Source organism: Flavobacterium bomense (genome assembly GCF_003970355.1).
In genome coordinates this window covers 1-57,671 of sequence record NZ_RYDJ01000007.1, presented here as the reverse complement: position 1 = coordinate 57,671, position 57,671 = coordinate 1, and the positions used below count along the sequence as shown (strand labels likewise).

The 57,671-nt window shown below is 34.4% G+C and carries 40 protein-coding genes, 3 tRNA genes and 2 pseudogenes (1 of these 45 running past the window's edge); 17 read left to right on the top strand and 28 right to left on the bottom strand.

Going from position 1 to position 57,671, the window contains the following annotated elements:
• From EKL98_RS07925 to sufB, 9 genes are all read right to left on the bottom strand, one after another.
• Positions 1–490, bottom strand: partial view of a WD40 repeat domain-containing protein gene (locus EKL98_RS07925; protein ID WP_126462380.1) — the 5' portion only. It extends 452 nt beyond the left edge of the window; the window shows 490 of its 942 coding nt (coding positions 1–490); it begins with the start codon at positions 488–490; its stop codon lies off the left edge, out of view.
• Entirely contained in the window at positions 487–840 is a 354-nt protein-coding gene (locus tag EKL98_RS07920; protein WP_126462383.1) for a 4Fe-4S binding protein, read from the bottom strand. Before EKL98_RS07920 ends, EKL98_RS07925 begins: the two co-directional genes overlap by 4 nt.
• Before the next feature lie 38 nt (positions 841–878).
• A complete protein-coding gene (locus EKL98_RS07915) occupies positions 879–1,343 on the bottom strand; it encodes an RrF2 family transcriptional regulator (RefSeq protein ID WP_126462386.1) in 465 nt (154 codons plus the stop codon).
• A 127-nt stretch (positions 1,344–1,470) separates the two neighbouring features.
• Positions 1,471–2,022, bottom strand: coding sequence for a BrxA/BrxB family bacilliredoxin (locus tag EKL98_RS07910; RefSeq protein ID WP_126561986.1), 552 nt, complete (start codon positions 2,020–2,022; stop codon positions 1,471–1,473).
• A gap of 32 nt (positions 2,023–2,054) precedes the next feature.
• A complete protein-coding gene (locus tag EKL98_RS07905; RefSeq protein ID WP_126462392.1) occupies positions 2,055–2,375 on the bottom strand; it encodes an iron-sulfur cluster assembly protein in 321 nt (106 codons plus the stop codon).
• Between the two features lie 10 nt (positions 2,376–2,385).
• Positions 2,386–3,474, bottom strand: coding sequence for an Mrp/NBP35 family ATP-binding protein (locus EKL98_RS07900; protein ID WP_126561985.1), 1,089 nt, complete (start codon positions 3,472–3,474; stop codon positions 2,386–2,388).
• Between the two features lie 20 nt (positions 3,475–3,494).
• Positions 3,495–4,859: a Fe-S cluster assembly protein SufD gene (sufD, locus tag EKL98_RS07895; protein ID WP_126462398.1), complete on the bottom strand. Its 1,365-nt coding sequence runs from the start codon at positions 4,857–4,859 to the stop codon at positions 3,495–3,497.
• Between the two features lie 10 nt (positions 4,860–4,869).
• Positions 4,870–5,634, bottom strand: a complete 765-nt coding sequence (gene sufC, locus EKL98_RS07890) for a Fe-S cluster assembly ATPase SufC (protein WP_126554198.1) — start codon at positions 5,632–5,634, stop codon at positions 4,870–4,872.
• 26 nt (positions 5,635–5,660) lie between these two features.
• Positions 5,661–7,112 (bottom strand): Fe-S cluster assembly protein SufB, encoded by a 1,452-nt coding sequence (sufB, locus tag EKL98_RS07885; RefSeq protein WP_126561984.1) that lies wholly within the window; start codon positions 7,110–7,112, stop codon positions 5,661–5,663.
• 443 nt (positions 7,113–7,555) lie between these two features.
• On the opposite strand from sufB, the gene EKL98_RS07880 reads away from it, so the two are divergent.
• A complete protein-coding gene (locus EKL98_RS07880) occupies positions 7,556–8,530 on the top strand; it encodes a hypothetical protein (RefSeq protein WP_126561983.1) in 975 nt (324 codons plus the stop codon).
• Between the two features lie 147 nt (positions 8,531–8,677).
• Here the strand turns inward: EKL98_RS07880 and EKL98_RS07875 are convergent, their stop codons facing one another.
• The 13 genes and pseudogenes from EKL98_RS07875 to EKL98_RS07815 form a co-directional block, all read right to left on the bottom strand.
• Complete coding sequence (locus EKL98_RS07875; RefSeq protein ID WP_126561982.1) at positions 8,678–11,089, bottom strand: outer membrane beta-barrel protein; 2,412 nt, start codon at positions 11,087–11,089, stop codon at positions 8,678–8,680.
• Positions 11,090–11,154: 65 nt separating this feature from the next.
• On the bottom strand, positions 11,155–12,423 hold the full coding sequence (locus EKL98_RS07870) for a sensor histidine kinase (RefSeq protein WP_126515415.1): 1,269 nt from the start codon (positions 12,421–12,423) through the stop codon (positions 11,155–11,157).
• Positions 12,416–13,093 (bottom strand): response regulator transcription factor, encoded by a 678-nt coding sequence (locus EKL98_RS07865; protein ID WP_126456009.1) that lies wholly within the window; start codon positions 13,091–13,093, stop codon positions 12,416–12,418. Before EKL98_RS07865 ends, EKL98_RS07870 begins: the two co-directional genes overlap by 8 nt.
• A 177-nt stretch (positions 13,094–13,270) precedes the next feature.
• Complete coding sequence (locus EKL98_RS07860; RefSeq protein ID WP_126561981.1) at positions 13,271–14,398, bottom strand: efflux RND transporter periplasmic adaptor subunit; 1,128 nt, start codon at positions 14,396–14,398, stop codon at positions 13,271–13,273.
• 182 nt (positions 14,399–14,580) lie between these two features.
• On the bottom strand, positions 14,581–18,921 hold the full coding sequence (locus EKL98_RS07855; protein WP_126561980.1) for a CusA/CzcA family heavy metal efflux RND transporter: 4,341 nt from the start codon (positions 18,919–18,921) through the stop codon (positions 14,581–14,583).
• 29 nt (positions 18,922–18,950) lie between these two features.
• Complete coding sequence (locus EKL98_RS07850; RefSeq protein WP_126561979.1) at positions 18,951–19,574, bottom strand: hypothetical protein; 624 nt, start codon at positions 19,572–19,574, stop codon at positions 18,951–18,953.
• A gap of 10 nt (positions 19,575–19,584) precedes the next feature.
• Positions 19,585–20,268, bottom strand: coding sequence for a HupE/UreJ family protein (locus tag EKL98_RS07845; protein ID WP_126462428.1), 684 nt, complete (start codon positions 20,266–20,268; stop codon positions 19,585–19,587).
• Positions 20,269–20,339: 71 nt separating this feature from the next.
• Positions 20,340–20,555, bottom strand: coding sequence for a hypothetical protein (locus EKL98_RS07840; RefSeq protein WP_126456019.1), 216 nt, complete (start codon positions 20,553–20,555; stop codon positions 20,340–20,342).
• Positions 20,556–20,593: 38 nt separating this feature from the next.
• Positions 20,594–21,022, bottom strand: coding sequence for a hypothetical protein (locus EKL98_RS07835; RefSeq protein WP_126561978.1), 429 nt, complete (start codon positions 21,020–21,022; stop codon positions 20,594–20,596).
• A 970-nt stretch (positions 21,023–21,992) separates the two neighbouring features.
• Positions 21,993–22,091, bottom strand: a pseudogene (locus EKL98_RS18030) (heavy metal-binding domain-containing protein); the annotation flags it as partial.
• Between the two features lie 326 nt (positions 22,092–22,417).
• Positions 22,418–22,491, bottom strand: a tRNA-Arg gene (locus EKL98_RS07825).
• A 21-nt stretch (positions 22,492–22,512) separates the two neighbouring features.
• Positions 22,513–22,587 (bottom strand) — tRNA-Pro (locus EKL98_RS07820).
• A gap of 14 nt (positions 22,588–22,601) precedes the next feature.
• Positions 22,602–22,685, bottom strand: a tRNA-Ser gene (locus tag EKL98_RS07815).
• Between the two features lie 230 nt (positions 22,686–22,915).
• On the opposite strand from EKL98_RS07815, the gene EKL98_RS07810 reads away from it, so the two are divergent.
• Both EKL98_RS07810 and EKL98_RS07805 read left to right on the top strand, forming a co-directional pair.
• On the top strand, positions 22,916–24,094 hold the full coding sequence (locus EKL98_RS07810; RefSeq protein WP_126561976.1) for an acetyl-CoA C-acyltransferase: 1,179 nt from the start codon (positions 22,916–22,918) through the stop codon (positions 24,092–24,094).
• 71 nt (positions 24,095–24,165) lie between these two features.
• A complete protein-coding gene (locus EKL98_RS07805; RefSeq protein WP_126561975.1) occupies positions 24,166–24,927 on the top strand; it encodes a C40 family peptidase in 762 nt (253 codons plus the stop codon).
• 63 nt (positions 24,928–24,990) lie between these two features.
• Here the strand turns inward: EKL98_RS07805 and EKL98_RS07800 are convergent, their stop codons facing one another.
• On the bottom strand, positions 24,991–26,259 hold the full coding sequence (locus EKL98_RS07800; protein ID WP_126462443.1) for a tetratricopeptide repeat protein: 1,269 nt from the start codon (positions 26,257–26,259) through the stop codon (positions 24,991–24,993).
• A gap of 107 nt (positions 26,260–26,366) precedes the next feature.
• Positions 26,367–28,988, bottom strand: a complete 2,622-nt coding sequence (gene gyrA, locus EKL98_RS07795; RefSeq protein ID WP_126561974.1) for a DNA gyrase subunit A — start codon at positions 28,986–28,988, stop codon at positions 26,367–26,369.
• Positions 28,989–29,244: 256 nt separating this feature from the next.
• Here gyrA and EKL98_RS07790 point away from each other — a divergent pair, with 256 nt between their 5' ends.
• From EKL98_RS07790 to EKL98_RS07780, 3 genes are all read left to right on the top strand, one after another.
• The gene (locus EKL98_RS07790) at positions 29,245–31,791 is read left to right on the top strand and encodes an ATP-dependent Clp protease ATP-binding subunit (RefSeq protein ID WP_126462449.1); all 2,547 of its coding nucleotides are present in this window, start codon (positions 29,245–29,247) and stop codon (positions 31,789–31,791) included.
• Positions 31,792–31,929: 138 nt separating this feature from the next.
• Entirely contained in the window at positions 31,930–33,300 is a 1,371-nt protein-coding gene (gene rimK / locus EKL98_RS07785; RefSeq protein WP_126462452.1) for a 30S ribosomal protein S6--L-glutamate ligase, read from the top strand.
• A 59-nt stretch (positions 33,301–33,359) separates the two neighbouring features.
• On the top strand, positions 33,360–33,875 hold the full coding sequence (locus EKL98_RS07780) for a DUF421 domain-containing protein (RefSeq protein WP_126462455.1): 516 nt from the start codon (positions 33,360–33,362) through the stop codon (positions 33,873–33,875).
• Positions 33,876–34,104: 229 nt separating this feature from the next.
• Here EKL98_RS07780 and EKL98_RS07775 read toward each other — a convergent pair whose 3' ends face one another.
• The 3 genes from EKL98_RS07775 to hutH are packed head-to-tail and all read right to left on the bottom strand — an operon-like array spanning position 34,105 to position 37,629.
• Positions 34,105–35,391, bottom strand: coding sequence for an inorganic phosphate transporter (locus tag EKL98_RS07775; protein WP_126462458.1), 1,287 nt, complete (start codon positions 35,389–35,391; stop codon positions 34,105–34,107).
• Positions 35,392–35,420: 29 nt separating this feature from the next.
• Entirely contained in the window at positions 35,421–36,065 is a 645-nt protein-coding gene (locus tag EKL98_RS07770; RefSeq protein ID WP_126554173.1) for a DUF47 domain-containing protein, read from the bottom strand.
• 49 nt (positions 36,066–36,114) lie between these two features.
• The gene (gene hutH / locus EKL98_RS07765) at positions 36,115–37,629 is read right to left on the bottom strand and encodes a histidine ammonia-lyase (protein WP_126554171.1); all 1,515 of its coding nucleotides are present in this window, start codon (positions 37,627–37,629) and stop codon (positions 36,115–36,117) included.
• A gap of 916 nt (positions 37,630–38,545) precedes the next feature.
• Here hutH and thrA point away from each other — a divergent pair.
• The 4 genes from thrA to EKL98_RS07745 all read left to right on the top strand — a co-directional run bounded on the left by thrA (position 38,546) and on the right by EKL98_RS07745 (position 45,517).
• Positions 38,546–40,993: a bifunctional aspartate kinase/homoserine dehydrogenase I gene (thrA, locus tag EKL98_RS07760; RefSeq protein WP_126561973.1), complete on the top strand. Its 2,448-nt coding sequence runs from the start codon at positions 38,546–38,548 to the stop codon at positions 40,991–40,993.
• A gap of 107 nt (positions 40,994–41,100) precedes the next feature.
• Positions 41,101–42,027: a homoserine kinase gene (locus EKL98_RS07755; RefSeq protein WP_126462470.1), complete on the top strand. Its 927-nt coding sequence runs from the start codon at positions 41,101–41,103 to the stop codon at positions 42,025–42,027.
• A 126-nt stretch (positions 42,028–42,153) separates the two neighbouring features.
• Entirely contained in the window at positions 42,154–43,443 is a 1,290-nt protein-coding gene (gene thrC / locus EKL98_RS07750) for a threonine synthase (protein WP_126462473.1), read from the top strand.
• A 664-nt stretch (positions 43,444–44,107) separates the two neighbouring features.
• Positions 44,108–45,517 carry a hypothetical protein gene (locus EKL98_RS07745; RefSeq protein ID WP_126561972.1) on the top strand — a complete coding sequence of 470 codons (1,410 nt, stop codon included), beginning with the start codon at positions 44,108–44,110 and terminating at the stop codon, positions 45,515–45,517.
• 102 nt (positions 45,518–45,619) lie between these two features.
• Here EKL98_RS07745 and EKL98_RS07740 read toward each other — a convergent pair whose 3' ends face one another.
• Positions 45,620–46,528: an SH3 domain-containing protein gene (locus EKL98_RS07740; RefSeq protein WP_126462479.1), complete on the bottom strand. Its 909-nt coding sequence runs from the start codon at positions 46,526–46,528 to the stop codon at positions 45,620–45,622.
• Positions 46,529–46,871: 343 nt separating this feature from the next.
• Between EKL98_RS07740 and EKL98_RS18550 the strand changes: the two are divergent.
• The 7 genes and pseudogenes from EKL98_RS18550 to EKL98_RS07710 all read left to right on the top strand — a co-directional run.
• Positions 46,872–47,045: pseudogene (locus EKL98_RS18550) on the top strand (hypothetical protein); the annotation flags it as partial.
• 510 nt (positions 47,046–47,555) lie between these two features.
• Positions 47,556–48,164 carry an RNA polymerase sigma factor gene (locus EKL98_RS07735; RefSeq protein ID WP_126462483.1) on the top strand — a complete coding sequence of 203 codons (609 nt, stop codon included), beginning with the start codon at positions 47,556–47,558 and terminating at the stop codon, positions 48,162–48,164.
• A 79-nt stretch (positions 48,165–48,243) separates the two neighbouring features.
• Entirely contained in the window at positions 48,244–49,350 is a 1,107-nt protein-coding gene (locus EKL98_RS07730; protein WP_126462486.1) for a FecR family protein, read from the top strand.
• A 143-nt stretch (positions 49,351–49,493) separates the two neighbouring features.
• Positions 49,494–53,057, top strand: a complete 3,564-nt coding sequence (locus EKL98_RS07725) for a SusC/RagA family TonB-linked outer membrane protein (protein WP_233589390.1) — start codon at positions 49,494–49,496, stop codon at positions 53,055–53,057.
• Between the two features lie 10 nt (positions 53,058–53,067).
• The gene (locus EKL98_RS07720) at positions 53,068–54,498 is read left to right on the top strand and encodes a SusD/RagB family nutrient-binding outer membrane lipoprotein (RefSeq protein ID WP_126561971.1); all 1,431 of its coding nucleotides are present in this window, start codon (positions 53,068–53,070) and stop codon (positions 54,496–54,498) included.
• Between the two features lie 17 nt (positions 54,499–54,515).
• Positions 54,516–56,198, top strand: coding sequence for a gamma-glutamyltransferase (gene ggt, locus EKL98_RS07715; protein ID WP_126561970.1), 1,683 nt, complete (start codon positions 54,516–54,518; stop codon positions 56,196–56,198).
• 139 nt (positions 56,199–56,337) lie between these two features.
• Complete coding sequence (locus EKL98_RS07710) at positions 56,338–57,429, top strand: alpha/beta fold hydrolase (protein WP_126561969.1); 1,092 nt, start codon at positions 56,338–56,340, stop codon at positions 57,427–57,429.
• The last annotated feature ends 242 nt before the right edge of the window (positions 57,430–57,671 follow it).

Genomic DNA, 57,671 nt, shown 5'->3' with positions numbered 1-57,671 from the left:
CAATAGCTGCTTCTTTCAAAATAATATTAAAATCGATGCTACGGATATTTTTATCACAAAGTTTTAGAGCTGTTATCAATGAGAAATCATTGATTGACCAAACTGAAAGTGTACCGTCACCAGCTAAAACCCAAAAGCATTCTGTTTCTGGTAAATATTGGATATCAAAAATGTATTCCTTATGAAGCTGTAATAGTTTTATTTCCTTATTTTCTTTTAAGTCAATAACATGAATACCTCCTAATGACTGACCGATAAGTAATATATTTCTATCGGGAACATATTTCAATGCCATGGCTTTGGCAGGTAATTTCGCAACAACTTTGTTTTGTTCCTGGTCTTTCATATTCCATTCTACCACAAGGTTATCACTGCTGCCAGAGTAAAAAAGATGAGCTTCATGAGCAAATTCTAATGTGTAAATAGCACCTCCGTGTCCATTAAATTGACCTGTTTTTTCTATTTGTATTTTTGTAAGTGCAGTTATCATATAAGATGCATAAATTCTTTTTTGTGTAGTAATTCTTCTATTGTTTCTCTGTAATCCGGATCATCTACGCAGCAATCTACCGGACAAACTGCGGCACATTGTGGTTCATCATGAAAACCGACACACTCGGTACATTTATCAGTTACGATATAATAAAAATCCATAGAAACAGGCGTATTGGGAGTATCAACATCAACGGTATTACCTGAATTTTGTCCTGTGTAAAAGCCTTTGAGTGCGGTGCCGTCTGCATATCTCCATTCATCACCACCTTCATAAATTGCATTATTGGGGCATTCAGGCTCGCATGCTCCACAATTTATACACTCCTCTGTTATCATTATTGCCATAGTAATGAATTTTAGTAATCAAGATTTAATTTAATAATTTATTTAGCGCTTCCTTCTATAATATTTTGTAACACTCCAGAAACATCTTTTTCATTTTTCATCATGTCTGCCATAGTTACCTTATCTAGTAATTTATCCAGTGTAGCCTGCATCATTGACCAAAGCGAACGGATGGAACAATCTACAGAATTAGTGCATAACGCAAGTATTCCTGCATGACTATCACAGAATTTTTTATCGAAAAACCTTCCACCCAAAGCTTTCAATGTATCATTTATTGTTATGGAAGCAGCAGGTTTTGCGAGTACATATCCGCCCATGTGGCCTCTTGTACTGTTAATTAATCCCTTTATGCGAAGTAGTCGGGTTAATTTAGCAACATAGTTAATAGATAATCCTTCTGCTTCACTTAGCTGACGAATGCTTAGTCCTTTCTCATCTGTGCATCGGGTTATCCTTACCATTATTCTTAATCCATATTCTACCTGAGCTGTTATTTTCATAATTGTATTATTTAATTAGTTTGTGTATTTAATTTACTATTACAGACAAAGTTCGCAAATAAAAAAGTAGCTTACTATTGCAAATTTATTATAAACCATAAACACAAACTAAATAGACACAAACTATTTAGTTTTTATCCTTACCTAAATCAGTATAACAACCGTATTTGCCTTGAGTAATATTTTCAAAATCTTTTGCAGAAATTGACGGCCCTGTATTACTGCATTCGTTGTTAAAAATAACTACCAATTGGCTGGCAATACTTTCTGCTGTATGTCCGTCAATGTCGGATCGTTTAAAAATCGCCACTGGCTCACCATTTCTAAAAAGGGCAATGTGGGGTGAGGAAGTTTGATGATTTGCAAGATATTTATTCCTGTACCAGTCAATTGCATCTTTTTCCATTCCACCAAACAGCGTGTAAAGCTCATCAGGGATACTACTGTTTTGCAACGCCATCATTACTCCTGGTCGTCCACTACCTGCCGAACAACCGCATACAGAGTTGATTACAACAAGTATCGTTTTGTCATCATTTCTGTCTAATGCCTTATCTACATCTTCAGGGGTTAATAATTCTTTGCAACCTACAGCTGTTAGTTCCTCTCTCATGGGCTGAACATAAACGGCATCATAGCTGGGTTGTTGCGTGATTTTGGTTAAATTAGATTGTTCCATTTTTTTAATGATTAATTTTGTTATTGTTTAATTTACATCATTCCAGTTTCAAATTTAGCCGTCTCGCTCATCATGTCTTTTGACCAAGCGGGATCCCAAGTTACTTCTACATTAGAGCTGCTAACTCCAGGAATATTCCTAATCTTTTCTTCCACTTCTGGAGGAAGTGTTCCCGCTACCGGACATGAAGGGGAGGTTAGTGTCATTATGGTATGCACATTGGCTTCATCATCAATGTTGATTCCATATACCAATCCTAAATCATAAATATTGGTAGGTATTTCTGGGTCGAAACAGGTTGTTAGAACCTCTATGACTTTTATTTCCAATGCTATTTTCGCTGCTATTTCCATTTTTTAATTGTTAGTTGTTAGTCTTTACAGCTTTAATGTCTTTTACGCATCCCATTACTTTTAGGGCTAAGTCTTTAAATATTTTGCTTTCAATCGTATTTTCATTTAATGCTGCTGGCGCTCCAACATCTCCTGCCTCCCGTATTCTTGTTATTAAAGGGATTTGACCCAATAATGGAACATTCATTTCTTCCGCCAATTTTTTTGCACCATCCTTTCCAAATATGTACTCTTTTTTATCAGGATTACCTTCCGATATATAGTATGCCATATTTTCAACCAATCCAAGCACCGGAACATTAACCATTGGCATCCTGAACATATCGATACCTTTTCTGGCATCAGCCAAAGCTACTTCTTGTGGTGTACTAACTACAATAGCACCTGTAAGCGGAATTTTATCTACCAGCGTAAGATGAATATCACCTGTGCCTGGCGGAAGATCCACAAGCAGATAATCTAAATTACCCCAATCTGCATCCTGAAATAATTGAATAAGGGCTTTGGAAACCATAGGTCCACGCCATGGAAGTGCCTGCGATGCTTCCGTAAAAAAACCAATAGATAAAACTCCTACTCCATGAGATACAATTGGTTCTATTAGATTTCGACCAGAATCATTTGAAACTTCAGGCTTTCTATTCACTAAGTCAAACATGAGTGGCATTGATGGCCCATAAATATCGGCATCTAATAAGCCCACTTTTGCACCTAATTGGCTTAATCCCACTGCAAGATTGGCGGAAACGGTAGATTTACCTACACCACCTTTCCCGGAGGCAATAGCAATAATATGTTTAACACCAGGCAATATTGTTCTAAGTTCAGGAGCTCTATCCTTAAAACCAGGTAGAGCTTGCATATCTATATCCACCTTAATATCCGTACCTAATGCTTGCAAAAGGCTATCCATACAAGCCTCTTTTACTATCTTTTTACTATTCATAGTAGGGCTGCTAATCTTAACGATAAAGCTGATGATGTTCCCTTCAACATGAATATCATTCACTAATCCTAATTCAACAATACTTCTCTTGAGGTCAGGCTCAACGACGTTAGTCAGTATTTTTAGAATATCCTCTTTAGTTATTTCAGGCATGTCATTTATCAATTTAATAGTTAATTGTTTGTTTCCGTAAATTGCTTAAATTTATCAACAAGAAGCTGTTCTACTTTTCCCCTTACAGGTTCAATTTTAATTAACTCCGTTATTTCTGTTAAAAAAGCTTGTTTTAAAACTGATATAGCTTCTTTTTCAGATAAGCCTCTGGAACGCATATAATATAATGCCTCTTTATTTAATTGTCCAATGGTTGCCCCGTGACTGCATTTAACATCATCCGCAAAAATTTCCAACTGGGGTTTGCTATTCATCGAGGCGGTTTTTGATAATACAAGGCTATGGTTTTTCTGAAAAGCATTTGTTTTTTGAGCATCGGGTCGTACTATTATTTTACCATTAAATACTCCTTTAGCTTTATCTGCAAGAATTCCTTTGTACAATTCGTTGCTGTTACAATTCGGATACGCATGGTCTATAAAAGTTTGGTTGTCTATATGCTGCTTATTTATACCAACATAAAGTCCATAAAAATTAGTCATTGTTCCACTATCCTTTAAAATGGAGCTTAGGTTGTTCCTTACTAATTTTCCGCCCAAATCAACTACATAAGAGCTGTAGGTACTATCACGCATCTGCTCAACTTCTGTATTATTGATAAAAAATGCATTCTCACCTTCATCTTGAATTCTATAATGATCAACAATCGCATTTCTTTTTAGAACCAACTGTGTAACCGTATTCGTGAAATACGTTTGTTGGGAATTAGTGAGATGATGATACGTTTCAATAACCGTTAATTTACTATTTTCTCCGGCTACGATTATTTTTTGCGGACTGATAACTGTTGGCTCTTCTTCTGTATGTGCTATATTTAGTATATGAACAGGGCGATCCAGCACTAATCCATCAGGCACATAAATATAAATTCCATTGTGAGCGAAGGCAGTATTTAATACAACGAAGGAATTCATTTCTTTAATTGCCCATTTCGACAGGTATTCAGAAACCGTTTCTTTTGTAAGCCTATCTTCTCTCAAACTAGAAGGAATATCCTGCACTATGATTTTTTGCGATAATTCATCTTTTGATGAAAGTAATTTATTGTATTTACCGTTCACAAAAACTAGCAGGTATGCATCCAACCCTTCAAAAAGAAAAGGCTTAATATCTTCTGTTGTAATGTCAACCAGTTTTGGCTGCTGGTATGTTGGCTGAAGTAACTCGGCAACATTGGTATATTTCCAATCCTCATTTCTTCTGGTTGGAAAATCTACGTTATTGCCAAATCGTTGAATAGCAACTTTCTGGAGACTATGCATTACATTATTTTTCTGTCCATTTAATGAATTTTCATAAAGACGGAATAGTTCAATAAACTTCCCCCTGTTATCATTTTTATCTGGTGTATTTTGAATTTTCATGCTTATCTTTTTAAGATATTGTTAATGTTGCTACTTCTTCTTTAATCCAGTCGTAACCCTTTTCTTCCAGCTGTAATGCTAAATTTTTGTCGCCCGATTTAACGATTTGTCCATTGTATAACACATGCACAAAATCAGGGATAATGTAATCGAGTAAACGTTGGTAGTGTGTAATTACTATAAAAGCATTGTCCTTTGTTTTTAGTTGATTAACACCATTGGCAACTATTTTAAGCGCATCAATATCAAGCCCTGAATCAGTTTCATCCAACACGGCAAGTCTTGGTTCTAAAACAGCCATTTGTAAAATTTCATTGCGCTTTTTTTCTCCGCCCGAAAATCCCTGATTTAGAGAACGGCTTAAAAAACCATCTTCCATCTCCACCATTTTTGCCTTCTCTTTAATATATTTTAGCATTTCGGTTGCACTCAAATCCGTCTTTTCTTGATGTTTTCTAACAGCATTAATGGTATGTTTAAGAAAGTTTGCAGTGCTTACACCCGGTATTTCTATCGGGTATTGAAATGCCTGAAATATACCTTCCTTGGCACGTTCATCTACTGATAATTCGAGGAGGTCTTTCCCCATATAGGTAATACTACCCTCAGTGATTTCATACCCTTCTCGACCTGCTAAAACGTGTGCCAGCGTACTTTTACCACCACCGTTTGGTCCCATTATAGCGTGTACTTCGCCAGCATTTATTTGAAGGTTAATACCATTCAATATTTTTTTTCCTTCAATTTCTGCGTGTAAATTTTTTATTATTAACATGAGTTCTGTTTTTTTATTTAATTATTTTATCCAACACTACCTTCTAAACTTACAGCAAGCAATTTTTGTGCTTCCACTGCAAATTCCATTGGTAATTCTTTAAACACATCCTTGCAATACCCATTAACAATAAGATTAATGGCATCCTCCATTTTTAATCCTCTTTGCATACAGTAATAAAGTTGATCTTCACCTACTTTAGAAGTTGTGGCTTCGTGTTCAATTTGAGCTGTATCATTGTCAATTTCGAGATAAGGAAAAGTATGCGCACCACATTTATCTCCCATTAATAAGGAATCACATTGTGAAAAATTCTTGGCATTTTCCGCATTTTTTCCTACTTTAACCAAACCTCTGTACGAGTTATTGCTTTGACCTGCTGAGATACCTTTGGAAATAATAGTACTGCTGGTGTTTTTACCAATATGCCACATCTTAGTTCCTGTATCCGCTTGTTGTAAATTATTTGTAACTGCAACAGAATAAAACTCACCCGTTGAATAGTCACCTTTTAAAATGCAACTTGGATATTTCCAAGTAATGGAAGAACCTGCTTCTACTTGTGTCCAACTGATTTTTGATCTTACACCTGCGCACAATCCTCTTTTAGTTACGAAGTTATAAATGCCTCCTTTTCCGTCTTTATCTCCCGGATACCAGTTTTGGATAGTGGAATATTTGATTTGAGCATCGTCAAACGCTATGAGTTCAACCACTGCAGCATGCAATTGATTTTCATCTCTTGTAGGAGCAGTGCATCCTTCCAAATAGCTAACATAACTGCCTGCTTCGGCCACAATTAATGTTCTTTCAAATTGGCCTGATCCCTCGGCATTGATACGGAAGTAAGTTGAAAGTTCCATCGGACACCTAACCCCTTTTGGAATGTAACAAAACGAACCATCTGTGAACACGGCGGAATTAAGTGCAGCATAAAAATTATCAGTAGAAGGAACAACCATTCCTAAATATTTTTTTATTAGCTCAGGATGTTCTTTTACGGCATCACCAAACGAGCAAAAGATAATTCCTAATTTGGATAATTCTTCTTTGAAGGTAGTTATCACTGATACACTGTCAATTACGATATCAACGGCAACACCTGTTAATCGTTTTTGTTCTCCTATTGAAATACCTAATTTCTCAAACGTTTTCAATAATTCAGGATCTGCCTCATCCAAGCTGTTGAGTATTTTTTTTTGTTTTGGAGCAGCATAATAAATGATGTCCTGATAATTTACTGGTGGATATTTCACATTCGGCCATTTGGGTTCTGTCAGGGTCTCCCAATGCCTAAATGCTTCTAAACGCCAGTCAAGTAGCCATTGCGGCTCCTCTTTTTTAAAAGATATTAATCGAATAGTATCTTCATTTAAACCTTTTGGAATAAGTTCAGTATCAATATTACTGGTAAATCCATATTTGTAATCACTCTTGGTGTAATCTTCAAGAGTTGCTGTGGACGCTTCTTTGCTCATGATTTTAGCTATTAAATTTAAATCTTCTCTGCAAAGATAAACGAAGTTATTTATTATGTACTAAAAAGTATAAATTAATTTATACTAAAAAGTATAATAATATTACGTGACTATAAATATGAGTTTATTTAGATATATAGGCAACATAAGAATAGCTACTTTATTTGAATATTCATCCATTTTTTGGTATAAACAAAAAATATATGAAGGAGTGTGATTTGGATTTCAAAATGGATATATTGCAGCCTTACCTATTTTAGGAAAAGCTGGACTGAAAACTCTGGGTCGTAATAATCAACATTGTTAAAACCTGCATTTAAACGAAGGTTTTACGGTACTGTCCAAAATTTGAGATTTTTCATTCTATAATAAATTAGGCAAAGAAAATAATAATTTATGGCTACATTTGGAAAAAAATTAAAACTTAATATTTCTGAATATTGATGACACATACGCTTTTTAATCCTTTTAAGGATTTAAATTTTGACGAACATTTTTGCTTCCTTTCAGGAGCTTTGACAAATGAAAACATGACCGTTTTTCCAGTATGGCTGATGGATCATTTTAAATTAGGTAATGAAAGAATTGAGATGATGGATAAAACCAAATCTTATAATTATTCAGATCTTAAATTACCGTGTTCTTCCGAAGTGAAAACAGCTTTTGAGGAGCTGGATGTAAAAGTTGAGGCTGCGTATAAAAAAGGTTTTGAAGGCATGGCGTCACTCGATCAAGAGTTGCTTTTTCAATGGACAGGCAGAATGGTCTATGGTATGCTATACTACGAAATGCTTTATGAAAGAGACAGGCTGCTAAGGCAAGGTGAAGATTTTGAGATTTCCGTCACTCTCAGGAAACGCTTTGGTTACTTCCATTTAATGCTACAATCCTTAATAGAACCGATTTCCTTCGTTGGAAAAAAACCATGGAGCATCGCCGTATTTCCACTTAAATATTCTGCCGATATTTTTAGCTATCGCAACGATGCAGTTAATTTAATGTTCTCATTTGGAGTCAATGAATTTGGTTTTATTGCATGTTTACAAGATAACGGCGTAATTGGGGAGAAGCAAAAAGAGATTCTCGATAAAATGGAAGGTCATGTTTTACATCCCATCCAGTTTGAAGAGTTGTACGCTAGGTTTCATTATTCAGATTATATATTACAGTACAAACCTGAATACAAAATTGAAAACCAAGACAATGGGATTGCTATAGAAGTTGAAACGGCTGGTAAGCAACCTCATTTCGGATTTTGGGATGAGGATATATATGCCCAATTGCTATCCAATTATTGGCAGGTTTACGGTATTGAAAAAGAGGATATTCTTAAATTTCAAATGCCGCCACTTAGCTTTCTTGAAAATCCGTATACCAAAGATTTTATTAATCCAGAATCTATTGACTTACCATTTTAACGGCTTAACAGCAAAAATTAGTTAGCCAACGCATAACCAATATTTAATGCCATTAAAAGTAAGTTTTCAGCTGTTTCTCTAAAGTAGTTGCACAAATTCTCATTATCTAAAATACAATCGGGATTTCCGGTAATTTTCTTATTTGAGTTAAAATTTATAATTATAACCTAATCGAACTACCTGTGTTTCATTATAGTCAGTGCTGTTATAATTAAAATTCAGACCTTGAATTTGTTTCCTGATTACTAATGTATTTAAAATGTCGGTTGCATTTAGAAAGAATTCTCCTTTGCCATTTTGGACTGATTTTTTAATCCCTAAATCAATTGAAAATCGAGAAGCAATTTTTCCTTGCGGAATAATATCTGGCGCCAAATATATAGCGGTTACTTGAGCATCCACTTTTTTGGATAAGTGCAAGATATTGTTCCATTTAATATTTCCAGAAAAAATGTCTTGCTTCTCTGCCGAAAAAGTATTGGGAATTGGATATTTATTTTCAACAGCAAAAGCATTAATTTGATTGTGATACGCAATTAAGTTGAAGTTAAACGAGTACCATTTTGCAATCTCTTGTGAAAAGATCATTTCAATCCCTGTATTGAAACTTTTATTTGCATTTTGGAAAATAGCATAGATTAAATTGCTGTCTGGAACTGTCGATGCTATTCGAGTAATGGTAGCATTTGCAAAACGGTGGTACACTGCCGAATAGAAATATCCTTTTTTTAAGTTCGTTTTATAACCCAGTTCTAACAAATTGGTGAACTGCGGACGAAGTGCAGGATTCCCAACCTTTATTATTTCTGCATCATCGTATTTTGGAAATATTCTAATATCGACTTCATTTGGCCTGTCTACTCTACGATTGTAAAATAATGATATTTTATTGCTGTCATCAATTTTGTATGCCAATCGCACATTTGGAAAAGGTTGGGTGTAGTTGTACCCGTCACTTTTATAGGTATTATGATCCGGATTGATATTGTATTGCAAATCGACATATTCTACTCGCAAACCCAGTTCTACCTCAATTTTATTGTTTTCAAAAATATAATTTCCGTACACGGCCGGAATAATTTCTTTGTAAGTTGCTTGACCGCCAGCACCGCTATCTATGGGAGAATTTGCGCCGGGAAAGAACTGCATATTAGTTGGAATATCCCTTTTTCTGAATTTAAAACCGGTTTCAAATCTACCGTATTTTAAGGGTTTGATATAATCAATATTAAAGTCGGCTACTTTCTCCTCTGATAACAATTTGAAAGCATCTTTTCCGGTGTAGGTTGGCAAAATATTGTCAAAAAAATATTTTTCATCCTCTCTGTGAAAAGTATAATTTAAACCAATATTTAATAACCGTCCTGCTTCTTTAAACTTGTGCTGGTATGCCGCAGTAGCCATAGCGGTGGTTTTTAATTCATCTTCCAAAAATTGCCAAAGTCGCAATCGTTCCGAATAATTTTCATTGAAAAAGGGCTGATCTCCATTGTCAATGATTTTTTCGGTTCCAAACAGACCAGAAACGGTTAATGAATTTCGGTCATTAATATTCCAGTCAATTCCAGTTTTTAAAGTAGTAAAGTGCGTATTCCGATTTCTTTTGGTTTGTTGATTAATAATAGTTCCATCAGTGTAGGTTCGCGTTACAAACTCATTTTTATTGAGTGTTTCTGTATAAAGATAATCACCCTGAAAAAAAGCATTGATTTTGTTTTTACGATAATTAAGTGATAACGTCGGATTAATTTTTGGTGTTAATGAGTATTGCGGACGAATAGTTGGTAAATTTTCTTTTCTTTCCCACAGCGCACCCAATCCAGAGGTAAAACCCACTTTTCCGTTGAATCCCTCTTTTTTGTTTTTCTTGTAAATAATATTGATAATTCCAGCGTTTCCGTTGGCATCGTATTTTGCAGAAGGATTGTTAATGATTTCAATTTTTTCTATCGCAGATGCGGGTATATTATCTAAGCCCGATTGGTTTCCAAACCCTGTTAATGCGGTTTGTTTTCCGTCAATTAAAACGGTGACTTTATCATTGCCTCTAATTTGTACTTTCCCGTCTTGCACGGAAACACCAGGCAAATTTTGCATTGTTTGTAAAACAGAACCACCACTCTGACTGATATTATCTGCCACAGAGAAGGTTTTTTTGTCCATTTTCTGATTAATAAGTTCTTCCTTTGAAACGACCACAACTTCATTTAAAATAGTAGCATTATCTTCCAATTCAATGCTTCCCTCATCTAGAAATTCAGAAAGTGAACCTACATAAATAGGTTGGTTTTTTGTTTTGTATCCATCAAGTGTAAACTCTAGAAAGTAATTTCCAGGAACTACATTCGAAAATGAAAACCTACCCTCTTCATTGGTAACAGTTCCCGTAATCAAAACGTTATCCTTTGTGTTTTTCAAGAGTACATTTACATAAAGCAAAGTCTCTTTTGATGTTTTATCTTTTGTAATTCCGGATAGTGTGACCGCTTTGTTTTGTCCTAATAAATCTGAAATTGATAGTATTAGAAATGATACTAATAATATTGTTTTTATTGGCATATCTTAATTTTTATTCTTTATTTAAACGACAAAATTGCGATTGGAGTTTGAAGAAATATTGAATTTTAGAATTGAATTTCGAAAATGTGTAACTTATCTTTGTAACTATAAATAACTTCCCAATTGTTGTTCTCTACAATTTTATTAATTATTGATAAACCCAAACCGTTCCCTTTCGAGGATGGATTTACTTTAGAAAAACGTTCAAATAATTTATCTGTTTCGAGCGATTTTAATATACCCGTATTGGAAAAAACTAAAGCATTCTTATGCAATACAACATTGATGCTTCCATTAGCAACATTATGATTAATTGCATTCAGAAACAAATTACTGATCAAAATTTCAGACAAAAACAGATTCGTTTTAACAAATGTATTCGATTCTAAAGCAGTATTTATCTTAATATTTTTTGCTAATGCCTGTTCTTTAAAAAAATCTAATTGATTTGTGATAACCTCATTCAAAAGAACCTCTTCAGGAATGTTATATTGTTTGTTTTCTATTTTTGATAAAAGCAACAGGTTTTTATTTAATCGGTTTAGCCTTGTTGTTGTATCATTTAATTTATCCAGTATTTCAAATTGTTCTTCCGATACATCGTCTCTTTGCAATAATGTTTCCAATTTTCCTTTAAAAATAGCAATTGGTGTTTGCAATTCGTGTGCTGCGTTCTCAATAAATTCTTTTTGGCTTTTATAAATGCGTGTGTTTTTTTCAATCAATTTATTTATTGCCTGATTGAGTCGATTGAATTCCTCAATAGTATTTACAACTAATTTTGGATGGGAACTTTTATCGATTTCAAATTTCTCAATTTGCTCGAGAGTGTCATAAAATGGTTTCCAAAGCCTAAGAGATAGCCTTTTAGTAATGATAAATAATCCAAATAAAAGAATTAAAATAATGATGGTAAACACCATTAAAATACTGACAATAAAATCCTTATTGTCAACTAGGTTTATTCTGGCAGTAAAAAGGTAGTGTTTATTATTAATTGTAACTGGAGCATTTAGCACCCGATAGGGTTCCTTTTCTTTCTCCAAATTATTATAATAACTATTGCTGAATAGTGTGTCTCTAGGAATTATTTTCTGAACTTTCTCTACTTTTATATCCCTATTCCATTTATTCCAAACTGCAACATCCTTGTCTTGTAATTGCGGCGCATACAATAACTCGAATTCCTCTTTTTGAAGTAGCAAGGCTTCATCTGTTTCATGTAGATACAGTAATTGAGTTATATAAAAGAATAATGGAGCTGCTGAAAGCATCACAATTAAAGAAAATAAAACATAATATTTTAGAGTAGTATGTAATAATTTTTTATTCATTGTTCCATTTGTAACCAATTCCGTAAACTGATTTTATGTAATCATTGCTTCCGGCATCGTTTAGCTTTTTTTTCAAATTCTTGATGTGGGCATAAACAAAATCATGATTGTCCAGCATGTCCGCCATATCACCCGAAAGGTGTTCAGCTATGGCGCTTTTAGACAAAACCTTGTTTTTATTTCCAATTAAAAACAATAATAAATCAATTTCTTTCTTGGTGCATTCTATTTTCTTCTCTCCAATTTTTACCGATTTTGCTAAAGTATCAATTTCTATTTCATTGAATTCAATTTTATTGTTTCCGTCGTATTTTTTTCTTCTAACCAAGGCCTGAATTCTGACCAACAACTCTGAAAGATGAAAGGGTTTCGTCAAATAATCATCTGCTCCAAGATTGAATCCCTCGATTTTGGTCTCTAACGTTTCTTTAGCCGAAATTATAATAATCCCCTCTGATTTGTTTAGTATTTTCAATTTCTTCAAAATGCTAAATCCATCACCACCCGGAAGCATTAGATCTACTAAAATACAATCATAATCATACATAATAATTTTGTCTAAAGCCGTTTGATACGTGCTTGCGGTTTCGCAATGAATATCATTTGTTTTTAGATAACTTTTTATGCTATTAGCAATATCGATTTCGTCTTCGATGATTAGAATTTTCATATTGCAAATTAACAATTCAATTTTGAATGAAATTTGAATTTAGGTATTAAATTGTTTTTTATAAATTTAACTGAGTTATTCACTTATAAAATTCTGACAACTAATGCAACTACCTAAATATGACAGCGTGGTTGATTTTAAAAATTATTTTCTGTCATTACTGTAAATTTATGTTTTTTATTCTTCTACATTTTTCATTTTCATCAAAAGGGAATAAGAACCTTTAATCACAATAGTTGCCTCTTTTAAATCGTCTGAAAGAATTTCAGTGAATTCATTTTCTGTCGCTCCTATTGTGACTTCTTTCATTTCAAATTGTTTATTTTGTTTGGCAATAAAGATATAATTCTTATTTTCATAATTTACAATAGCATCAGATGGCAGTACATTTGATTGCTGACTTTTTAATTCTATTTCGGCATTCATATACATGCCCGGTAAAAGTGTTTTATCATAATTTATAAAATGGCAGTGTATTTCAGTGCTGCGGTTTTCTGAAAAATCTTTACCTATCAAAATAATTTGGCAAGGATATTTTTTCTCGGGATTGGTATTAGTATAAGCCAATACCGATTGACCAATATCCAATTTATTGATGTCTTTTTCAAATACGGTTAAGGCCAAATGAATATCCGATGGATTTACAATCTCGAATAAAACATCGCTCGGGTTTACATACTTGCCAATATTTACATTTACCTTAGCTACATAACCACTTATTGGCGAGTATACATTGATGCTTTTTGAAATGTTCTTTGTTGAAACATTATTCGGATTTATCCCCGCAAATTTTAATTTCTCGCCATACGATTGCACCATTACAAATAGTGAGTTGTATTCTGATTGTGCTTGTTGATACACTTTATCGCTGCTGGCTTTGCTTTGGTTGAGTTCTTTTTGTCTTTCAAATTCGGCTTTTGCATACCCAATTTTTGCTTTCGCCAAAAGGTAATCTTCCTGCAGTTGAATGTATTGTTGGTCTTCTACAACGCACAAAACCTGCCCTTTGGTAACATGCATTCCTTCTAACAATTTGGTGTATTTTAAATAACCGCCCATTTGAACACTAATGGAAACTAAGCTTTGCGGCGGCACATCTATTTTACCATTTAATTTTAAGGTAGATGAAATTTGTTTTTGTGTGATTTTTCCAGTTTCAATACCTGCATTTTTTATTTGTGCATCGGTAAGAGTTGTCGTGTTTTCGATAGTTGGATTAGCTTCTGTTTCGCTTTCCATTTTCTTATCTCCACAGGAAGAAAGGAATACTATTGCCAATATTGTAATAATTGTATTTTTAATCATGATAGTATTTTTATTTTGGTATTTGTGAATTTTCGATTCTTTTTCATAATTTAAAATTAAGGTTTTTATTCTTAACTTTTTATGCGGGTAAAGTTAGCAAGTCCAGTCATATGTAATTCGCATATCATCATTGGCGCTGGCGACCCTAATTACGATCATGCTCCTTTCATAATTAAACTATTTTAATTAGTTAAAGCATTGATTTCAATTACAGCTGTGTTTAATTTTTTAACTGCTTCGATGTATCTGCTTTGAATTTCGGTACCTTGATTAATAAGCATTACCCATTCCATATAATTAATGTCACCATTGATAAATTTATCATTAGCAGCTTTAGTTACTAAATCAACATTTTTTAAAGCTTGACTCTCGTAATAGGCGATAGTTTCTTTGTGTTTTTTATATTCCTGGACTAATTCCTGATTCTTGCTTTCCAGTTTTAGTTTTTCATTATTTAAATTATTTTCGGCTATTTGCGTATTTATCTCTAAAGCCTTTTTCCTGTTATTTATTGCTGTATTAAATAATGGAAGCGCCACTCCTAATTGTCCGTAAACACCATTATTACTGTCTTGAAATACAGTATTTGTTTTGAAAGTCTGGTAATAAATACCACCAATTAATTCCGGTAATTTTTTAGATTTTTCAAGTGAAACTTCTGCTTTACTGCTATTCACTTCTTGCTCAAATAATTTCACACTGGGTTGATTGCTAATAGCATTTGTATCTGAATTTTTGATGAAATCCATTTTAAATTTATTTGAAACTGGGACAAAGTCTTTATCTGTATTAAGTAAATACTTGAATTGTGATTGAATTATTTTGTAATCACTTTGTAATTCCAAAAGTTGAATTTTTATTTGTCCGGATTGGTTTTCAGCGGTTGCTTTTTCTAATATATTGCTTTCGCCTTTATCAAACCGAAGCGTTGAGATCCTTAAAAAATCAGAATATATACTATCGCTTTTTAGCAACAGCTTTTCCTTTTCTTTTAGATACATCATTTCGTAAAACACGATTGTTACCTGTCTGGTCAATTGCTTTCTTTGCAAAGCTTCGTTCCATTGTCCTTTTTTGGCTTCTTCTATTAAAAGTTGTTTCTGTCTTTTATAAACGGTTGGGAATTTTATGCTTTGCGAAACACCAATTTTCACATCATTTACAATGCTGTTAAACTGACCATATTCGCTTATAATTCCCGTGTTGGAAATATCATAACTTGTGTTTTCCATTATTTGCAAGTACTCTGAATTCAGTTTTTCATTTTTAATTTTAATATTGTTTAAAAGAGCTGTTTCAATCGCGCGCTCTATTGAAATTTTTTCCTGAGCATTGGTACTTTGAAAAGAAAAGAACAATCCCAATACCAGGATAGTCGTAATTGATTTTATCTTTTTTGGTTTTAATTTAATTCCTTTTTCAAACATGATATATAAAATTGGTAAAACAAATAGAGTTAAAAATGTTGCAACCAACAGACCTCCGATGACAACAGTTGCCAATGGTTTTTGTACTTCTGCACCAGAACCATTGCTTAATGCCATGGGTAAAAACCCTAATGATGCTACAAATGCAGTCATTAAAACGGGGCGTAATCGTATTCTAGTTCCTTGCAAAACAATCGCTTTTAAATCGGTTTCACCTGATTTTCGAATGCTGTTGAATTCTGCAATTAACACCAATCCATTCAGAACCGCTACACCAAATAAGGCTATAAAACCAACTCCGGCACTGATGCTAAACGGCATTCCTCGCAATGCTAAAAAGAAAATACCTCCAATTGCCGATAGTGGAATTGCCGAATAAATCAACAGTCCTTGTCTTACGGAATTGAACGCAAAATAGAGCAAAATAAATATTAATAGTAATGAAACAGGAACTGCAATCATCAAACGATTTTTGGCTTCGTTTAAGTTTTCAAAAGCACCGCCATAAGTAGGGTAGTAGCCAGCGGGAAATTTTATTTGAGCTTCGACTTTACCTTGCAGTTCTTTTACAATACTTTGTACATCCCGGCCTCGAACATTAAAACCAACTACAATTCTTCGTTTGGCGTCTTCTCTTTGTATCTGATTTGGACCTTCGGTAATTTCAACTTTTGCCAATTGAGATAAAGGAATTTGCAAACCAGTTGAGGTTGGAATTAATAAATTTTGAACATCTGCCAAATCCTGCCGTTTTTCGCCTTCTAAGCGAACTACTAAATCAAATCGTTTTTCACCTTCGTAAACAACTCCTGTGCTTTGTCCTGCAAATGCGGTGTTTACAATTCGATTGATATCCTGAATGTTCAATCCGTATTGTGCAATGGAAGCTCTATTATAATCAATTACTACTTGAGGCATTCCGGTAACGGTTTCTACATAAAGATCGGAAGTTCCTTCTACGGTACTTACAATTTTACCTAACTTATTGGCGTATAACGCCAATGTGTCTAAATTTTCTCCAAATATTTTACAGACCACATCTTGCCTAGCACCGGTCATCAATTCATTAAAACGCATTTGTACCGGATATTGAAAACCAAAGGAAACCCCAGGAACAGCTTCCAATTCCTTTGCCATTTTTTCTGATAATTCGTCAAAAGTTGTGGCAGAAGTCCATTCGCTTTTGTTCTTTAAAATGATCATCATATCGCTTGCATCAATTGGCATTGGATCGGTAGGTACTTCGCTACTTCCTGTTTTGCCGACAATTTTCTCCACTTCGGGAAATTTTTCTATTAATATTTTTGCACCTTGTGAAATAGCTGTCATTGAAGTTTGCAAATTACTTCCCGGCAAAACCCTAGTTTCTACTGCAAAATCTCCTTCTTCTAACGAGGGCATAAATTCACCACCCATAAACGAAAGTGTAATCAGCGCTAAAACAAACAATCCTAATGTTACAGCAATAATTGTTCTTGGAATTCCCAATGCTTTATTCAAAATGGGTTGATAGAAATTTTCTAATTTTTCCATCATTATATCTGAAAAAGTTTTTTTGTGGGATATATTTTTATTTAAAAATAGAGCGGTCATCATCGGAACATACGTCAACGACAATATAAAAGCACCAAACAGAGCAAATGCAATGGTTTGTGCCATTGGTAAAAACATTTTCCCTTCAATACCGCGCAACGTAAAAATGGGAATGTACACAATCAATATAATCAATTCCCCAAAAACGGAAACATTACGCATTTTTATTGACGTTTTTAGTACGGTGTTGTCCATTTCTTGTTGTGAAATTTGAGCAGTTTTCCTGCTGTGCAAACTAAACAAACACGCTTCAACAATAATAACAGCACCATCTACAATCAATCCAAAATCTAATGCCCCTAAACTCATTAAATTACCGCTCACCCCAAATATGTTCATCAATATGACCGCTATCAACATTGCCAAAGGGATAACTGACGCCACAATTAATCCTGCTCGTATGTTTCCTAAAAAGAAAATAAGAACAAAGAGAACTATTAATGCACCTTCTAATAAATTTTTTTCGACCGTCGAAATAGAATTATTTACCATTTTGGTGCGGTCTAGAAAAGGTTCCAGTATAACACCTTCGGGTAATGTTTTTTCAATTTGTGCAATACGATCCTTAATGTTTTTAATAACCACATTACTGTTGGCTCCTTTTAACATCATTACTACTGCACCCGAAACTTCACCAGATTGAACCTCTTTTTTGTGAAATGTCATTGCTCCGTAACGGATAGCACTACCAATGCGAACTTCAGCTACATCACGAATAAACAAAGGACTACCGCTATTAGTGTTTTTAATAGCAATATCTTTTATGTTTTCGATAGTATTAATTAATCCCTCACTGCGGATGTATAAAACTTTAGGCCCTTTTTCAATGTAAGCACCACCCGTATTTTGATTGTTTTTTTCTAAAGCAGTGAAAACATCTGTAATAGTGATATTATAGGATTGCAATTTATTTGGGTCAACGGCTATTTCAAATTGTTTCAATTTTCCACCAAAACTGCTCACTTCCGCCACACCTTCAACGCTCAATAACTGCCGGCGAACAATCCAATCTTGAATGGTTCTTAACTCCGTGATATCGTATTTTTTTTCATAACCGGGTTTGGTTCGTACCGCATATTGATAAATTTCGCCTAGTCCTGTTGTCACCGGTGCAAGAACTGGATCTCCAATACCGGTGGGAATTTGGTCTTTAACAGCACTTAATCGTTCTGTTACTTGCTGTCTTGCCCAGTACACATCGGTTGCATCATTAAAAACAATGGTAACCACTGATAAACCAAAACGAGAAAAACTACGAATTTCTTTCAGTCCAGGAATATTACTATTGGCTTGTTCTATTGGAAAAGTAATCAGTCTTTCAATATCGGTCGCACCCAGTGATGGCGCTGAAGTAATTACCTGGACTTGATTATCTGTAATATCAGGAACGGCATCAATTGGTAATTTAGTAAATTGATAACTCCCATATCCGATGAGAGCTAAAATAAACAGTCCAATAATGAGTTTGTTTTTGATTGAAAACTCAATAATTTTATTTAGCATAATTTGTTATATTAAGGAATGTTCACTACTTATATTGAATACTGACCTTTTAATTTTATTGTAACTGTAATGGCTGTCTTTTCATTATTTCTGAAAAACCAACCGTGTTTTCCTTCATACGGAGCATAAAAAGTTCCAACCATATTATTGGAATAGGCAAGCGTGTAACTTTCAAAATAAACGTCATTCGTTTCTTTAGCTTGTTTTACTTCCCCGTGAAAATCAAAATAAACAATTCCTTTATTAGTCGTCCATTCGTATTTCATTTTGCCATATTTCAGCATATAAATTTTATATTCAATTCCTTTTCCTGCCGGTACGATTACTTCAACCGTGTCTTCTCTTTCTGCATATTGTTTTTCAGGTGCAGGATTATTTGCTTCGATTGGTCTTTCTACTTCAGGTCCAGAACCTGCTTTTTCCATTTTAATTAATGGGAATGTTTTTCCTGTTATTGTAGCTAATCCATCATCAGCATCCCCTGGTACATAAAGCTTACTAAACCCGAACAGTTTGCCTGTTCCTATTGGATCCATTCCATATTCGGCAGGTAAAACTGCGCTTACTAAAATTAGTACAGAAAGTAGTAACGCGAAGATAACTGCTTTGATAATTTGTTTTTTATTTACTATTTGATGATTTATTTCTGACATTTTTTAATTTTTAAGATGTAAAATAACCCGTTAACTGATATCCTATTAATACAAATCCAGCAGCCATAAGCAGCGTATTTGTTATTGTTGAAAATTTCATAAAGCTGGAATGTCTGCGCCATAAAGTAATCAAGATTAGCACAAAAGTCAATGCTATGAACTGACCTATTTCGACACCAATATTGAATCCAAGCAGATTGGTAAACAATCCTTCTTTTTCAAATTTGAAATCTTGCAATTTGCTGGCAAGCCCGAAACCATGAAATAATCCGAAAATCAAAACAGCTGCTTTTGTATTGGGTTGCCTTCCGAAAAATTTCTTGAAACCACCTAAATTATCAAAACCTTTATACACTATTGACAGTGCGATAATGGCATCAATTAAATACGAATTAATTGATATAGTACTCATAACTCCAAACAATAATGTTGCGCTATGACCAATTGTAAAGAAACTTACATAAAGTAGCACTTCTTTCGGACGATAAAGGAAAAAGATAACGCCAACTAAAAAAAGCAGATGATCGTAACCCGTAAGCATGTGTTTTGCACCAATATAGAGAAATGGGCCAAAAGCAACGCCATCATTTCCTGACAAAAAAGTTTGCGTATTTTCATCTACACCATGAGCAAAAACGCCTGTGATGCCGACAAAAAAAAGTATAACAAGAAATATTATTTTTTTTGAATTCATAATTTTATTTTTCTTTTAAAAACTACTTCTCTCCTGAAATTTTCGCAAGAGAAGCAGCCTGTTAAATTATACTAATGCGTGTGACCATGAGCCGCATCAACTTTATCTTGCTCCACTTGATTAATACTGTCCGTACCTACTTGATCCGTAGAATCTGTGATCACTTGAACTTGTTCTACTGTTTCAGTAGATTGACTTTCAGTGTTTTCAGTTTCGTTATTTGCTTTGTTGTTGCAAGAAGTTAACATTCCGATTGCGATAGTCGCTACGATTAAAAAATTTTTCATAATTGTAATTTTAATTGGGTTTATAAAGAATAATAAAATTAATGTTGGTGTCCATGATTAATATCTTGTTCAGAAACTTGGCTATTTTTAAATTTGGAAGAGATTGTTTTTCCATTGACAAGTAATGTGATGGTACAATAAGCATATATGCTTGCTTTAGGAACTTGTACAAATAAAGCATTGTTGGTGTCTAAAAAAACTGGATTCGTTGCTTTTGTTTTATTAAAAAATTCAAAAACAGCCAAGCCAGTAATTTTTTTATTTGAAACCGTTTTTCCTTTCGCATTCAGTACGTAAAAACTAATATTGTTTTCTCTTTCGACCCTTTCAATTTTGTAGTCGCCTGAATTTTGTATTATTCCACCGTGCGGCGTTTTGGATTGTTTTTCGTTTACTTGTGCATTAGAAATTGTTGTGCCTGCAATAGTTATCAGTATCGCAACTGCAATGGATTTAATTGTTTTCATTATAGATGTTGTAGTGTTAAGAATAATTGAGCATGTCTTCGACATTACTAAAAAGTCAATTCATAGCGTATGCAACTAAAAAAGGATTCTAGTTATTCGGATGCATTAACTCACTAAAAAACTTATTTTTTAATACAAAATAGTAGTGAAATTGATACAAAGAAACATTCGCTATAAGTATATAGCAAAGTACTTTTTAATACCTAATTAGAAATATTCACAATATTATTAATTAAGCATTGAAAAATTAATTTAACTCAATTTGGGTGGAAGCCAGATGCATGCAAAAACATCGGAATTGTAAAATTCTGGAGGAAACGGGACAGTACTATTTACAGAAATAGTATTTGGTTTGCGAAAGGAAAACTCTGTTTGGTTTTCAAATGCAAGGGCTGTATTAACAGATTGGTTAATAGTCTTAAAAGGTAAACTTTGATGGTTGTCTTTTTCCTGATTAGAATGATGCTGAGTATCATTGTAATGAATTGCTATGAAATCAAGTAATGAAATATTCTGGTTACTGTAATCCTTTTGATGATTTGAAAAGTGTTGTAGTAAGTTCGGTAATTTCAATAATTGCCCCATCTCTGTGTTAGCACACAAAAAAACAAAAAGGAATGATATGGTAATTATTTTCTTCAAGATTGTAAAAGTAATAAATTTTATTGATTACCAATAATTTTAAAAAAAATATTAAGTAAATCTTAACTCCCCAAAACTTCTAAGCCAATTTTGATGATGGCGCATCAATTTTTCGGATTTTTAGATTGTGATGTTTTCTGTCAACCAATCAACAGATACTGTTTAATGTGGTATTAAAAACTCAAGCGAAATGATGGAACACCAGGAGCAACATCACATCATTTTTGGATTCTTAAGTTCCATAAAGTATTATGTTTTTTGGTGAACCTGTAACTACTTTTGTGGGTACTACTTTATTTTGAACCGTTAGTTGCTAATAGAATTTTTACTCTTTTTTCTCCACTAAATTCATTCCGCATTTGGGACATTTTCCGGGTTTATCCAACGTAACTTCTGGATGCATTGGGCAGCTGTACGTTTTTTGAGTTTCCATTTTTTTTTACTACTAACCGACTAAATAAATTCAAGACAAAGGGCCACTTTTAACAGTAAGCCCTTTTTTTCATATCTTTTGGTTACCAAATCAAAAAAACATTACAGCGGAATGAGCGTAATCAGAAACAACAGCCGAGAAGATACACCGCCCGACGCAATAATAATTGATTTTACAGATTAATCAAAAAAGCCCCGATAAACTAAAATGTTATCGGGGCTTTTTGTCTAGTAAAAAGTTATCAACATGTACAAAAGGCAACTAAACTGGCAACCAGAAATAAAAAACCCTTATAAATCAAACGTTTATAAGGGTTTTTGTGAAGGCAGAAGGATTCGAACCTTCGACCGCCTGCTTAGAAGGCAGGTGCTCTATCCAGCTGAGCTATGCCTCCATTGCTCATGTAAAAAACTAGTCGGGGTGGCAGGATTCGAACCTGCGGCCTCCTGCTCCCAAAGCAGGCGCGATAACCGAGCTACGCTACACCCCGAAAAAAATATAAAGCGGAGGGACAGGGACTCGAACCCTGGCACCGATTGCTCGATGACAGTTTAGCAAACTGCTCCATTACCACTCTGGCACCCCTCCAAGCTCAAAGAAACGTGTCTTGTTTTGCGGTTGCAAATTTAACACATCTTTACGTTCCTCACAACTATTTAGACCTTTTTTTTAAATATTTTTTATCCTAATTCTAAAAAGACTTCACAATCAAACATATAGAATATAAATAAATTTTTAAAAGAGATTATCCCAACATCAAAATACGAAATTGTTTAAAAAAGATTAAATTTGCTACATAAACCAACATTATATAAATCATGAACAAAAGAGTTGTTATCGTTTCTGCCGTTAGAACACCTATCGGTAGTTTTATGGGAGGATTATCTACAGTTACCGCTCCTAGATTAGGTGCTGTGGCTATAAAAGGAGCTTTGGACAAAATAAAATTGGATCCAAATTTAATTGATGAAGTATTTATGGGTAATGTAGTTCAAGCTGGTGTAGGACAAGCTCCTGCTCGCCAAGCTGCACTATATGCTGGTTTACCTAATTCTGTTGCTTGTACTACAGTCAACAAAGTATGTGCCTCTGGAATGAAAGCTGTAATGCTAGGTACTCAAGCCATTTTATGTGGTGATGCTGAAATTGTTGTTGCGGGTGGAATGGAAAACATGAGTTTAATTCCTCACTATATGAATTTGAGAACAGGAACTAAATTTGGTCCAGCAACATTTATTGATGGTTTACAAAAAGATGGACTTGTTGATGCTTACGACAACAACGCAATGGGCGTTTGTGCGGACTTATGTGCTGCTGAATATAATTTTACCCGAGAAGACCAAGACAACGCCGCAATTCAATCCTACGAGCGAAGTGCAAAAGCTTGGGAGACCGGAAAATTTGATAATGAAATTGTCTCTGTAACCGTTCCTCAAAGAAAAGGAGATCCTATTATAATTTCTAAAGACGAAGAGTTTTCTAATGTAAAATTAGACAAAATACCTTCATTAAATCCTGTTTTCACAAAAGACGGTACAGTTACCGCAGCAAACGCTTCTACAATAAACGATGGAGCAGCAGCTGTGATATTAATGAGCGAAGAAAAAGCAATCTCTTTAGGATTGAAACCTCTGGCGTATATAAAAGGGTATGCAGATGCCGCACAAGAACCAAAATGGTTTACAACAAGTCCATCAAAAGCAATTCCTAAAGCATTAGAAAAAGCAGGAATAGCCATAACTGATGTTGATTATTTTGAATTCAATGAAGCTTTTGCTGTAGTTGGCCTAGCCAATGCCAAAATTTTAGGACTAGAGAGCAGCACGATTAATGTGAATGGTGGTGCTGTATCATTAGGACATCCTTTAGGTTGCTCCGGAGTAAGAATTATTGTTACTTTGATCAACGTATTAGAACAAAATAATGGTAAAATTGGAGCTGCTGCAATCTGTAATGGTGGTGGTGGTGCTTCAGCAATTGTTATTGAAAGAGCTTAAAATAATTATAAATTAGGAGTTGTATATTAAAAACATATAACTCCTAATTCTAAACTCATAAATTATCCTAAATGTTCGGAATTTGTAATCTAGCAATGATACCACTTCGGTTTGAACCCAGTGATAAAAGCGAAATTGTTTCTCAAATTTTATTTGGAGAACATTTTGAAATTTTAGAGCAAATGAAACAATGGTCTCGCATCAAAGTACAGTACGACAAGTATGAAGGCTGGATCGATTCTAAACAATTACAGTTGATTTCAGAATCAAATTTTAATCAATTATCCGCAGAAACGATCATATTGAATTCCGATTTAATTGAATATATCACTACTCCAGATAATCAATTAATTCCTATTCCGCTCGGATCCTCGGTTTCATTTATAAATAACAGTGAGATAAACATTTCGAATTTTGAGTTTGATGGAACAAAAACAAGTGGCAAAAAAACAAAAGAGCATTTGATAAAAACTGCCTTTATGTATTTAAACGCTCCTTATCTTTGGGGAGGGAAAACTCCTTTTGGAATTGATTGTTCAGGATTTACTCAAATGGTGTATAAACTGAACGGATATAAATTGCTTCGTGATGCCTCTCAACAATCAAAACAAGGGGAAGCTTTAAGTTTTATAGAAGAAAGTGAACCAGGAGATCTCGCTTTTTTTGATAACGAAGAAGGCAACATAATCCATGTAGGAATAATTATGGATGATAATTACATCATTCATGCCAGTGGAAAAGTACGAATTGACAGGCTTGATCATTTAGGAATATTTAATGCCGAAACCAATAAGCATACACACAAATTAAGAGTCATTAAAAAAATCATATAAAAAAAACCTCTCTCAAAACAGTAATTCGAGAGAGGTTTTTTTTTAAAATTTAAAAATCTAGTATTAATTCTTTGCCTTCAATGCCTTGTATTCAGCCGTCATTTCTAAAGCGCTATATACGCCTAAAAGTGTTTTTGAAACATCCTCATTTTTAGGATCTAGTTCAACTGCTTTTGCAAGAAAAGGAATTGTAGCTTTGAATAAATTTTCTCTTTTCTTTTTCAATTCATCATAGCGCTTCATATCCTTAGTAGAAGTTCCTAATTTATTCATTTCATCGATAATTACCTTTTCATCCTCTAACTTCATGGCCGCTAAATTGATGTAAGCATTAATGTATTTAGGATTAATTTCAATAACTTTTAAATAGTACTTTTCAGCGTCTACCTGATTTTTTGCATTAGCACTAAGAACTCCTAAATTAAAAACTAAATCAGCATCATTAGGATTTTTCTCTAATACTTGAGCGATCAGCTTTTTATACATTTCAAAATCTTTTGTTTCTAAATAAAGATTTGCTTCTGTCAAAACCAATGAAGTATCTTCCGGATTTGCTTGTCTTGCATCCGATATTGCTTTTTTAGCCTCTTCAATTTTTCCGTTTTGCACTAAAATTAAAGCTATGTTTTTATAGATCTCTCCTCTTTTAGAAGGAATAGCCTCTGTTCTTGGTTTTTCGTGAGTCCCTATTTTCACTACTCTGTCTCTTTCCGGAGCCGTTGTAAAAAGATCTTCTTCATTAGTGATTTTATTCACCGCAAAAAAACTGGTTCCTTTTCCAGAATAATTTAAGTTTTTCAAATCATCATACAACTTAAGTGCTGTGTCATATTCTGCTGCATTCACATAAGTAGAGGCCGCATAATACAAATTGATAGTGTCTTTTTTATCTAATAAATATGCATCATACAGTTTTTTTGCACTATTTGAATGCTTATTGATTTTTGAATCCGCTATGGCAGCATTAATCAATTTATATTTAATTTCTGTAATTGAAGCTGCAGCTTCTGTAGAAAATTTCAATTTACCGGAAACTTTTTCAGCATCAATTAAATCTTGATATGCTTTTGCCGCAAGCGAAAGATTAGCATCTGCATCCACTTTTTTATTGGCTAAATCCAATAAAGCTTTTCCTTTTACAAAGAAAAATTGTGCTTTCTCCGCCTCTTTAGCATTAGCGATGAGAGATTCGGCTTCCATCAAAATGGTTACTGCTTCTTGAGATTTACCCCCTTTTAATGCTTTTTCAGCGGCTTTAATTTGATCTTTTTGAGCAAAAGTGGCTACTGAAATCACTAACGCTGATGCTAGTACTACATATTTACTTTTCATGGTATTCGATTTTGTTTAATAGTTCTTTTTTAATCTACACTTATTTAATTTCAAAACTTCCAATCCAATTGGATTGGAAGTTTTGAAACCAGTTATTAGTATTCATACTAAGCTTCGTCATCTGAATCGTCTTCGTCTTCAGTGTCTTCGTCTTCACTTTCAGAATCGTCCTCTTCATCCTCCTCTTCAACTACACCATCCTCTTCAAGAACTTCAAGAACAGGTTTTACTCTTTCGATAGCTTCCGACTCAATAATATTTCCGTCTTCATCAACAACTACTTCCGCCACATCGTCTTTCATTACTTTAGTGACTGCAGCTATGGAATCGTTTCCTTTTATATTGATCAGTTTTACACCTTGCGTAGCACGTCCCATTACTCTCAAATCCTCTACAGCCATTCTGATAGTCAATCCAGATTTATTAATAATCATTAAATCATCCGCATCAGTAACGGCATTAATAGAAATCAGCTTCCCAGTTTTCTCCGTAATATTCAAGGTTTTTACTCCTTTACCTCCACGATTTGTAATTCTGTATTCGTCAAGGCTTGACCGTTTTCCATAACCGTTTTCAGCAACTACTAATATTTCGCTGCTCATATCGTTTACAGTGACCATGCCAATTACTTCATCCGTATCATCCTTAAGTGTAATTCCGCGAACTCCTGAAGCTGTTCTTCCCATTGGACGGGTTTTAGTTTCTTCAAAACGAACTAATTTACCAGATTTCACAGCTAAAATAATTTGGCTTTGCCCGTTCGTTAATTTTGCTTCTAATAACTCATCCCCTTCTTTAATGGTAATTGCAGCAACTCCATTCACTCTGGGTTTAGAATATTTCTCTAAAGATGTTTTCTTAACCTGCCCTTTTTTAGTCACCATAATAAGGTTGTGACTTTTGATGTAATCTTGATCTTTTAAATCCTGAGTACAAATAAATGCTTTTACTTTATCGTCGCTTTCTATATTTACCAAGTTTTGGATTGCTCTTCCTTTGGCCGTTTTACTTCCTTCTGGTATTTCGTAAACACGCATCCAGAAACATTTCCCTTTTTGGGTAAAGAACATCATATATTGGTGATTCGTAGCCACAAACATGTGCTCTAAGAAATCCTGATCCCGTGTTCCTGCACTTTTTTGTCCAACTCCGCCTCTGTTTTGAGTTTTGTATTCCGTAAGATTTGTACGTTTAATATATCCTGCATGTGAAATCGTGATAACTACATTTTCATCGGCAATTAAATCTTCAATACTTACATCTCCTCCTGAATATTCAATTACAGAACGGCGTTCATCTCCATATTTATCACGAATTTCAGTTAGTTCTTCTTTAATCAAGGCTATTCTTAAGTTTACATCTGCTAATAAAGCTTTTAAATGCTCGATTAACTTCATGATTTCATCGTATTCTGTTCTTAACTTATCTTGTTCAAGACCTGTTAATTGACGCAAACGCATTTCAACAATGGCTCGAGATTGAATATCGGATAAATTGAATCTTTCGATTAATTTTTCTCTTGCTTCTTCGGTGCTTTTTGAAGCTTTAATTAAAGCAATTACTTCGTCAATATTATCCGAAGCGATAATCAAACCTTCTAAAATATGGGCTCTTGCTTCTGCTTTTTTCAATTCAAATTGCGTTCTGCGAGTCACTACATCATGACGGTGCTCTATAAAATAATGAATCAGATCTTTCAGATTCAACATTTGCGGACGCCCTTTTACAATGGCAATATTGTTTACACTGAAAGAAGACTGTAATTGTGTAAACTTATAAAGTGTATTCAAAACTACGTTTGGCGTAGCATCTCGTTTCAAGATATAAACGATACGCATCCCGTTTCTATCCGATTCATCTCGGATATTCGCAATTCCATCAATTTTTTTATCGTTAACCAAATCAGCCGTACGCTTAATCATATCGGCCTTGTTAACTTGATAAGGAATTTCGGTAACGATAATACATTCTCTTCCGTCCACTTCTTCAAAACCTACTTTGGCACGCATTACAATACGTCCTCTACCTGTTTTTAATGCTTCACGAACGCCTTCATATCCATATATAACACCTCCTGTAGGAAAATCCGGGGCTTTGATATGCGTCATCAACTCATCAATCTCAATATCGCTATTGTCCATGAAAGCCAATGTCCCGTTTATCACCTCAGTCAAGTTATGAGGAGGCATATTAGTGGCCATACCCACTGCAATTCCTGTTGCCCCATTTATTAATAAGGTAGGAACACGTGTTGGCATAACTGTTGGCTCCTCCAGCGTATCGTCAAAATTTAATTTAAAATCAACAGTTTCTTTATCTATATCCGCCAAGATTTCTTCTGAAATTTTACGCATTCTAGCCTCTGTATAACGCATTGCTGCAGGACTATCGCCATCTACTGACCCAAAATTACCCTGGCCATCAATCAATAAGTAACGCATACTCCATTCTTGTGCCATACGAACCATTGCATCATAAACTGAGGTATCACCGTGTGGGTGATACTTACCAAGAACTTCCCCAACAATTCTTGCGGACTTTTTGTGGGCAGATCTAGAATTTACACCCAAATCATGCATTCCAAATAGGACTCTTCGATGTACTGGTTTCAAGCCATCTCTAACATCTGGAAGTGCTCTTGATACAATTACCGACATCGAGTAATCGATGTAGGCCGTTTTCATTTCATCTTCAATGTTAATAGGAATTAACTTTTCTCCTTCAGACATAAGTTGTTATATTAAAAAATTATATTAGTTTCAAAACGTGCCAATATACATCTTTTTGAAATTTTTAAACCTATTTTAAAACACTAATTTCAATGATTTATTAACAAATAAAACTTCGCTTTTAGTTGATAATTTAAGGTAAATTTAACTTTAATATCTTGATAATTTTTGTCACTTAGCTGACACGACTTCATATAGGAATGGTTTTTGTTTTTCTATCACTAATTCACTAAATTTACGATATCAAATATATATTATGGATGATAATTTTTCACCAAGAGTAAAAGACGTTATTACTTACAGCAAAGAAGAAGCTTTGCGACTAGGACATGACTTTATAGGAACAGAACACTTAATGCTGGGAATTCTAAGAGACGGTAACGGAAAAGCAATTCAAATATTGAATAACCTTGACGTCGATTTAGACCATTTACGCAGAAAAGTAGAGATCTTAAGCCCCGCAAGTCCTAGTGTAGAAGTAAATGTTGAGAAGAAAAACCTGCACCTGACACGCCAGGCAGAACGGGCTTTGAAAACCACTTTTTTGGAAGCTAAGGTTTTTCAGAGTTCCTCTATCAGCACCGCACATTTATTGTTATGCATATTAAGAAATGAAAATGATCCAACAACCAAGCTATTGAATAAACTGAAAATTGATTATGATATAGCTAAAGAACAATATCTAAACATGACTCCAAACGAAGAAGAATTTATAGAGAAATTGCCAAGAAACGAATCGTATAATGACGATTCAGGACAAGATGACAGTCTAAAAGAAGGCACCTTTAACAATCCAGCCAACAAATCCAATAAAAAATCGAAAACCCCTGTTTTAGATAATTTTGGAAGGGATTTAACAGAAATGGCCGAAGAAGGAAAACTGGATCCTGTTGTAGGGCGTGAAAAAGAAATCGAACGCGTTTCGCAAATTTTGAGTCGTAGAAAAAAGAACAATCCGTTACTAATAGGAGAACCCGGTGTGGGAAAATCAGCCATTGCCGAAGGTCTAGCGTTGCGAATTATTCAGAAAAAAGTATCACGTACTTTATTCAACAAACGTGTTGTTACCTTGGATTTAGCCAGTCTTGTTGCCGGAACAAAATACCGTGGGCAGTTTGAAGAGCGTATGAAAGCAGTGATGAATGAATTGGAAAAAAATGATGATATCATTCTTTTTATAGATGAAATTCACACCATTGTAGGTGCTGGTGGTGCAACTGGATCTCTGGATGCATCCAATATGTTTAAACCGGCATTAGCGCGAGGTGAGATTCAATGTATTGGCGCTACAACATTAGACGAATACAGACAATACATAGAAAAAGATGGTGCATTAGAGAGACGTTTTCAAAAGATAATTGTAGAACCTACATCCGTCACTGAAACGATTACAATTTTGAATAACATCAAAAATAAATATGAAGACCACCATAATGTTACTTATACACAAGAAGCTATTGAGGCTTGTGTAAAATTAACTGACAGGTACATGTCTGAGCGCTTCTTACCGGACAAAGCCATCGATGCTTTAGATGAAGCAGGCTCCAGAGTTCATATTACCAATATTGAAGTTCCCAAACAGATTTTAGATTTAGAGCGTCAATTAGAAGATGTTCGAGAACTGAAGAATGTTGTGGTAAAAAAACAAAAATATGAAGAGGCCGCTAAACTTCGTGATGACGAAAAACGTATTGAAAAAGATTTAGCTATTGCACAAGAACAATGGGAAGAAGATTCAAAAAACAACAGAATAGAAGTTACGGAAGACAATGTAGCCGATGTTGTATCGATGATGACCGGAATACCTGTGAACCGAATAGCACAAACCGAAAGCAATAAATTGGCTAAATTACCAGAACTTATTGAAGGAAAAGTTATTGGACAAAGAGAGGCCGTCATGAAGATTGCACGTTCGATACAACGAAATCGCGCCGGGTTAAAAGACCCAAATCGACCTATTGGATCCTTTATCTTTCTAGGACAAACCGGTGTTGGTAAAACACAACTTGCTAAAGTATTGGCTAAAGAGTTATTCGACTCTGAAGATGCTTTGGTACGCATTGACATGAGTGAATACATGGAGAAATTTGCTATCTCTCGTTTAGTTGGTGCACCTCCGGGATATGTAGGGTATGAAGAAGGCGGTCAACTGACTGAAAAAGTGCGAAGAAAACCCTATTGTGTGGTCTTATTGGATGAGATCGAAAAAGCGCATCCTGATGTTTTCAATATGTTATTACAAGTGCTGGATGACGGATATTTAACGGATAGTTTAGGCCGAAAAATTGATTTCAAAAATACCATAATAATCATGACTTCGAATGTTGGTGCCAGACAATTAAAAGATTTTGGACAAGGAGTCGGTTTTGGAACTGCTGCCAAAGTAGCGCAGGCTGATGATAATTCAAAAAGTATTATTGAAAACGCCTTAAAGAAAACTTTTGCTCCTGAATTCCTTAATAGAATTGATGATGTAATTGTATTCAATGCTTTAGAAAAACATGATATTGATTTAATTATCGAAATCGAATTAAAAAAATTATTCGCCCGTGTTGCCGAATTAGGGTATCAATTGAGTCTTTCTGACAAAGCAAAAGCATTTATAGCTGAGAAAGGTTTCGACAGGCAATTTGGCGCAAGACCACTAAAAAGAGCCATTCAGAAATATGTTGAAGATACCCTTGCAGAAGAAATTATCACTTCGAAAATAACAACCGGAGATGAAATCTTCATGGATATCGAAGAAGGGGCACAAGAATTAACGGTTCAGGTTCATAAAGCTGGCGAAGCCACAAATCCTTAAATAATTCTTTTGAATCTTAACCATAACCCGTTACGTTTTTATAACGTAACGGGTTTTTTCTTTATGATAAAATACACTTTTTTTGAAAACAAATATTTACATTTGGTTTTTATAACATTGATCCATTAAAATTACTTTATGTCTGAAAACAAAGTTATCCTAGGTAGTGAAGAATGGTGCTCATTCCCTGAAATAGGGATTCCAACCATTAAAGCACGTGTTGATTCCGGTGCTAAAACATCTGCGCTACACGCTATAAATATTGCTCCATTTATTAAAGACGAAAGCAATTGGGTGAAATTTGACATTAACCCAATCCAAAATAATTTAAAAACAATAATTCATTGTGAAGCGCCTTTAATTGATAAACGCATCGTTAAAAGTTCAAGTGGCTTTAGAGAACAACGCTATGTAATTCAAACAAATCTACAAATAGGAAGTTCAAAATGGCCTATTGAGATGACATTGACCAATCGAGATTCCATGGGTTTCAGAATGCTTTTAGGCCGTGAAGCCATGAGCGGAAGAGTATTGGTTGATCCGGAGCAAAAATATCTTTTAGGACAACCCACACCCGACAGTCTAAAAGAATTGTATAAAAATTCCGAGAAAGCAAGTTCCGGATTACGCATCGGACTTTTGGCCAGTAATCCTGAATTGTACAGCAACAAGCGTATAATGGAGGCTGGCGAAATGCGTGGTCACGAAATGCACTTTCTGAACATCAAGGAATGTTATATGAAACTGGATGCAAAAACGCCAGAAATTCATTATCGTGGCGGTAAGATACTAAATCAATTTGATGCCATTATACCCAGAATCAGACCTAGCATTACATTTTACGGTTGCGCTTTGACCAGACAATTTGAAGCATTAAAAGTATATTGCTTAAATTCATCGAATGCTATTACGCAATCACGAGATAAATTATACTCTTTGCAATTACTATTGAATCATGGGGTTGAAATTCCTACCACTGGTTTTGCTAATTCCCCTTTGGATACGGATGATTTGATAAAAATGGTGGGCGGTTCTCCACTAATCGTGAAATTACTAGAAGGAACACAAGGAAAAGGAGTCGTGTTGGCAGAAACAAAAAAAGCCGCAGAAAGTGTCATAAATGCTTTCAAAAGCTTAAATGCCAACATATTAGTTCAAGAATTCATCAAAGAAGCCAATGGAAAAGACATTCGTTGTTTTGTAATTGATGGAAAAGTAGTGGCTGCTATTCAGCGTGAAGCAATGCCGGGCGAATTCAGGGCTAACATTCATCTTGGAGGAACAGCATCTATTATAAAAGTAACCGCTGAAGAAAAACGTATTGCCATCAAAGCAACCAAAGCAATGGACCTCAAAGTGGCAGGTGTAGACATTATTCGTTCCGCTAAAGGCCCGTTGTTATTAGAAGTAAATTCATCGCCAGGACTAGAAGGAATTGAAGGAGCTACCAATAAAGATATTGCCGGCGAAATGATCAAAGCAATCGAGAAAAATTTTAAAATAAAATAGCAGTCAGTAGCCGTTTACAGTCTATTGAAAACTTTTAAAATTACTTTAAAACTAAAAAAATGAACGAATATCTTGATATAATTCTTCGAAGTATTTTCGTTTATTTTTTTATGGTTATTGCCTTGAGACTTTTTGGCAAGAAAGAATTGTCTCAACTAAACACTGCTGATGTAATATTAATTCTGCTAATCAGTAACTCTGTTCAAAATGCAATGGTAGGAAACGACACCAGTTTATCGGGAGGTTTAGCTGCGGCAACTGTATTGTTTACCATCAATTTTATTTTAAAAAAATTGATGTTTAAGTACCCAAGATTCAGTGATTTCATGCAAGAAAAACCAGAAATCCTTATACACAACGGCAATTTGGATTTTAAGACTCTTAGCAAATTAAACATCACTTCTGATGAATTAAAAGAAGCCATGCATGAACATGGAGTCGAATATTTTAAAGATGTAAAATTAGCAATCCTAGAAATAGACGGAAATATTAGCATTATATCCGGAGATGCTAATTTAAAACAGACCCATTACAAACGAAGACGCATTCATAAAAATTTGAGTGGAATAAATTAGACATAAAAAACTCAATATATATTCACGAAATTTATTTTCTTGAAATAAAGTGCTGTTAAAAAATTAAACACACCTATAAAATCACAAAATTTGACCTTAACGCCTTTTAATAAAAAACATATTTAACGAAAGAAAGACAAGATCTTCTGTTTTAAACAAATATATTTTTGGAGCATAAAAAAACCATTCTCAGTAAGAATGGTTTTTTATTATGATTTTTCTTTTAGTATTAAATAAAAATACTAAAAATATAGTAAATGATTGCTGCTAATATTGCTGAAATTGGAATGGTTAAAACCCAAGCCCATAATAAACTTACGGTCATTCCCCATCGCACGGCTGAAACTCTTTTAGTAAGTCCAACTCCAATTATAGATCCAGTAATTGTATGCGTTGTACTTACGGGCACTTTAAAATGCTCTGTAAAATATAAGGTCAGTGCCCCGGCAGTTTCTGCGGCAACACCTTCAAAAGAGGTCACTTTTGTTATTTTAGAACCCATTGTTTTCACGATCTTCCAACCGCCGCTTAAAGTCCCTGCTGCAATAGCAGAATAACAGGCAAGTGGAATCCAAGTTGGCATTTTAAAGGCTCCTTCGTCATTAGGAAGCACCACATCTAACCAAGCTGGAAGCGATTCCTGAGCAACACCACTGGTGTGAATATAAACCGCAACCGCTGCTGCAATAATACCCATTACTTTTTGGGAGTCATTCCCTCCATGCCCTAAACTAAAGGCTGCTGAAGACAGTAATTGCATTTTTTTTAACCAGGCCGTAGCTTGATTTAAATTTAAACTACTAAATATCAAACAGAAGGCGCTTATGGACAGAACGATGAATGCCACTAAAAACCATTTGATATTATGGGATTCAAACGCAACACTCCAAAAAGTAGACGATGGAAAACGAGGGTCTTTAATCTGGTCGTAATAGATCATTTGACTTTCTACAAACCAGATGGTCAAAATCATTAAAGAAGCTGTAAATATTTTAGGATAAATACTTTTTTTAGAGGCATTTAGCAACCAAATTGATATTAAATAAGACATTAAAGCGCCTAACAAAGGTGCCAATATAATAAATGCAATGATGATCAAAACACCCGAAGGCATTCCTCCATCTTTTCCAACATTGTACCAAGAAACTACTCCAAATCCGGCATGAGCGATAGCTGCTCCGGCAAAACCACCAATTAAGGTATGTGAAGAACTAGAAGGAATTCCTTGCCACCAAGTGAATAAATTCCAAATGATAGCGGCGATTACACCCGCTAAAATAACGACTAAATTAATATCCATCGTATTGGCTGTTTTTGCCACAGTATCTGCAACACCAAAACCAAAAACCCAATACGCCAAAAAGTTAAAAAAAGCGGCCCAAACAACTGCTTGAAAAGGAGTTAATACTTTTGTGGCAACAACGGTTGCTATAGCATTGGCAGCATCATGAAAACCATTAATGTAATCAAAAATTAAAGCCAGGACTATAATAACTATAAGTAGAGTAAATTCCATAATTATAATTTCAGAATAAAACGAATGAATTAAGAATGTTTTACAGAAATGGATTCTAAAACACTCGCTACACTTTTACATTTATCAGTAGCCGTCTCTAAAACTGACAATACTTCTTTGTACTTGATAATGTTTTTTGCATCCGTTTCATTTTCGAATAAATCAAGAACTGCTTTATCATAAACATTATCTGATTTATTTTCTAATTTGTTAATTCTGACGCAGGCATCCGTGATGTTCTTTATATTTTTTAAATCTCTCAATTCTCTTACCGCTACATCAATATTTTGACATGCTTCAAGATTGATTTCAGTCAATTTTCTAATGGATTTCGTGATTTTATCAACTTGATACAATTTCATCCTGCTCGCTGCACCATGAAGATTATCCGCTACATTATCAATTGAAGTGATTAGAGAGTGTATGTCCTCTCTGTCAAATGGAGTAATAAAATTTCTACTCAACTCTAAACTTGTTTGACGTGTTATATCCTCTCCTTTTTGTTCTAATGCATCAATTTTTCGAAAAAGATCCTCGCGCTCTTTTAAAGGAAGGTTTACAGCTTCGTGCAAATTTGTAGCAATTTCAATTAAATTACTTGATGCTTGTTCAAAAAGCGGAAAAAACTTTTTGTCTTTAGGAACCAAAAATTGGAAAAAATTATTTATGTTCATTTCATTAAAATTTAGTCCGGCAAAATTAATTCATTATTAATTGTTAATGTTAAGCCATTGTTAACAAATCATTTTCTATTTGAAAACTGTTCAAAAAAGAAACCGTCTTTTCAATATCATAATGCAAAATTCGATCTTCTTTAATCAAAGGAACTTCTTCACGATAGGCCTGTAAAAACATTTCAATAAAATCACTTGACAGCATTGGCCGTCTGTATTCAATGGCTTGCGAAGCATTCATCAATTCTATTGCTAAAATGCGTTCCAGATTATCCAAAACCCGCAATGCTTTAGTAGCAGCATTTGCCCCCATACTCACATGATCTTCCTGCCCGTTGCTGGAAACAATACTATCTACACTGGCGGGAGTTGCTAGTTGTTTATTTTGGCTGGCAATACTGGCAGCTGTATACTGAGGAATCATCAAACCAGAATTCAAACCGGGATTATCTACTAAAAATGCCGGAAGATTTCTAGTTCCGGAGATCAATTGATACGTTCTTCGTTCAGAAATACTTCCCAACTCAGCCAAAGCGATTGCCATAAAATCTAAGGCTAAAGCCAAAGGTTGTCCGTGAAAATTACCTCCGGAAATGATTTGGTCACTTTCAATAAAAATATTAGGATTATCAGTAACGGAATTGATTTCAGTCTTGAACACTTTTTTTACATAATCAATTGCATCTTTTGAAGCCCCATGCACTTGTGGCATACATCGGAACGAATATGGATCTTGGACATGATTTTTTTCCTGTTCGATAATTTCGCTCCCTTCCAAAAATCCTTTTATGCGGTTAGCAGTTACAATTTGCCCTTTGTGAGGCCTTATAAAATGGATCAATTCATTAAAAGGTTCTATTCTTCCATCAAATCCTTCAAGTGAAATAGTACCTATTAAATCTGCTAAATAAGAAAATTTGCTGACTTTCATTAAGATATGTACTCCATAAGCACTCATAAATTGTGTTCCGTTCAATAAGGCCAATCCTTCCTTAGACTGCAGTACTATTGGCTCCCAGCCAAAATGTTTTAGAACTTCGCTGGAATGCACTTTCTTACCTTCAAAATACACATCACCTTCACCTAATAAAGGCAATGATAAATGCGCCAAAGGAGCCAAATCTCCCGAAGCGCCAAGCGATCCTTGGGTATAAATTACCGGAAGAATATCATTGTTATAAAAGGCAATCAATCGTTCCACTGTTTGCAATTGAATGCCGGAATGACCATAACTCAACGATTGAATTTTTAGCAACAACATTAGTTTCACAATCTGAGTTGGTACTTCCTCTCCCGTTCCGCAGGAATGCGATTTGACTAAATTTTCCTGAAGTTTTGATAAATTTTCATTCGAAATCTTAACATTACAAAGCGACCCAAAACCTGTATTTATACCGTAAATGGGATCCGAATGTGAAGCCATTTTTTTATCTAGATAATCGCGACATTTTTGAATATTTATTTTTGCTTCATCGGACAAAGCCAATGATTTATGATGTGAGACAATTTCCTCTAGCGTTTCCAGGCTAAGTAACTCAGTACTAATGTAATGCGTATTATCCATTTTGATAGTGTTTAAAAGGTAAAATTGAATAAATCTTTATAAATACACAACATTTATTGCTAATAATTTACATTTCATAACCCGTTGGGTTCAATTAATTTTTGATGATAATTTTCGTCAGTTCGAGTGATCCCGCTTTTGGGCGGGATTATATCGAGAACTAGAAAATTAGTATTAAAAACGGTTCTCGATACATTTTTTGTTCCGTTTTTACTACACAAAAAAACACTCGAACTGACGTTTTGAATAATTACACCCAACGGGTATTTTATAGTTAAACAAAAACCAAATAATAGCTTTCAGATAACGATAACTATATGACTTTAACAGATCAAATTTTGATTGTTCCTTTCCTTTTCCTTAGAACATTAAAGCACTAATTCATAAAAACACAAACCCATTAACCTGCTTGGAATGCAAATTAAGGAGAATTAAATTCTTTAAGCACTACAAAAAATAGAACTTCAGCTGCATACATTTTTATAAACTTTAGAGATTTATACGAATAGCTTTATCTGAGACTGAATATATCATACAATATTTCATAATCCGCAAATAGCCTCTCCTATTTTAAAATATTCGCAAAAAGACTGTCAAACGCTTTGTTTTTTATAAAAAACTGTACTTTTGAAAGATCAAAATGGAAAACAACAAAGCTACATATCACGCTTCGATAACAACTCAAATCTGGGTTAGCACTGCTGTTACGTTTACTACAACAACTACAACTACCCCTTTGGGGTAAATTTTCAACATATAATCCTATTTATCATATTTTTTTCACAAGAAAGATAGACATTGAGTGTATAACAAACATTACATTTTAAAAAAAAACAACACACACCATTAAATCGCCTGCAGGCAATTAATCCTGAAAATGGAGACTCCCCATTACATTAAAAATAAATAACTTGCTATGAAAGTATTAAAATTTGGCGGAACTTCGGTTGCCAATGCACAAAATATAAAACTGGTTTTAGCTATCGTTAGCGATAAAGCAAAAGAAGAAAAATTAATCGTTGTGGTTTCTGCTTTCAGTAAAGTTACTGATTTGCTTCAAATTGCCTCCCAAAAAGCGGCCGCTGGAGACGAAAATTTCAAAGTTATCCTTGCCGATATAGAAAAAAAACACTTAGATACCTTAAAAGAACTTATACCAGTAAGCGAACAAAGCAGTCTTTTGAGCCATATCAAAAGAATCATCAATCACCTGGAAACCTTATTGGATGGATGTTACCTTTTAGGCGAATTATCTCCCAGAACTTCAGATACTATTTTGAGTTTTGGTGAATTACTGTCCTCGTATATCATTGCTGAAGCATTAAAACAAAACCTAAAAAACAGCTGTTATAAAGACAGCCGAGAATTAATAAAAACCAATAACCATTTTGGAAAAGCAATTGTTAATTTTGATGCTTCCAATGAATTAATTGTTGCTTTTTTTACTTCGAATGAAAGTCAGGTAGTAGTTATGCCCGGATTTATTGCTGCCTCTTTAGACGGAATCAATACTACTTTAGGGCGCGGTGGATCTGATTATACAGGCGCTATTCTTGCAGGCGCTCTTGATGCAACTGACTTGGAGATTTGGACTGACGTCAACGGAATGTATACTACAAATCCAAAAATTGTAAAACAAGCACAACCTATAGCTTACATTTCTTACCAAGAAGCCATGGAGTTGTCACATTTTGGTGCCAAAGTCTTATATCCGCCAACAATTCAACCGGTATTAAGAAAGAATATCCCAATTCTGATCAAAAACACTTTTGAACCTAAGGCTGAAGGAACCTATATTTCAAATCAGGTTTTTGCGCAATCAAATCCTGTAAAAGGTATCACACATATTGATGCTATTACCTTAATTACGCTTGAAGGCTCAGGAATGATTGGTGTTTCCGGTTCATCCAAAAGACTTTTTGAAGTATTATCCAATAAAAATATCAACGTAATTTTCATCACTCAAGCCTCCTCAGAGCACTCGATTTGTATTGGAATTCTAAATTCGGATGCCGATGTGGCGCAAGAAGCCATCAACAAAGCTTTTGAAGTGGAAATTTTACAAAATAAAATAGATCCATGCATTGTTGAAAATAACCTTTGCATCATTGCTTTGGTAGGCGAAAATATGAAAAACCACCAAGGATTGAGCGGTCGAATGTTCAGTACTTTGGGTAAAAACAACGTCAACATCCGAGCGATTGCTCAAGGTGCTTCCGAAAGAAATATTTCGGCAGTAATCAACGAAAGAGATGTGAAAAAAGCATTGAATTCATTGCACGAAAACTTTTTTGAAGAAAATACCAAACAGTTAAACCTATTTGTAATGGGCGTTGGAAATGTGGGGGAGAAATTCATCGAACAAATTCACCAACAAAAGAAATTCCTAAAAGAGAAGCTCAAGATAAACCTGCGCGTCATTGCGTTGTCAAATTCCCGAAAAATGCATTTTGATGAAGACGGAATCTCCTTAAAAGAATGGAAATTTGCTTTAGAAACTGGAGAACCTGCGGATAAAGAACAGTTTATTGCAAATGTAAAAGAGCTCAATTTACGCAATAGTATTTTTGTGGATATCACGGCAAATGAAAGTGTGTCTAAAACCTACGAACAGTATTTAAAAAGAAATATTGCCGTAGTAACCTGCAACAAAATTGCCTGCGCCTCCGAATACGACAATTATAAAAAACTAAAAAAATTATCCAGACAGTTCAATGCGCCTTTCCTATTTGAAACCAATGTGGGAGCTGGATTACCAATCATTGATACGATAAAAAATCTCGTTGCCTCCGGCGATAAAGTCAATAAAATCCAAGCCGTTTTATCTGGAAGTTTAAACTTTATTTTTAATAATTTTGATGAAAATAACACTTTTCATGACGTTGTTAAAGAAGCTGGTGTACAAGGATTTACAGAACCTGACCCGAAGATTGATTTGAGCGGAATTGACGTTGCCAGAAAGATATTGATTCTGATACGAGAAAGCGGTTACAAAATGGAAATCGATGAAATCACAAACGAATCGTTCCTGCCAGCAGAATGTTTGAATACGACTTCAAATGAAGCATTTTTCGAATCTTTACAGACACATGCCGCTCATTTTGAAACTATTTATAAAGAAGCGTTAAGCAAAGAATCTCGTTTGAAATACGTAGCGCAATTCGAAAACGGGAAAGCAAATGTTGGGTTGCGATTCATTCCTAAAGACCACCCCTTTTACAATTTGGAAGGAAAGGACAACATCGTATTATTCTTCACAGATCGTTACGTAGACCAACCTTTATTAATAAAAGGTGCTGGTGCCGGAGCTGCAGTTACCGCATCAGGAATATTTGCAGATGTAATTAGAATAGGAAACGTATAAATTAGTCGTAAGGTCAAATGTCGTAAAGTCTGAAAGTTAGCCACTTGATTTTATGTTCATTCCTAAGACTTTACCACTTTATGACTTTAGAATTTAAGACTACTATTATGAATGAAATAAAAATATTTTGCCCTGCCACAATCGCCAATCTTTCTTGCGGGTTTGATGTCCTTGGTTTGTGTTTAGAAACTGCTGGTGACGAAATGATTATTCGGAAATCAGACATAAAAGGGATTCGCATCACTAAAATTGTGGGTGCCGACTTGCCTTTAGAAACCGAAAAAAATGTGGCTGGTGTATCCGCTTTGGCTATGCTGGAAGCTGTTGAAACGGAATTTGGATTCGAAATCGAAATCTACAAACACATCAAAGCCGGTAGTGGAATTGGCAGCAGTGCCGCCAGTTCAGCGGGAGCAGTTTTTGGAATCAATGAATTATTAGGGCGTCCATTTACACGCAAAGAGTTGGTTTTATTTGCCATGCAGGGCGAAAAACTAGCCAGTGGAAATGCTCATGCGGATAACGTTGCTCCTGCCCTTTTGGGTGGATTCACGCTAGTAAGAAGTTCCAATCCATTGGATATTATCAAAATAGAAAGTCCCTCTGAATTGTATGCCATCGTGGTTCATCCTCAAATTGAGTTGAAGACTTCGGATGCGCGATCGGTGTTGAAGCAAACAGTTTCCTTGAAAAGTGCGATTATGCAATGGGGAAATGTAGGCGGATTAATCGCTGGATTGTACACCAAAGATTATGACTTAATTGGTCGATCATTGCATGATGAAATCGTAGAACCGTTGCGTAGCGTTTTGATTCCGGGATTTGATTTAATCAAGCAAACTGCTTTAGAAAACGGAGCTTTAGGTTCCGGAATATCAGGTTCTGGTCCTTCTATTTTTGCTTTAAGCAAAGGAAAGGAAACTGCCGATAAAATTGCCAAAGCCATGAGTGTTATTTACGAAGAAATGTATTTACCATATGAAATTCACGTTTCTAAAGTGAATGATGAAGGAATTAAAATAATAGCCCCCTAACCCCCTAAAGAGGAATAAAAAAAAACACAGCGATTTTAAAATTACAATAAATACATTCTAAATCCAGTTTCGTCTCCCTTCCCTTTGGGGAGGGTTGGGGTGGGGATTCTATAAATACTATACACAATGAAATATTACAGTTTAAACCATAACGCACCAAAAGTTTCTTTCAGAGAAGCCGTAGTACAAGGATTAGCCACAGATAAAGGATTGTATTTTCCGGAAACAATTACCCCATTAGCACCTGCTTTTTTTGATACCATCGAAAACTTAAGCCATGAGGAAATTGCTTTTGAGGCGATTAAACAATTTATAGGTGACGAAATTCCCACAGACACTTTAAAACAAATCATTGCCGAAACCCTGTGTTTTGACTTCCCCGTGGTCGAAGTCGAAAAAGATATTTATTCCCTTGAATTATTTCATGGACCAACAATGGCTTTCAAGGACGTAGGCGCGCGATTCATGTCGCGTTGTTTGGGGTATTTCAATAAAGATAACGCCGACAGTAAAAACACGGTTCTTGTTGCCACTTCCGGTGATACAGGAGGTGCTGTCGCCAGTGGTTTCCTTGATGTAAAAGGTGTGGAAGTGATTATCCTTTATCCATCAGGAAAAGTGAGCGACATCCAGGAGCGACAATTGACTACTTTAGGACAGAATATTAAAGCGCTTGAAGTGGACGGCGTTTTTGATGATTGTCAGGATATGGTAAAGAAAGCGTTCTTGGACGAAAGTCTAAAACATAAAAACTTAACATCAGCGAATTCAATAAATATTGCGCGCTGGTTGCCACAGATGTTTTATTTTTTCTTTGCGTACAAAGCATTAAAAAAACGAAACAAACCGTTAGTTTTCTCTTGCCCAAGTGGGAATTTTGGAAATATCTGTGCGGGGATCATTGCTAAGAAAATGGGCTTGCCTGTTCAACATTTTGTAGCGGCTACGAATGTAAATGATACGGTTCCTCGCTTTTTAGAAAACGGAATTTACTCCCCAAAACCTTCTATAGCTACTATTTCGAATGCGATGGATGTGGGGAATCCAAGTAATTTTATCCGAATTCAGGAAATGTATCACAATGACTTAGAGCAATTCAAAAAAGATTTCTCTTCGTTTACTTTTTCTGACAAAGAGACTTTAGAAGCCATGAATACCATCTATAATATATCCGGCTATATTGCTGAACCTCACGGAGCAGTGGGTTATTTAGGATTGAAAAAAGAATTACAAAATTACCCAAATGCTATTGGTATTTTCTTAGAAACCGCCCACCCCATTAAATTTTTGAATACGGTTGAACCAACATTAAACGTAAAACTGCCAATTCCTACCCAAATTGAAAGTGTTTTAGGAAAGGACAAAGTAAGCGTAAAAATTAAAACCTATCAGGAATTGAAAACATTTTTGGAATAAAATTTTCTCTAAACAATTAAAATACTTTGGCTTAAATATCCATAGATTTGGTTTGCCAGGTTAAAGTCTGCAAGGTTAAAATGGGAACAAAAAAATCAAACTGCAGATTCACAAATTAAACACATCAAAAACTGAATAAATAATTCGCATGTTCTTGGTGAAATTTTTAGAAGCGAAAGTGAAATGTACCAAAGTGCATAGTTTTAACTATATTCTGTATGAAATAATAAAAAACGACTTAGAATTCAATTTTAGTCATTTTTTATATCCAAATAAATCTGGTCTTAAGATGGTTCTAAACTTTTGTTTTAGAACACAAAAAAAACAATTCTACCAATTTAACGCATCAATTTTAAATATATAATTATGAGTAATTTACAGGAAAACAAAGCGATAAATTCTGTCACAGAAAAATAAAATTCAAGATCTAAAAATATAGCTTGAATATGACTTATTTAATACTTACTTTTGCAAAAAAATTGAGTTGTCTTCTTTAGGCCTTGTATGGGTATAAAAAACAACATCAACCCCATTAAAAAAACGAAGTATTTAAGAATCTGTTTAAATGTAACTAAAACAACAGATAAAAACACTCCAAAAAAACTACCTGATAAAGTAGCTTCCCATATCAACATAATTTATTAAAAAAAGGAGAAAAAAGTGTATGACGGATCATAGCATGAATGCTGTTAGTTTTGAAATTGAATTATTGGATAAACACAAAGACTATAGAAATCATTACAGATCAAATGATTTGTATTGGGGCGTAGGAATCGAAAATGAATGCTATTTAGAGTTTGAAAACCATCGTGTGGTGGACAAAGATTTTTTGCTTACTAAAGGACTTCATGAAAAGTATAGTGTTAATCATTTTAAGAATTACAAAGAAAACATATACCAGAATTCATTGCTGAAAATATTATCCGATAAAGAATATTATTTGCCGGTACTGATGAATTCCCATTCGTTTACAAAAACGGACATTAACAACCAACATAAGACTTTTGATCCCATAGATAATGAACCAAATCCTGACTATTCAGGGGAAAGTATCTTTGAAATACTACAAAAAAACAATCCTTATTTTATAGACGAGCTTCAAAAAGAATTCATTTTTGATGGTGACACAGTTGAATTTGTTACGCAAAAATTTTACAAAACAGATGTTGACTCGGTTATTGCTGAATTAGCTACAATAAAACAAGGTTTCATTCACCATTTACAAAACGCTTTTGATAAAGACAAAATCTTTACGGAATACGGCCCTGTAAAAATATGTGCTGTAAACCATCCCTTTGCCATATTTATTTCAAACGATACGAATTATTCTGTTTTTAATAATATGACCTATCACTTCAATTTAACTATTCCAACTGAGTTAAATAGTGATGGAGAAATTAAGGACAAATTAGGTTTTATAAAAAAACACCAGAGGGCTATTCGATTATTCCAATGGCTGAGCCCCTTGTTTATGATAAAATTTGGTTCTTCTGATTATTTGTCGCACAATGACAGCAGCGTCAATTTGACAAAAGCATCACAACGATGTGCTATGTCAAGGTACATTGGTGTGGGCACTTATGACACCAATGTGATGAAAACCGGGAAGATTGTCCAGATGAATTTTGATGAACATCCCATGCATGAAAATCCAATGTGGTGGGTGAACCGTTATTCTGAAATATCAGATTACGAAAAGATTGATAAAATTGGCCTAGACATCAATTTTCACAAGCACAAAAATCATGGTATTGAGTTTCGAATATTTGACTATTTCGACGAAAAATACCTACAGGAGGTTTTGAATTTTCTTGTTTTTATTATGGATCATGCCTTATTAAACGAAATAGAAAATCCTATTTGCGATTTAGAATGGAATAACTTTGTCTATGAATCTATTATACACGGCAAAGAAACAGATGTACCAGCAAACCTTATCACACTTTTAGAAAACATATTGTCTATTACAATTGAATCAAATGATCCTTTAGCAATTTACGAACAAATATACAACAGTTTACACGCTCGTTATTACGAAAATGGCTTTTGCAGTTCTTTACTAATTAAAAAGTAAGTACTGCAAATACACTAGTGTCTTTATAGAAAAACCTGAAAGTATGTATACTTCTTAGTGACTTAACCCCACAAGAAGTAAACTATTTACAAGAGGTTTTAATTAATCATGATAATAAAAAATAGCAGAAGCATACCCACTTTCAGGATCATTATTACTCCACCAATCTTCTCTTATTTCTGAAAAATAATTATAATTATCAGCTCCTGCCTGAGACTGCAGCGGATAAATAACTTTGCCCTCTTTCCTGTAGGCTTTATCAGTATCTGTTTCTGGCACCACTACTACTATATGCCCGGATTTATTCAAAACAATTCTTTTGGCACAGATGATTCCTACACCACCATTAGCATTTACTTTCTCTTGAAGTTCATTAACATCAGCGATTCTTTCCCATCCAAACTCATTTCCGGATTGTAAAAACCAATCATAGATGTAATTTGAATAAAAAGGCCTTACCGTTTCATCAAAAATAACAGCCACTTCGTTCCCTTTCTCCAGTTGCTCAATTGCCTTATCCGTCCATCTCAATCTGGGAATATAGACCTTGGCAAAAAAGCAATAATCAAAAGTATAAATATTACAATAGGTATCCGATGCGTCTTTCTGATACCGAAAACTTTTTGAAACATCCAGTGCAGTGATGATGTTGCGAATTGACGTCAGTTTAGACTCAAGACTAGTTAAATCCCTAAAAGGAATTGAAGGATCACCAATAGGTTTGTACGTTTCCTCTTTACTGTCCAGACTTGCTCGTGCACCCAGTTCAAAATTAGGCACTTCAATATCCGTACTTTTTTCAGTGGTTTCATCTACGAGCTCAATATCTTTTGATAATACAAAACCCTCTTTTTCAGTGTTCAAAAGCTTTACTTTCCACCAATCTGATGCAGTTTTTTCAATTAATTTAACGGTATGTCTAAACGGTATTTTTATTAAAATTTTGGAATTATCATGCGTTGCCGGAAAATCTCTTAGATTTAATGACGGGGTAGCTACTCTATATTTCATACTAATCAGTTTCTTATAAATGATTCTACTGCCAAAATACTAAAAACAACTAAGAAAGTATCACCAGAAGCCGTTAATTTAAGATTTTTTTTAGAAACTAATAGTCTCCAATAACAATAAGGAGCGCTATCTAGCCTGTAATAAAGAGTGTGCACATTCTGGACATGCTAACTTTACTAGCATAAAAAGCTAAGAATAAAAACCTTAATTTTAACTTATGAAACAAGTGCGAAAAATTTATGACCGAGTTCTTAAAGAGAAAGCAGTTCAATTGAGTTATGAGAGACATAATATCTCCGAACTTGCCAGAGAATTAGGTATAACTGCTTAACAGTTATATAAGTGGCGAAAAGAGTATGAAGAGTTCGGACAAGGAAGTTTTCCAGGTAACGGCAATTTAAAGCAAACGCCAGAACAGGAACGAATTTCTGAACTTGAAAGAAAACTAAAAGATGCGGAACTAGAGCGAGATATATTAAAAAAAGCAATTGGCATCTTTTCCAAAAACGGTCGATGATTTATACTTTCATCAGAAACAATGAAAAGATATTTCCGATTGAAAAGATGTGTAAAGTATTGCAAGTTGGTCAAAGAAGTTATTATCAATGGAAAAGTTTTATGAATGTAAAATTAAAAACAAACAATTATTCTTTTAAAACATTTTTTTAATTAAGTTATTATTAAGAGTTTTGTTAATAAAAAATTAATATTTAATTAAATTAATAAAATAATCAAACAATCTTAATAATGTAAAAGTATATGTTTTTTCTTAAAAAAATTATAACAAAAACTTATTTTTTTATTTAAAATGATACCCGTACTATTAATTAACCGTCTTGCAAAGAATATTTATAACATACAAAAAGTCATATTACAGTCATTTATAAATGTAGTTTTTAGGCAACCAATAATTAATTACGGCTTACTACTTATTAACTATCTTATTACCAAGACCTAAAAGCTGATTTAACAAAAACCTATGTTATAATTTTTATATAAAAACAATACTCTAACGCCAAAATTAATTTTGAATAGCCAAAAACTACTTGTTGATAATTTAGATGATTCTGTCCTTTGGAAAGCTTTAAAATCAGGAGACGAAAAGGCTTTTTCATCACTTTTTAAAAAGTATTACAGTCATTTAGTGCGATATGGGAATTCGTTTACTCCTTTTCCTGAAAAGGTACAAGATTGTGTGCAGGACGTATTTACAGACGTATGGGTTTACAAAAATTCCCTTAATGATAATGTTGTCGTAAAAGCTTATTTGTTATCAAGTGTCCGAAAACGTATTGCCAGACTTCACGAAAGAGACCATATTTTCAGAAAGTCCACTACTGTAGATTTGATTCCGTTTACTTTTGATTTTACCATCGAGGATATTCTTATCGCTGATGAATCTATGGCTATCAAAGTTTTAACACTCAACCAGCTCATCAATAATTTACCAGCACGACAGAAAGAGGCTTTATATCTGCGATACCATCAAGGACTAAGCGTTGAACAAATTGCAGAACTACTCGGAGTTAATTATCAGTCAGCAAACAATTTGATTCACAGGTCTTTACTAAATATTCGTAAAAATTGGAAAGAAAATAAGTCTCTTCTTTTTTTATTGTTATCTCAAGTATTTTAAATTTTTTGAAAAAATTTAGAATTAAGTGAGTATCAATTTAAAAAAATGTCCTCTTTCCTTTTATAACCCATTTTTATTCATGCAAAACCGTAATAATTATATTGAAATAGGCGAATTTTTGGCCGATGAATCCTTCAAAAGATGGGTACTACAACAAAACGACCAACAAAATTGGGAGCTTTGGACTTTGGAAAACCCCGTAAGAGCTAAATTAGTTGAAGAAGCGCGCGTATTGATTTTTGCAATGAAAGTTCCCGCAGACGATTTATCAGCTGATGCAGTTCAGACTGCTTTGGAAGCTACTTGGCATAAAATTGAGAATAAAAAGAAAACCACTCGCAAAACCAAAGTGTTGTTTTTAAGAAACAATTGGATTAAAGGCATTGCAGCAACACTTGTATTTGGGCTGATATCAACTTGGTTTTATCATAATTTTTTTAATGCCAATGATGGAGAGCTTAATTATAATGAATTAATTAAAGAGAATTCCGATGGCCTGTTAGAGCAAACAAACAACTCCAATAAGTCCCAAGTTATAATCTTGTCAGATGGCAGTTCGGTTTTATTACAACCAAAAAGTAAATTGAGTTATCCTAAAATATTTGTCGGAAACGAACGGAAAGTTTATCTGTCTGGTGAAGGTTTTTTTGAAATAAGCAAAGATGCTAAAAAACCGTTTTTGGTTTATTCAAATGAAATAATAACTAAAGTTATAGGAACAAGTTTTAGAATAAAATCCTATGAAAACGATTCTAATGTGGAGGTAATAGTTAGAACAGGTATTGTCAAAATCCATTCCAATAAATCTGCTTTTAATTCAACAAAGAAAGAAGTGATTTTATTGCCTAATCAAGCACTTCGTTATGGTAGAAAAACCCTTATATTCAATAAAATTACCAATATAACACAAGATGAATCATTAACTAGTGCTCTTGGTGACGTAGAAAAATTAAGTTTTGAATTTACCGATATTCCAGTAGTCCAAATTTTTAGAACTATAGAGCAAGCGTATTTAGTAGATATTGATTTTCCAGAAAATAAGTTAAAAGAATGTCATATTACTACTTCACTAACTGACCAGCCCTTATCTGAAAAATTAAAAATAATCTGTGAAAGTATTGGAAATAACACAACGTATCAAATGAATGGTAACCAAATTAGTATTCAATCAATTGGTTGCAACTAAATTACAATTTATATTAAATTAAAAAAAGCGCCGAAAATGCTGTAACATTTACGACGCCGTAAAAAATCAATTGATCTCCTGTAAAAGACAATTGTAATGTTTCGCTAATAACCAATTAAAGTATTAACCAAAAAACCAAAATTATGAAAAAAACTGTAGTAAAACAACGACGACGCTATTGTATCATAAAGTTAACATTATTCCAATTTGTTTTAGCTCTCATTTTTTCTAATGTAGTATTGGCAGATAGTGGTAAAGAACAAAGAAAACTTGACACTAAGGTGACAATTAGCTTGACGAATGTGAGTCTGGATGATGCTTTATTTAAACTTGAGAAATCAATACACGTTAAGTTTTCTTATAATTCAAGAATGACTCAGTTAAAACAAAAAGTGGACATAGAAGCCACTAATGAATTATTATCCAGCGTACTTTCACGCATTTTAAAACCACTTAGCATTAAGTATGACGAAATAAACAATCTGATTGTACTACAAAGAGAGAGCATTTCGATGATAAATACAGCGACAGAAAGTTTGGATCAGACAGAAATTAAAGCAATAGCTGCTATTATAATAAAAGGAAAGGTAGTTGATGAAAAAGGATTAACGATCCCAGGAGCTAATGTTCACGTTAAAGGATCTACTATTTCGGTTCAAACAGACATTGATGGAAGTTTTGTTATTGAAGTGCCTTCTGTAAGATCCGTTTTAGTAATATCATTTATTGGGATGGAAACCAAAGAAGTTAATTTAGGAAGTGGTTTTCTTACTGTCGTTTTAAAAGAGGAAGGACAAAGCCTTAATGAAGTTGTAGTTACCGCTTTTGGTATTCGACGCAAAAAAAACACGCTTCCTTATGCGGCTCAACAAATAAGTGGTGATGATGTCAATAAAACGCAAGTAGGAAACGTTGCAAGTGGACTATCCGGAAAGATTTCAGGTTTACAAATAACTCAAGGTAACTCTGTAGGAGGATCAGTAAATGTTGTAGTTAGAGGAAATAAATCATTGACAGGAAACAATCAAGCATTATTTGTAGTAGATGGAGTTCCGGTGGATAATTCGAATACAAATTCAGCGTCGCAAAGATCAGGGGCAGGCGGTTATGATTATGGTAATGCAGCGGCTGATATTAATCCAAATGATATCTTATCGATTAACGTGTTAAAAGGAGCCGCAGCCTCAGCACTTTATGGTTCAAGAGCAGCAAATGGGGTAATAATGATTACCACCAAAAAACCAAAAAACGGGCTTGGAATTTCTGTAAATAGCGGAGTTACGGTTGGCAATATAGATAAAACAACATTTGTAAAATACCAACAAGAATATGGCGCTGGGCGTTCAATTCCTCAGGATAAAGATGGGTTTCTATTTTTTGATGCTAATGCTGATGGAATTAAAGACTTGGTAGTACCTACATTTGCGCCACGTTCATGGGGTCCACGTTATGACCCAAATTTATTAGTATATGATTGGGAAGCATTTGATCAGGCATCACCAAATTATCAAAAACCAAAACCTTGGATTGCACCTAAAAACGGACCGGACAGTTTTTATCAAACCGCTATTTCTACGAATCATAATGTTATGATTGATGGATTAGTTGCTGACAAAGGTTCTTTTAAAATTGGATATTCCAGAAATGATGAAAGAGGCGTATTACCAAATGCAAGTGTTTTAAAAAACATTGTAAATCTTAGTGCTAGTTATAATATAACAAACAAACTGGTGGTAAGTGGATTAGTAAATTATTCCCAAGTTGATGGCAAAGGAAGATATGGAACAGGTTATGATAGTGGAAGGAATGTGAATAGTAATTTCAGACATTTTAATCAGACTAATGTTGATGTTTTAGAATTAAAAGATGCCTATTTTAGAAATAGAAAAAATATTACTTGGAACTGGGCTGATCCTACAAAACTTACCAATTTAACTCCCGGTTTTTCAGATAATCCATATTGGGTTGTTTATGAGAATTATCAAAACGATACTAGAAACAGGGTCATTGGAAACGCAACAATCACCTATAAGGTTACCGACTGGCTAGACCTTTTAGGCCGAGTTTCAGTAGATACCTATTCAGAAATGCAACAGGAAAGAAGAGCCGTGGGAAGTGCTGGAATTTCATCTTATTCTCGTTTTGATAGAAATTTTAATGAAACTAATTACGATTTATTGGCAACAATAAATAAAAAATTAAATGACGATTTCAGTCTTAATGCCTTAGCTGGTCTCAATATTAGAAGAAATACAATAAGTTCAATTTTTTCTCAAACTGCAGGAGGTTTAGTTGTTCCAAAACTTTATGCCGTTTCTAATTCAAAAGGAACTGTCCCTGCAGCGATTGAATCGTATCAACCAAAAGCAGTAGATGGTGTATTTGGTGGCGTAACAATAAATTACAAGGAATTACTTCTTTTAGATGCAACCTTGCGTAGGGATAAATCTTCAACCTTGCCTGAAGAAGCAAATGCATATAATTATTATGCCGTTTCCGGCAGTTATATTTTTTATAATCATCTTCAAAATTTACCCTGGTTATCTTCTGGAAAGCTTAGACTAAATTATGCTACTGTTGGAAATGATGCCGCTTGGGGAAGTCTAAGAGATGTGTATGATAAGCCAAATCCTTTTGATAGCACATTGCTTTTTTCTTTACCTAATACTAAAAACAATAGTGCATTAAAACCTGAGAATACAATCAGTAAAGAAATTGGCTTAGAAATGTCCTTTTTTAATAACAGAATAGGTTTTGATGCCTCTTATTATCATACTAACACAGTAGATCAAATTATTCCTGTAGCTGTTTCTACTGCTATAGGTTACTCCAGCAAATTTATTAATGCCGGTGATATTGAAAACAAAGGTATCGAAGTTTCTATATTTGCAACTCCGGTAAAAGGCGCCGATTTCTCTTGGAATGTGAATTTAAATTTCACAAGAAATCGTAATAAAGTTTTATCCTTATACAACGACAGTAAAAACTTGCAATTAGGAACTTTCCAAGGTGGAGTTAGCTTAAATGCTTCGTTAGGTAAACCTTATGGCGAATTACAATCGGTGACTTATGAAATGTTAAATGGGGAACGACTTATAAAGGATAACGGTTTATATCAATTTACAACTACTACCTCAAATGTAATTGGAAATGTTAATCCAGATTGGATTGGTGGCTTGAGTAATAGTTTCAGATATAAAAATTTTAACTTAAGTTTTTTAATTGATGTAAAAAAAGGAGGTCAATTATTTTCTTTAGACATGTACTACGGTACAATGTCGGGTATTTTACCCGAAACTGTTGGGCTTAATGATCTTGGAAACCCAAAACGAGATGCTGTTGCCAATGGAGGAGGTATAATTTTGGCAGGAGTTACAGCGAATGGAGAACCTAACACAAAAAGAGTTACTATAGTTTCAGGCACTAGTGGATATCTTCCTCAATCAAATTTTGTATATGATGCGAGTTTTGTTAAACTTCGCGAGGTAGCGATTTCATATTCTCTTCCAAAAAAAATAATGTCAAGAATTAAATCTATAAATGAAATAGAATTTTCGTTGACTGGAAGAAACTTATGGTTAATCCATAAAAATGTTCCCTACGCTGACCCTGAAGAAAACTTATCTTCAGGCAACATACAAGGCTATCAAAGTGGATCTTACCCTACAGTACGTGCTATTGGGTTAAACGTAAAAGTAAAATTATAAACTTACAATCATGAAAAAAAGATTTATTTCAATAGTAGTATTGGTGTTACTAATTAGCGCCTGTACAGACGACATTACTCGTTTTAATGATGAAACTAAACGGGCTAGTGAAGTCCCTCCGGGTAGTTTATTCTCAAATGCCGTTAAAACATTGTCAGATGGCTTAGCCTCAGCCAGTGTAAATGTTAACATCTTTCGACACTTTGTAAATCATTGGGCTCAGGCTGTTATTCAGGAAGAGGCACAATTTAATTATGTCACAAGGTCGATTAACGATGCATGGTGGACTAGAATGTACAGAGATGTTTTGAATGATTTAAAAGAAAGTGCTCGTATTATAACAAATGATGTTACTTTAAATCCGACTATAAAAACAAATCAATTAGCAATTATCGATATCATGCAAGTGTACACCTTTAACATTTTGGTGACTACTTATGGTGATATTCCTTACTCCAAGTCGTTAGATGATCAGCTACTTTTCCCAGTTTATGATGACGCCAAAACTGTTAACAAAGAATTAATGATCCGATTGGAAAATGACATAGCCAAGTTAAGTATTAGTGCTCCTGGCTTCACATCGTCAGAAGATATTATTTTTCAAGGTTCTGTAGCAAAGTGGATTTCTTTTGCAAACTCTTTACAGGTAAGAATGGCTATGACAATATCTGACGTAGATAATTCATTAGCGAAAACAGCCTTTGAAAAAGCCAATCCAAATGCTATTAACGCGATATCTAATAATGGTTTTGTTAAATATTTTACCGCAATACCTAATAATAATCCGTTGTATGATCAACTGGTGTTGGCCAATCGCACCGATTATATTGCAGCAAAAGATTTAATGGATGTTCTGAATAGCTTTGAAGATCCACGTAAACCAGGTTTTTTTGGAGTGAATAATGTAGGCTTATACGTTGGAGGCATAATGGGCATCCCAAGTGATTATCCAAAAATGTCAAAGCCAAGTACTCGTGTAGCTGACCCTAGCGCGCCAAACGTATTAATAGATTACGTGGAAATGGAATTTTATAGAGCTGAAGCAAAAGAGCGTGGCTACAACGTAACTGGTTCTGCAGAATCTCATTATAATAATGCCATTAAAGCTTCAATACTATATTGGGGCGGTACTGAGGCAAATGCTGATAAATACTTATTAAGATCGGACGTTGCTTACACGACCGCTGCAGGTGGATGGAAACAAAAAATAGGTTTCCAAAAATGGATTGCATTATACAATCGCCCATTTGAAGGATGGTTGGAAGTTCGCAGATTAGATTTTCCAAAATTAACAATACCCGTAAATGCTTTTTCAGGTTATCCAAACCGGATGAAATATCCAGCAAATGAGCAACAGTTAAATGGATCTAATTATACGAACGCGGCTACAAAAATAGGTGGTGACAAAAGCGAAACTAAATTATATTGGGATATATTTTAATTAAAAATCAAACACAAATGAAAAATCGATTCCTATTTTTATTACTAATAGCAACAACATTTATATTTGCTCAAGACCGGTTAACGGGCAGGAATTTTGCTTCAAGATCTGAAGTTATTGGGCAACACGGAATGGTAGCATCCAGTCAACCCTTAGCAACACAAATCGGAATCGATATTTTAAAAAAAGGAGGTACAGCAGTGGATGCCGCAATAGCTGTAAATGCAGCATTAGGCTTGATGGAGCCAACAGGCAGCGGCATTGGTGGTGATCTTTTTGCGATAGTGTGGGATGCAAAAACCAAAAAACTCTATGGCTTGAATGCCAGCGGACGATCTCCAAAAGCACTAACTTTAGATTACTTCACTAAAAATAACATTACACACATTCCACCAAGTGGTCCCCTGCCGGTATCGGTTCCAGGTTGTGTTGATGGTTGGTTCGAATTGCATAATAAATTTGGAAAACTCCCTATGCAGGACATCTTAAATCCAAGTATAAAATATGCTGAAGAAGGTTTCCCAACTACAGAATTAATTGCTTATTATCTGCAAGTCACGATAAATAAATATATGAAACAGTACCCTAATATCAAGGAAACTTATACTGTAGATGGCAAATTACCTCAAAAAGGAGATATTATTAAAAACCAATTTTTAGCTAATACCTATAAAAAAATTGCCAAAGGAGGAAGAGATGCTTTTTATAAAGGAGATATTGCCAGAGAATCTGCTAAATTTATTCAAGCTCAAGGCGGATTTTTAGCGTATGAAGATTTTGCAACACACCATTCGGATTGGATTGAACCTGTCGCAACAAATTACAGGGGTTATGACGTATGGGAATTACCCCCAAACGGACAAGGAATGGCTACTTTGCAAATGCTTAATATTATAGAAGGTTATGATTTTAGTAAAATACCCTTTGGTAGCGCTCAACATTTGCACATTGTAAACGAAGCAAAAAAACTTGTTTTTGAAGATCGCGCTAAATATTATGCGGACTCAGATTTTATGAAAGTTTCTGTAAATGATTTATTATCTAAAGAGTACGCAACTGAAAGAAGGGATTTAATTAATCCTGACCGCGCAGGGACTTTTAAAGCTGGAAAAGAAAGCAATGGCGGTACAGTTTATTTGACTGTCGCCGATAAAGAAGGAAACATGATTTCTTTAATTCAAAGTAATTATAGAGGCATGGGATCTGGAATGGTTCCGCCAAAATTAGGTTTTATGCTTCAGGATCGAGGCGAATGCTTCAATTTGGCTGAAGGAACGCCAAATTCGTATGCCCCTCAGAAAAGACCTTTTCATACTATTATTCCGGGTTTTGTTACTAAAGATGGACAACCATTTATGAGTTTTGGTGTAATGGGAGGCGATTTTCAACCTCAAGGTCATGTTCAAATATTAATGAACCTGATTGATTTTGGTATGAATTTACAGGAAGCAGGAGATGCTCCAAGGTTTGAACACATTGGTTCAACTGATTTTACGGGCGAGCTGTCAACAGGCAAAGGCGAAATACTAATTGAAAGTGGTTTTGATTTTGAAGAAATAAACAAATTGATCAAGAAGGGACATAAAGTTGGCTTTGGCGGTTATTATGGAGGTTATCAGGCAATAATGTATGACGCCATAAGAAAAGTATATTTTGGCGCCTCAGAAAGCAGAAAAGATGGTGCGGCCGCAGGATATTAATTATCTTTTTTTAAGCAAGATCATACCTGAAACAACTTTTCTATAGTCGAATATTATAATTAATAGAAAAGATATTTATATTTTTTTACCCTAAACACATTCCCAAATCAATAAATTATTAATTTAAATTTTAAATGAAATGATAATTAAAAACGTATTTACTTTTTTTATATTTTTTGTTTTATCTGTCCAATGTGTTACTGCACAGACAGATTTTCCAGCACCAATTGAGGGAGATTATCTAATAAAAGATTTTACTTTTAAAAGTGGAGAATATTTAGACCAACTAAAACTACATTACACAACCATTGGGAAACCAACAAAAAATAAGAAAGGTCAAATTAACAATGCTGTTTTAATTATGCATGGCACCACTGGAAGCGGAAGCGCCTTTTTGAGCAAACAGTTTGGAGGCAATTTATTTGGAAAGGGTCAATTGTTAGACGCCACAAAGTATTTTATTGTTTTAACAGATGATATTGGACACGGAAAATCGAGCAAACCAAGCAATGGCTTAAAGATGGCATTTCCCAAATACAATTATGACGATATGGTTTTGGCAAACTATAGATTACTGACTGAACATTTGAAAATAGACCATCTTCGATTGGTAATGGGAACATCAATGGGCGGCATGCACACTTGGGTTTGGGGTTACACCTACCCTGATTTTATGGATGCACTAATGCCATTGGCAAGCTTACCAGCAGAGATTGCCGGTAGAAACCGCATTCAAAGAAAAATGGCTATTAAATTAATCGAAATGGATCCTGAGTGGAAAGAGGGTAATTATATTCAACAGCCACAACAAGGAATGACTGGCGCTATATTATCTCTGATGTTTATGGTGAGTAGTCCGTTACAATGGCAAATTGCAGCCCCAACCAGAGAGAAAGCAGAAATAATGATGGAAAATACTTTAGCCCGATATTCATCAACATTAGATGCTAATGATCTGATTTATGCTTTTGATTCCTCAAGAGATTACAATCCGCAACCTTACTTGTCAAAAATTAAAGCCCCTTTAATTGCTATAAATTCTGCCGATGATCAAGTAAACCCTCCTGAACTCGGATTAATGGAGAAAGAAATTAAAAACGTTAAAAATGGAAAATATATCTTATTACCTATTACAGATAAAACCACTGGCCATGGCACACATTCCAATCCAAAAATATGGGGTAAATATCTTAAAGAATTACTTAAAAAATCTGAACCCAAAATTAAGTAAAATTCAAGCTTTTAATATTGTTTTCCAGAAATCAAAACTTACTAAGGTAGATTTTAAGTTTACGATTTATGTTTCTTAACGGAAAACAGGAAAACACTTTTATGTTGCCTCCAAATTAGCCATATTGATTTCAAGTGAGTGAGTGCATTTGTTAATAGTAAATTTCACTAGTGTCCACTAAAAAATAAAACAAGTTCTTTGAAATTATTGTAAATCTGTATTTTAAGAGTCATTTTTGAGCG

Coding starts and splice junctions, on each gene's coding strand:
- EKL98_RS07920 (WP_126462383.1), bottom strand. CDS start 840: ATGGCAATAATGATAACAGAGGAGTGTATAAATTGTGGAGCATGCGAG.
- EKL98_RS07915 (WP_126462386.1), bottom strand. CDS start 1,343: ATGAAAATAACAGCTCAGGTAGAATATGGATTAAGAATAATGGTAAGG.
- EKL98_RS07910 (WP_126561986.1), bottom strand. CDS start 2,022: ATGGAACAATCTAATTTAACCAAAATCACGCAACAACCCAGCTATGAT.
- EKL98_RS07905 (WP_126462392.1), bottom strand. CDS start 2,375: ATGGAAATAGCAGCGAAAATAGCATTGGAAATAAAAGTCATAGAGGTT.
- EKL98_RS07900 (WP_126561985.1), bottom strand. CDS start 3,474: ATGCCTGAAATAACTAAAGAGGATATTCTAAAAATACTGACTAACGTC.
- sufD (WP_126462398.1), bottom strand. CDS start 4,859: ATGAAAATTCAAAATACACCAGATAAAAATGATAACAGGGGGAAGTTT.
- sufC (WP_126554198.1), bottom strand. CDS start 5,634: ATGTTAATAATAAAAAATTTACACGCAGAAATTGAAGGAAAAAAAATA.
- sufB (WP_126561984.1), bottom strand. CDS start 7,112: ATGAGCAAAGAAGCGTCCACAGCAACTCTTGAAGATTACACCAAGAGT.
- EKL98_RS07880 (WP_126561983.1), top strand. CDS start 7,556: ATGACACATACGCTTTTTAATCCTTTTAAGGATTTAAATTTTGACGAA.
- EKL98_RS07875 (WP_126561982.1), bottom strand. CDS start 11,089: ATGCCAATAAAAACAATATTATTAGTATCATTTCTAATACTATCAATT.
- EKL98_RS07870 (WP_126515415.1), bottom strand. CDS start 12,423: ATGAATAAAAAATTATTACATACTACTCTAAAATATTATGTTTTATTT.
- EKL98_RS07865 (WP_126456009.1), bottom strand. CDS start 13,093: ATGAAAATTCTAATCATCGAAGACGAAATCGATATTGCTAATAGCATA.
- EKL98_RS07860 (WP_126561981.1), bottom strand. CDS start 14,398: ATGATTAAAAATACAATTATTACAATATTGGCAATAGTATTCCTTTCT.
- EKL98_RS07855 (WP_126561980.1), bottom strand. CDS start 18,921: ATGCTAAATAAAATTATTGAGTTTTCAATCAAAAACAAACTCATTATT.
- EKL98_RS07850 (WP_126561979.1), bottom strand. CDS start 19,574: ATGTCAGAAATAAATCATCAAATAGTAAATAAAAAACAAATTATCAAA.
- EKL98_RS07845 (WP_126462428.1), bottom strand. CDS start 20,268: ATGAATTCAAAAAAAATAATATTTCTTGTTATACTTTTTTTTGTCGGC.
- EKL98_RS07840 (WP_126456019.1), bottom strand. CDS start 20,555: ATGAAAAATTTTTTAATCGTAGCGACTATCGCAATCGGAATGTTAACT.
- EKL98_RS07835 (WP_126561978.1), bottom strand. CDS start 21,022: ATGAAAACAATTAAATCCATTGCAGTTGCGATACTGATAACTATTGCA.
- EKL98_RS07810 (WP_126561976.1), top strand. CDS start 22,916: ATGAACAAAAGAGTTGTTATCGTTTCTGCCGTTAGAACACCTATCGGT.
- EKL98_RS07805 (WP_126561975.1), top strand. CDS start 24,166: ATGTTCGGAATTTGTAATCTAGCAATGATACCACTTCGGTTTGAACCC.
- EKL98_RS07800 (WP_126462443.1), bottom strand. CDS start 26,259: ATGAAAAGTAAATATGTAGTACTAGCATCAGCGTTAGTGATTTCAGTA.
- gyrA (WP_126561974.1), bottom strand. CDS start 28,988: ATGTCTGAAGGAGAAAAGTTAATTCCTATTAACATTGAAGATGAAATG.
- EKL98_RS07790 (WP_126462449.1), top strand. CDS start 29,245: ATGGATGATAATTTTTCACCAAGAGTAAAAGACGTTATTACTTACAGC.
- rimK (WP_126462452.1), top strand. CDS start 31,930: ATGTCTGAAAACAAAGTTATCCTAGGTAGTGAAGAATGGTGCTCATTC.
- EKL98_RS07780 (WP_126462455.1), top strand. CDS start 33,360: ATGAACGAATATCTTGATATAATTCTTCGAAGTATTTTCGTTTATTTT.
- EKL98_RS07775 (WP_126462458.1), bottom strand. CDS start 35,391: ATGGAATTTACTCTACTTATAGTTATTATAGTCCTGGCTTTAATTTTT.
- EKL98_RS07770 (WP_126554173.1), bottom strand. CDS start 36,065: ATGAACATAAATAATTTTTTCCAATTTTTGGTTCCTAAAGACAAAAAG.
- hutH (WP_126554171.1), bottom strand. CDS start 37,629: ATGGATAATACGCATTACATTAGTACTGAGTTACTTAGCCTGGAAACG.
- thrA (WP_126561973.1), top strand. CDS start 38,546: ATGAAAGTATTAAAATTTGGCGGAACTTCGGTTGCCAATGCACAAAAT.
- EKL98_RS07755 (WP_126462470.1), top strand. CDS start 41,101: ATGAATGAAATAAAAATATTTTGCCCTGCCACAATCGCCAATCTTTCT.
- thrC (WP_126462473.1), top strand. CDS start 42,154: ATGAAATATTACAGTTTAAACCATAACGCACCAAAAGTTTCTTTCAGA.
- EKL98_RS07745 (WP_126561972.1), top strand. CDS start 44,108: ATGACGGATCATAGCATGAATGCTGTTAGTTTTGAAATTGAATTATTG.
- EKL98_RS07740 (WP_126462479.1), bottom strand. CDS start 46,528: ATGAAATATAGAGTAGCTACCCCGTCATTAAATCTAAGAGATTTTCCG.
- EKL98_RS07730 (WP_126462486.1), top strand. CDS start 48,244: ATGCAAAACCGTAATAATTATATTGAAATAGGCGAATTTTTGGCCGAT.
- EKL98_RS07725 (WP_233589390.1), top strand. CDS start 49,494: ATGAAAAAAACTGTAGTAAAACAACGACGACGCTATTGTATCATAAAG.
- EKL98_RS07720 (WP_126561971.1), top strand. CDS start 53,068: ATGAAAAAAAGATTTATTTCAATAGTAGTATTGGTGTTACTAATTAGC.
- ggt (WP_126561970.1), top strand. CDS start 54,516: ATGAAAAATCGATTCCTATTTTTATTACTAATAGCAACAACATTTATA.
- EKL98_RS07710 (WP_126561969.1), top strand. CDS start 56,338: ATGATAATTAAAAACGTATTTACTTTTTTTATATTTTTTGTTTTATCT.